This is a genomic window from Bradyrhizobium forestalis (genome assembly GCF_002795245.1).
In the GTDB taxonomy this organism is placed as follows: domain Bacteria; phylum Pseudomonadota; class Alphaproteobacteria; order Rhizobiales; family Xanthobacteraceae; genus Bradyrhizobium; species Bradyrhizobium forestalis.
Genome location: NZ_PGVG01000021.1, coordinates 56,548 through 112,138, shown reverse-complemented (window position 1 = coordinate 112,138; position 55,591 = coordinate 56,548). Strand labels below are relative to the sequence as shown.

At 64.9% G+C, this 55,591-nt stretch carries 57 protein-coding genes (1 of these 57 cut by a window edge); 35 read left to right on the top strand and 22 right to left on the bottom strand.

Going from position 1 to position 55,591, the window contains the following annotated elements; genetic code table 11:
- Together CVM73_RS23755 and CVM73_RS23750 are read right to left on the bottom strand one after the other, a co-directional pair.
- Positions 1-122: the 5' portion of an ester cyclase gene (locus tag CVM73_RS23755; RefSeq protein WP_100234268.1), read on the bottom strand. The gene continues 265 nt to the left of window position 1, outside the view; the window shows 122 of its 387 coding nt (coding positions 1-122); its start codon is at positions 120-122; the stop codon falls past the left edge of the window.
- A gap of 57 nt (positions 123-179) precedes the next feature.
- The gene (locus CVM73_RS23750) at positions 180-1,052 is read right to left on the bottom strand and encodes a bifunctional helix-turn-helix transcriptional regulator/GNAT family N-acetyltransferase (RefSeq protein ID WP_100234267.1); all 873 of its coding nucleotides are present in this window, start codon (positions 1,050-1,052) and stop codon (positions 180-182) included.
- A 231-nt stretch (positions 1,053-1,283) separates the two neighbouring features.
- Here CVM73_RS23750 and CVM73_RS23745 point away from each other — a divergent pair, with 231 nt between their 5' ends.
- The 7 genes from CVM73_RS23745 to CVM73_RS23710 all read left to right on the top strand — a co-directional run bounded on the left by CVM73_RS23745 (position 1,284) and on the right by CVM73_RS23710 (position 8,947).
- Entirely contained in the window at positions 1,284-3,746 is a 2,463-nt protein-coding gene (locus CVM73_RS23745) for a DEAD/DEAH box helicase (protein ID WP_100234266.1), read from the top strand.
- Between the two features lie 161 nt (positions 3,747-3,907).
- Positions 3,908-5,572, top strand: coding sequence for an acetolactate synthase large subunit (locus CVM73_RS23740; RefSeq protein WP_100234265.1), 1,665 nt, complete (start codon positions 3,908-3,910; stop codon positions 5,570-5,572).
- Between the two features lie 254 nt (positions 5,573-5,826).
- Positions 5,827-6,174 carry a Lin0512 family protein gene (locus tag CVM73_RS23730; protein ID WP_092234748.1) on the top strand — a complete coding sequence of 116 codons (348 nt, stop codon included), beginning with the start codon at positions 5,827-5,829 and terminating at the stop codon, positions 6,172-6,174.
- A 4-nt stretch (positions 6,175-6,178) separates the two neighbouring features.
- Positions 6,179-6,871, top strand: a complete 693-nt coding sequence (locus CVM73_RS23725; RefSeq protein WP_167407014.1) for a GNAT family N-acetyltransferase — start codon at positions 6,179-6,181, stop codon at positions 6,869-6,871.
- 69 nt (positions 6,872-6,940) lie between these two features.
- Entirely contained in the window at positions 6,941-8,125 is a 1,185-nt protein-coding gene (locus CVM73_RS23720) for a serine hydrolase domain-containing protein (protein ID WP_100234263.1), read from the top strand.
- Between the two features lie 94 nt (positions 8,126-8,219).
- A complete protein-coding gene (locus tag CVM73_RS23715; protein WP_167407013.1) occupies positions 8,220-8,429 on the top strand; it encodes a YgaP family membrane protein in 210 nt (69 codons plus the stop codon).
- Positions 8,426-8,947: an RNA polymerase sigma factor gene (locus tag CVM73_RS23710; protein WP_100234262.1), complete on the top strand. Its 522-nt coding sequence runs from the start codon at positions 8,426-8,428 to the stop codon at positions 8,945-8,947. Before CVM73_RS23715 ends, CVM73_RS23710 begins: the two co-directional genes overlap by 4 nt.
- A gap of 53 nt (positions 8,948-9,000) precedes the next feature.
- Here the strand turns inward: CVM73_RS23710 and CVM73_RS23705 are convergent, their stop codons facing one another.
- Positions 9,001-10,341 (bottom strand): RtcB family protein, encoded by a 1,341-nt coding sequence (locus CVM73_RS23705; protein WP_100234289.1) that lies wholly within the window; start codon positions 10,339-10,341, stop codon positions 9,001-9,003.
- A gap of 334 nt (positions 10,342-10,675) precedes the next feature.
- Here CVM73_RS23705 and CVM73_RS23700 point away from each other — a divergent pair, with 334 nt between their 5' ends.
- The 3 genes from CVM73_RS23700 to CVM73_RS23690 all read left to right on the top strand — a co-directional run bounded on the left by CVM73_RS23700 (position 10,676) and on the right by CVM73_RS23690 (position 12,663).
- Entirely contained in the window at positions 10,676-11,341 is a 666-nt protein-coding gene (locus CVM73_RS23700) for a DUF429 domain-containing protein (RefSeq protein ID WP_100234261.1), read from the top strand.
- A gap of 147 nt (positions 11,342-11,488) precedes the next feature.
- The gene (locus CVM73_RS39330) at positions 11,489-11,857 is read left to right on the top strand and encodes a hypothetical protein (RefSeq protein ID WP_146006649.1); all 369 of its coding nucleotides are present in this window, start codon (positions 11,489-11,491) and stop codon (positions 11,855-11,857) included.
- A gap of 101 nt (positions 11,858-11,958) precedes the next feature.
- On the top strand, positions 11,959-12,663 hold the full coding sequence (locus CVM73_RS23690; RefSeq protein WP_100234288.1) for a glutathione S-transferase family protein: 705 nt from the start codon (positions 11,959-11,961) through the stop codon (positions 12,661-12,663).
- 2 nt (positions 12,664-12,665) lie between these two features.
- Here CVM73_RS23690 and CVM73_RS23685 read toward each other — a convergent pair whose 3' ends face one another.
- Positions 12,666-13,037, bottom strand: coding sequence for a tRNA-binding protein (locus CVM73_RS23685; protein WP_100234259.1), 372 nt, complete (start codon positions 13,035-13,037; stop codon positions 12,666-12,668).
- A 104-nt stretch (positions 13,038-13,141) separates the two neighbouring features.
- Here CVM73_RS23685 and CVM73_RS23680 point away from each other — a divergent pair, with 104 nt between their 5' ends.
- On the top strand, positions 13,142-13,501 hold the full coding sequence (locus tag CVM73_RS23680; protein ID WP_100234258.1) for an ArsC family reductase: 360 nt from the start codon (positions 13,142-13,144) through the stop codon (positions 13,499-13,501).
- Positions 13,502-13,605: 104 nt separating this feature from the next.
- On the opposite strand, the gene CVM73_RS23675 is transcribed toward CVM73_RS23680, so the two are convergent.
- Complete coding sequence (locus tag CVM73_RS23675) at positions 13,606-14,286, bottom strand: PAS domain-containing protein (protein WP_167407012.1); 681 nt, start codon at positions 14,284-14,286, stop codon at positions 13,606-13,608.
- A gap of 323 nt (positions 14,287-14,609) precedes the next feature.
- Between CVM73_RS23675 and CVM73_RS23670 the strand changes: the two genes are divergently transcribed.
- The 7 genes from CVM73_RS23670 to CVM73_RS23640 all read left to right on the top strand — a co-directional run bounded on the left by CVM73_RS23670 (position 14,610) and on the right by CVM73_RS23640 (position 21,103).
- A complete protein-coding gene (locus CVM73_RS23670; RefSeq protein WP_008551999.1) occupies positions 14,610-15,365 on the top strand; it encodes an ABC transporter ATP-binding protein in 756 nt (251 codons plus the stop codon).
- The gene (locus tag CVM73_RS23665) at positions 15,358-16,104 is read left to right on the top strand and encodes an ABC transporter ATP-binding protein (RefSeq protein WP_100234256.1); all 747 of its coding nucleotides are present in this window, start codon (positions 15,358-15,360) and stop codon (positions 16,102-16,104) included. The genes CVM73_RS23670 and CVM73_RS23665 overlap by 8 nt, the downstream gene beginning before the upstream one ends.
- Positions 16,105-16,159: 55 nt before the next feature.
- On the top strand, positions 16,160-17,380 hold the full coding sequence (locus CVM73_RS23660; protein WP_158237601.1) for an ABC transporter substrate-binding protein: 1,221 nt from the start codon (positions 16,160-16,162) through the stop codon (positions 17,378-17,380).
- Positions 17,381-17,453: 73 nt separating this feature from the next.
- Complete coding sequence (locus CVM73_RS23655; RefSeq protein ID WP_027574219.1) at positions 17,454-18,317, top strand: branched-chain amino acid ABC transporter permease; 864 nt, start codon at positions 17,454-17,456, stop codon at positions 18,315-18,317.
- Position 18,318: 1 nt separating this feature from the next.
- Positions 18,319-19,287 carry a branched-chain amino acid ABC transporter permease gene (locus tag CVM73_RS23650; RefSeq protein WP_100234255.1) on the top strand — a complete coding sequence of 323 codons (969 nt, stop codon included), beginning with the start codon at positions 18,319-18,321 and terminating at the stop codon, positions 19,285-19,287.
- Positions 19,288-19,441: 154 nt separating this feature from the next.
- Positions 19,442-20,086, top strand: a complete 645-nt coding sequence (locus CVM73_RS23645; protein ID WP_100234254.1) for a DUF47 domain-containing protein — start codon at positions 19,442-19,444, stop codon at positions 20,084-20,086.
- A gap of 12 nt (positions 20,087-20,098) precedes the next feature.
- Positions 20,099-21,103, top strand: coding sequence for an inorganic phosphate transporter (locus tag CVM73_RS23640; RefSeq protein WP_100234253.1), 1,005 nt, complete (start codon positions 20,099-20,101; stop codon positions 21,101-21,103).
- Here the strand turns inward: CVM73_RS23640 and sugE are convergent.
- The gene (gene sugE, locus CVM73_RS23635; protein WP_100234252.1) at positions 21,096-21,410 is read right to left on the bottom strand and encodes a quaternary ammonium compound efflux SMR transporter SugE; all 315 of its coding nucleotides are present in this window, start codon (positions 21,408-21,410) and stop codon (positions 21,096-21,098) included. The two genes, CVM73_RS23640 and sugE, sit on opposite strands and share 8 nt — an antisense overlap.
- A 158-nt stretch (positions 21,411-21,568) precedes the next feature.
- Between sugE and CVM73_RS23630 the strand changes: the two genes are divergently transcribed.
- The gene (locus CVM73_RS23630) at positions 21,569-23,191 is read left to right on the top strand and encodes a peptide chain release factor 3 (protein WP_100234251.1); all 1,623 of its coding nucleotides are present in this window, start codon (positions 21,569-21,571) and stop codon (positions 23,189-23,191) included.
- Positions 23,192-23,436: 245 nt separating this feature from the next.
- On the top strand, positions 23,437-24,018 hold the full coding sequence (locus CVM73_RS23625) for a hypothetical protein (RefSeq protein ID WP_100234250.1): 582 nt from the start codon (positions 23,437-23,439) through the stop codon (positions 24,016-24,018).
- Between the two features lie 50 nt (positions 24,019-24,068).
- Here the strand turns inward: CVM73_RS23625 and CVM73_RS23620 are convergent, their stop codons facing one another.
- Positions 24,069-25,025 (bottom strand): TIR domain-containing protein, encoded by a 957-nt coding sequence (locus tag CVM73_RS23620; RefSeq protein WP_100234249.1) that lies wholly within the window; start codon positions 25,023-25,025, stop codon positions 24,069-24,071.
- A gap of 135 nt (positions 25,026-25,160) precedes the next feature.
- Between CVM73_RS23620 and CVM73_RS23615 the strand changes: the two genes are divergently transcribed.
- The 7 genes from CVM73_RS23615 (at position 25,161) to CVM73_RS23585 (ending at position 32,220) form a co-directional block, all read left to right on the top strand.
- On the top strand, positions 25,161-25,811 hold the full coding sequence (locus CVM73_RS23615; RefSeq protein WP_100234248.1) for a queuosine precursor transporter: 651 nt from the start codon (positions 25,161-25,163) through the stop codon (positions 25,809-25,811).
- Between the two features lie 65 nt (positions 25,812-25,876).
- The gene (locus tag CVM73_RS23610; protein ID WP_100234247.1) at positions 25,877-26,461 is read left to right on the top strand and encodes an NnrU family protein; all 585 of its coding nucleotides are present in this window, start codon (positions 25,877-25,879) and stop codon (positions 26,459-26,461) included.
- A 73-nt stretch (positions 26,462-26,534) separates the two neighbouring features.
- Complete coding sequence (locus CVM73_RS23605; protein ID WP_100234246.1) at positions 26,535-28,127, top strand: class I adenylate-forming enzyme family protein; 1,593 nt, start codon at positions 26,535-26,537, stop codon at positions 28,125-28,127.
- A gap of 165 nt (positions 28,128-28,292) precedes the next feature.
- Positions 28,293-28,952 carry a tetratricopeptide repeat protein gene (locus CVM73_RS23600; protein WP_100234245.1) on the top strand — a complete coding sequence of 220 codons (660 nt, stop codon included), beginning with the start codon at positions 28,293-28,295 and terminating at the stop codon, positions 28,950-28,952.
- Positions 28,953-28,984: 32 nt separating this feature from the next.
- Positions 28,985-29,536, top strand: a complete 552-nt coding sequence (locus CVM73_RS23595; protein ID WP_100234244.1) for a hypothetical protein — start codon at positions 28,985-28,987, stop codon at positions 29,534-29,536.
- Between the two features lie 48 nt (positions 29,537-29,584).
- Positions 29,585-30,967, top strand: a complete 1,383-nt coding sequence (gene der / locus CVM73_RS23590) for a ribosome biogenesis GTPase Der (RefSeq protein WP_100234243.1) — start codon at positions 29,585-29,587, stop codon at positions 30,965-30,967.
- Positions 30,964-32,220, top strand: coding sequence for a TCR/Tet family MFS transporter (locus CVM73_RS23585; protein ID WP_100234242.1), 1,257 nt, complete (start codon positions 30,964-30,966; stop codon positions 32,218-32,220). The genes der and CVM73_RS23585 overlap by 4 nt, the downstream gene beginning before the upstream one ends.
- Before the next feature lie 140 nt (positions 32,221-32,360).
- On the opposite strand, the gene CVM73_RS23580 is transcribed toward CVM73_RS23585, so the two are convergent.
- The 6 genes from CVM73_RS23580 to radA form a co-directional block, all read right to left on the bottom strand.
- Positions 32,361-33,587, bottom strand: coding sequence for an ABC transporter substrate-binding protein (locus CVM73_RS23580; RefSeq protein WP_100234286.1), 1,227 nt, complete (start codon positions 33,585-33,587; stop codon positions 32,361-32,363).
- 167 nt (positions 33,588-33,754) lie between these two features.
- On the bottom strand, positions 33,755-34,903 hold the full coding sequence (locus CVM73_RS23575) for an NHL repeat-containing protein (protein ID WP_100234285.1): 1,149 nt from the start codon (positions 34,901-34,903) through the stop codon (positions 33,755-33,757).
- A 79-nt stretch (positions 34,904-34,982) separates the two neighbouring features.
- On the bottom strand, positions 34,983-35,723 hold the full coding sequence (locus CVM73_RS23570) for an SDR family NAD(P)-dependent oxidoreductase (protein ID WP_100234241.1): 741 nt from the start codon (positions 35,721-35,723) through the stop codon (positions 34,983-34,985).
- Positions 35,724-35,882: 159 nt separating this feature from the next.
- On the bottom strand, positions 35,883-37,406 hold the full coding sequence (purF, locus tag CVM73_RS23565; RefSeq protein WP_100234240.1) for an amidophosphoribosyltransferase: 1,524 nt from the start codon (positions 37,404-37,406) through the stop codon (positions 35,883-35,885).
- Between the two features lie 28 nt (positions 37,407-37,434).
- On the bottom strand, positions 37,435-38,064 hold the full coding sequence (locus CVM73_RS23560) for a CvpA family protein (RefSeq protein ID WP_100234239.1): 630 nt from the start codon (positions 38,062-38,064) through the stop codon (positions 37,435-37,437).
- Positions 38,065-38,233: 169 nt separating this feature from the next.
- Entirely contained in the window at positions 38,234-39,679 is a 1,446-nt protein-coding gene (gene radA / locus CVM73_RS23555) for a DNA repair protein RadA (protein ID WP_100234238.1), read from the bottom strand.
- A 194-nt stretch (positions 39,680-39,873) separates the two neighbouring features.
- Between radA and CVM73_RS23550 the strand changes: the two genes are divergently transcribed.
- On the top strand, positions 39,874-41,022 hold the full coding sequence (locus tag CVM73_RS23550) for an ABC transporter substrate-binding protein (RefSeq protein ID WP_100234237.1): 1,149 nt from the start codon (positions 39,874-39,876) through the stop codon (positions 41,020-41,022).
- Positions 41,022-43,091 (top strand): putative bifunctional diguanylate cyclase/phosphodiesterase, encoded by a 2,070-nt coding sequence (locus CVM73_RS23545; protein WP_100234236.1) that lies wholly within the window; start codon positions 41,022-41,024, stop codon positions 43,089-43,091. The genes CVM73_RS23550 and CVM73_RS23545 overlap by 1 nt, the downstream gene beginning before the upstream one ends.
- Positions 43,092-43,103: 12 nt before the next feature.
- Here CVM73_RS23545 and CVM73_RS23540 read toward each other — a convergent pair whose 3' ends face one another.
- Positions 43,104-43,829: a sulfite exporter TauE/SafE family protein gene (locus CVM73_RS23540; RefSeq protein WP_100234284.1), complete on the bottom strand. Its 726-nt coding sequence runs from the start codon at positions 43,827-43,829 to the stop codon at positions 43,104-43,106.
- A gap of 411 nt (positions 43,830-44,240) precedes the next feature.
- Here CVM73_RS23540 and CVM73_RS23535 point away from each other — a divergent pair, with 411 nt between their 5' ends.
- On the top strand, positions 44,241-44,609 hold the full coding sequence (locus CVM73_RS23535) for a GFA family protein (protein WP_100234235.1): 369 nt from the start codon (positions 44,241-44,243) through the stop codon (positions 44,607-44,609).
- A gap of 3 nt (positions 44,610-44,612) precedes the next feature.
- Here CVM73_RS23535 and CVM73_RS23530 read toward each other — a convergent pair whose 3' ends face one another.
- Complete coding sequence (locus CVM73_RS23530) at positions 44,613-45,383, bottom strand: exodeoxyribonuclease III (protein ID WP_100234234.1); 771 nt, start codon at positions 45,381-45,383, stop codon at positions 44,613-44,615.
- 40 nt (positions 45,384-45,423) lie between these two features.
- Between CVM73_RS23530 and CVM73_RS23525 the strand changes: the two genes are divergently transcribed.
- Positions 45,424-45,645 carry a cysteine rich repeat-containing protein gene (locus CVM73_RS23525; RefSeq protein WP_100234233.1) on the top strand — a complete coding sequence of 74 codons (222 nt, stop codon included), beginning with the start codon at positions 45,424-45,426 and terminating at the stop codon, positions 45,643-45,645.
- A gap of 177 nt (positions 45,646-45,822) precedes the next feature.
- Here the strand turns inward: CVM73_RS23525 and alr are convergent, their stop codons facing one another.
- Both alr and CVM73_RS23515 read right to left on the bottom strand, forming a co-directional pair.
- Positions 45,823-47,052 (bottom strand): alanine racemase, encoded by a 1,230-nt coding sequence (gene alr / locus CVM73_RS23520; protein ID WP_167407017.1) that lies wholly within the window; start codon positions 47,050-47,052, stop codon positions 45,823-45,825.
- A 46-nt stretch (positions 47,053-47,098) separates the two neighbouring features.
- Entirely contained in the window at positions 47,099-48,607 is a 1,509-nt protein-coding gene (locus tag CVM73_RS23515; RefSeq protein WP_100234231.1) for a replicative DNA helicase, read from the bottom strand.
- 545 nt (positions 48,608-49,152) lie between these two features.
- On the opposite strand from CVM73_RS23515, the gene CVM73_RS23510 reads away from it, so the two are divergent.
- Entirely contained in the window at positions 49,153-49,359 is a 207-nt protein-coding gene (locus tag CVM73_RS23510) for a transcriptional regulator (RefSeq protein WP_100234230.1), read from the top strand.
- Positions 49,360-49,368: 9 nt separating this feature from the next.
- Here CVM73_RS23510 and CVM73_RS23505 read toward each other — a convergent pair whose 3' ends face one another.
- Positions 49,369-50,619, bottom strand: a complete 1,251-nt coding sequence (locus CVM73_RS23505; protein WP_167407011.1) for a cyclopropane fatty acid synthase — start codon at positions 50,617-50,619, stop codon at positions 49,369-49,371.
- A gap of 277 nt (positions 50,620-50,896) precedes the next feature.
- Here CVM73_RS23505 and CVM73_RS23500 point away from each other — a divergent pair, with 277 nt between their 5' ends.
- From CVM73_RS23500 to CVM73_RS23490, 3 genes are all read left to right on the top strand, one after another.
- The gene (locus tag CVM73_RS23500; RefSeq protein ID WP_167407010.1) at positions 50,897-51,859 is read left to right on the top strand and encodes a hypothetical protein; all 963 of its coding nucleotides are present in this window, start codon (positions 50,897-50,899) and stop codon (positions 51,857-51,859) included.
- A 110-nt stretch (positions 51,860-51,969) separates the two neighbouring features.
- A complete protein-coding gene (locus tag CVM73_RS23495; protein WP_100234228.1) occupies positions 51,970-52,566 on the top strand; it encodes a TetR/AcrR family transcriptional regulator in 597 nt (198 codons plus the stop codon).
- Positions 52,567-52,578: 12 nt separating this feature from the next.
- Positions 52,579-53,046, top strand: a complete 468-nt coding sequence (locus CVM73_RS23490; RefSeq protein WP_100234227.1) for a PaaI family thioesterase — start codon at positions 52,579-52,581, stop codon at positions 53,044-53,046.
- A 37-nt stretch (positions 53,047-53,083) separates the two neighbouring features.
- On the opposite strand, the gene rplI is transcribed toward CVM73_RS23490, so the two are convergent.
- The 4 genes from rplI to rpsF form a co-directional block, all read right to left on the bottom strand.
- Positions 53,084-53,683: a 50S ribosomal protein L9 gene (rplI, locus tag CVM73_RS23485; RefSeq protein WP_100234226.1), complete on the bottom strand. Its 600-nt coding sequence runs from the start codon at positions 53,681-53,683 to the stop codon at positions 53,084-53,086.
- 47 nt (positions 53,684-53,730) lie between these two features.
- Positions 53,731-54,711 carry a DUF2232 domain-containing protein gene (locus tag CVM73_RS23480; RefSeq protein ID WP_100234225.1) on the bottom strand — a complete coding sequence of 327 codons (981 nt, stop codon included), beginning with the start codon at positions 54,709-54,711 and terminating at the stop codon, positions 53,731-53,733.
- A gap of 133 nt (positions 54,712-54,844) precedes the next feature.
- Positions 54,845-55,084, bottom strand: a complete 240-nt coding sequence (rpsR, locus tag CVM73_RS23475) for a 30S ribosomal protein S18 (protein WP_007592020.1) — start codon at positions 55,082-55,084, stop codon at positions 54,845-54,847.
- Between the two features lie 5 nt (positions 55,085-55,089).
- On the bottom strand, positions 55,090-55,557 hold the full coding sequence (rpsF, locus tag CVM73_RS23470; RefSeq protein ID WP_025035823.1) for a 30S ribosomal protein S6: 468 nt from the start codon (positions 55,555-55,557) through the stop codon (positions 55,090-55,092).
- Between the last annotated feature and the right edge of the window lie 34 nt (positions 55,558-55,591).

Here is a 55,591-nt window from a genome sequence, read left to right as displayed (position 1 = left end):
CCGAGCGGCCGGCCGTTGTGGACGACATCGTCATGCACGAACCGGCTGAGGGCCGGCCAGTACTGCCGGTTCAGGCAGGCGATGTAGTTGCGATAAAGGTCGGCGAGATCGGCGCTGTTCATCGTGAGGCTCCCATGCTGCAAGCACAACGCAGCAGGAAGCGAATTCGCCTCACGGCGTCACAGCTGCTTTTCGAAGAACAGGTCCGGGTAGGGATCGTCGTTGAAGCGCGGGATCTCGCGCCAGCCCGTGCTGCGATAGAGCTGACCGGCTTCGGGCAGCGCACTGTTGGTGTCGAGCCGCAGCAGCGTGATGCCGAGCCCGCGCGCGGCAGCCTCGGCCGCATCCATCAGCCGCCGGCCGAGCCGCAACCCGCGCGCGGCGGGCGCCACCCACAGCCGCTTGATTTCGGCGTAGCCGTGATCGGTTCCTTTCAACCCGACGCAGCCGATCGGCAGCGTGTCCGACATCGCGACGATGAAGGTACCGCGCGGGCGGCGCATGTCCTTGGCATCGGGGTCGCGCGACAGCGAGACGTCGAAGCCCTGCTTGAAGCGGCGGCCGAGCTCGGCATAGTACTCGCCGAGGCAATAGCGGGCCTCCTCGCTTTGCGGATCCACCTCATCCAGCGAGATGCGCTCGCGCGTCAGTGCGGAGGCGATCAGGTCCATCGCCGCCAGTAGCGCCTCGGCTTGCGAATGTTGCGCCAGGATGCCGTCGGCCTGCGCGTTCGACAGCGCCTCATAGGCGGCGAATTCGCGCCGGCCCGCGCGCGTGAGCTTTGCCATGCGCCGGCGCGCATCGTCCTCACGCGCGGCGGTCTCGATCAGCCCTTCGTCCTCGAGGCTGCGGAGCAGCCGGCTCATCAGCCCGGAATCGAGACCGAGATAGTCGCGGATCTCCGCCACGTCCGAGCGCCCGTGCCCGATCGCATTGAGCACGCGCGCCGCGCCGAGCGGCCGGCCGCGCCCGAGAAACGAGCTGTCGAGCGCACCGACGGCGGAGGTGACGGCGCGGTTGAAGCGGCGGACGCGGGCGACGGGGTCGAGCATGATATCTGACTTTAGTCAGATGAAGTTCGCTGTCAATCGCGTCGGCTCTATGAACCGGGCTGTGGAGCCACCTTGGCAGCGATGGTACATGGATGTCCGCGCGACTCCAGCATTCGCCGCCGGGCCTCAGCCCTCTCAAGCCGACAGTGGATTTCGATCCGAAGCCGGTTATGTCGCGTTTGCACCGGCGCTACAATCCCACTCAATCATTCATGAGAACGGAAGCCGGAAATGACATCTTCGACAGGACGCAGCGCTGCCCGCAAGCCGGTCAAGCTGTCGCGCACGTCGCCGCCGACGGATTTGTCGCTGATCGAGTGGCAACGTGGCTTGCGCCGCCAGTTCGGCCGTGAGCAATCCTTCCTCCTGGAGAATCTCGGCGCCGACCCGTTCTTCTCGGAGTTCAAGGTCACCAACCCGGCTACGAAATCGAGCTATCGGGTGGCGGTACGCGGCCTTGGGCCCGGTGGCAATTTCTGCTCATGTCCGGACTATGCGACCAACGAGCTCGGGACCTGCAAGCACCTCGAGTTCACGCTTGCTCAGCTGGAAAGGAAGCGCGGCGCCAAGGCGGCGTTCGCGCGAGGCTACCAGCCGCCGTTTTCCGAGCTCTATCTGCGAAATCAGGGGCGGCGCAGCGTACATTTCCGCGCCGGAACCGATTGTCCGGCGAACGTGAGGAAGGCTGCCGCCCAGTTGTTCGATCTGGAGCGCGACGGCCTCATGGCGGAGGAGGGTCTGGAGCAGCTCGATGCTTTCATCGCTCTGGTGTCGAAGAGCGGGCACGAACTGCGCGCGTACGACGACGCGCTCGATTTCGTGGCGGGACGGCGGGACGCCGAGCGCCGCGCCTCGAAGCTCGCGCGGTTGTTTCCGCGCGGCGCGGCGGATCCCAAGCTGCATCGGCTGCTGAAGACCGCACTCTATCCCTATCAGGCCGAAGGGGCGCTGTTTGCGGTTCGCGCAGGCCGGGCGCTGATCGGCGACGACATGGGGCTCGGCAAGACGATCCAGGCCATCGCCGCAACGGAGATTCTGGCCCGTCATTTCGGCGTATCGCGAGTCCTGGTGATCTGTCCGACCTCGCTCAAATACCAATGGCAGAGCGAGATGGAACGGTTCTCCGGCCGGAAGGGCAATCGCGGCGCGCGCGTCATCAGTGGGGGGCGCAGCCAGCGGCAAAAGGATTATCTGGAGGACGATTTCTGCAAGATCACGAACTACGAGAAGCTGCAGCCCGATCTCGACCTGATCGGCGCCTGGTCGCCCGAACTGGTCATCGTCGATGAGGCTCAGCGCGTCAAGAACTGGAATACGATTGCCGCGCGGGCGCTGAAGCGCATCGACAGCCCTTATGCGATCGTGCTCACGGGAACGCCCCTGGAGAACAAGCTCGAAGAACTGGTCTCCATCGTCCAGTTCGTCGATCAGCATCGTCTGGGTCCGACCTGGAAGCTCCTGAACGAACATCAGGTCAAGGATGAGACCGGTCGCGTCACCGGCTATCGTGATCTTGGCAGGATCGGCGAGACTCTCGCTCCCATCATGATCCGTCGGCGCAAATCGGAGGTATTGCGGCAACTGCCCGATCGCACCGATCAGAATGTGCTGATTCCGATGACAGGCCCGCAGATGGATCTGCACCGGGAGAATGCCGACGCGGTGGCCAAGATCGTGCAGCGCTGGCGCAAGACCAAATTTCTATCAGACAAGGACCAGCGCCGGCTGGCCTGCGCGCTACAGAACATGCGGATGTCGTGCAACAGCACCTATCTCTTGGATCAGGAGAGCGATCACGGCCTCAAGTCGGACGAACTCGCCGCGCTGCTCGATCAGCTCCTCGCCGCGCCGGATGCCAAGGCGGTGATATTCTCGCAGTGGACGCGGACCCATGACATCGTGATCCGCCGCCTCGAGGCGCGCGGGATCGGGTATGTCAGTTTCCACGGCGGCATATCGTCCGAGAAGCGGCCGGAGCTGGTCCAGCGCTTCCGGGACGACCCGACCTGTCGCGTGTTCCTGTCCACGGACGCAGGCAGCACGGGTCTCAATCTCCAGCATGCCTCGACGCTGGTGAATATGGACCTGCCGTGGAATCCCGCCGTTCTCGAGCAGCGCATTGCACGGGTCCATCGGCTCGGCCAGGCCCGGCCGGTGCAGATCGTCAATTTCGTCGCGAAGGGGACGATCGAGGAGGGCATGCTGTCGGTGCTGGCTTTCAAGCGCTCTCTGGCGGAAGGCATTCTCGACGGCGGCAGCAACGAGGTCTCGCTGGGCGGATCGCGGCTGACGCGCTTCATGAAGGACGTCGAGAGCGTCACCGGAAGCATGGGCAGCGGCGAGGTGGTCACGGCGGCAGAGGAGGCTGGACAGGTCGACGGCGCCGGGGACGCCGGACCCGCGAAGGACGGCGCCGCGGCAGCGTCGGCCGCGCAAGCCGGCGAACGCACCAGCGCAGCTCAGGACGTTGGGGCAACCGATCCCTGGCAAGCGCTGGTTCAGATGGGTGCCCAGCTCGTCGGCTCAATCGTTGCGGCAAATGGCGACGGCGCGACTGGACATCCATGGATCGAGCGCGACCCGACGACGGGCGGGCACAATCTCAAGATTCCGCTTCCGCCTCCGGAGACTGCAAGGCGACTGGCCGACATGCTCGGCGCGCTGGCCGCGACCTTGCGTGGTGGAACGGCTTGACGAAGCACTTGCCCCAAGTTCCGTCGTTGCGCTGCTTCGCTGCGGTCGCGGTGACGGTATTGATTCAACTGCGCCTTTCTTTGTGAGTTGTGCTTGCGCCGCGGACCGTTACCATTCGGCCGCGGGCGTGGAACACGGGAGCCAGCAGCAGCGGAGGCGACATGAGTAGGCAGGAACGCAAAGTCAAGGGATCGGACCTGTTTGTCGCGGCACTGGAGAACGAGGGCGTCGACAAGATCTTCGGCATTCCCGGCGAAGAGAATCTCGATCTGGTGGAATCGCTGCGCGCCTCCAAGATCGAGCTGGTCCTGACCCGGCACGAGCAGGCCGCCGCCTTCATGGCGGCAACCCACGGGCGGCTGACCGGTAAGCCCGGCGTTTGTCTCTCGACGCTCGGCCCCGGTGCTCTTAACCTGTCTACCGGCGCGGCCTACGCGCATCTCGGTGCGATGCCGATGATCCTGATCACCGGCCAGAAGCCGATCATGAGCAGCCGGCAGGCCCGCTTTCAGATCGTGGACGTGGTCGCAACCATGAAGCCGCTGACGAAGCTGTCGCGGCAGATCGTCAGCGCCTCCAGCATCCCGACCGTGGTGCGCGATGCGTTTCGCGCCGCGATGGAGGAGCGTCCCGGGCCGGTGCATGTCGAACTGCCCGAGGACATCGCGGGTGACGAGGTGCCTGATGTCCCGGTGATCCCCGTCCATCCGATCGAGATCCCGGTCGCCCATCGCGCCGCGCTCGACCGCGCTGCCGAGATGATCATGGCCGCAAGGCGCCCGCTGGTGATGATGGGGGCGGCGACCAGCCGGCCGCGGTCGACGCATGGCATCGCGAGCTTCGTGCGGCGGACCGGCATTCCATTCTTTACGACCCAGATGGGCAAGGGCACCGTGCCCGGCGGCACCAATCTCTACATGGGCACCGCCGCGCTGTCGGAGCGCGATTACGTCCACGACGCGATCGATGCCGCCGACCTGATCGTCGCCATCGGCCACGATCCCGTCGAGAAGCCGCCTTTCATCATGGGCCCCTCGGGCCCGAAGGTCATTCATGTCAGCTACACGCCGGCGAGCGTCGAGCAGGTCTATTTCCCCGATGCCGAGGTCGTCGGCGACGTCGGCCCGAGCCTCGAGCTGCTGGCAGACCAGCTCGAAGGCAAGCTGCCGCAGGCCGCGGCGCTGCTCCCGCTCCGCGAAGAAATTCTCAACCACATCGCCGATCGTGCCACCGAGGCGCGCTGGCCACCGACGCCGCAGCGCATCGTGCACGACATCCGCCAGGTGATCCCCGAGAACGGCATCGTCGCGCTCGACAACGGCATGTACAAGATCTGGTTCGCGCGCAACTACCGTACTCGCGTCGCCAACACGCTTCTTCTCGACAATGCGCTGGCGACCATGGGCGCCGGCCTGCCGTCGGCGATGATGGCGGCCATGCTCTATCCCGACCGCCGCGTGCTCGCGGTTGCCGGCGACGGCGGCTTCATGATGAACAGCCAGGAGATGGAGACGGCGGTCCGCCTCAAGCTCAATCTGGTCGTTCTGGTGCTGGAGGACAACGCCTACGGCATGATCCGCTGGAAGCAGGCCGTTGATCACTTTGCCGATTACGGCATGACCTTCGGCAATCCCGACTTCGTCGTCTACGCGAAGGCTTACGGGGCGAAAGGGCATCGGATCGAGAGCATCGACCGCTTTGGCCCGACTCTGGAGGCGGCCTTCAAGGAAGGCGGCGTGCATCTGGTCTCGATCCCGATCGACTATTCGGAGAATGTGCGGGTGCTGGTCGACGAGCTGCGTGCGCACGAGAAGGCTAAGCCGTGAGAACGACGGTCTCGTGCCCCGGACGCGGCGCAGCGCCTCTTCGGCGGTGCGCTGCAGAGCCGGGGCCCATGCATCGGCTAACGCCGTGGCTTCCTGGGTCCCGGCTCTGCGCAGCAACGCCACAAGCGCGTTTACGCGCGTCTTCGACGCACTATGGAGCGTTGCAGCGCGTCCGGGACACGAGCACAACGACGTGTGTCGCACTCTCCGATCATCGACACTCTCAATCACCCAACCAACCACAGGAATAAAATATGGCTCGCGTTCGTTGTGTCACCGAGATGGGCATGGGCGTCGACGTTCACGGCAGGGACGCCACCAAGGCGGCGAAGCGGGCGGTGTCGGATGCGATCAGGCATTCGAGCCTCGGCTTCTTCCGGATGATCGGCAAGACCGCCAACGACATGTTCGTCGATGTCACGATCGGAGTGCCCAACCCCGAGGCGGTGGACAAGGAAGCTGTTGCGAAGGAGTTGCCTTACGGCACCGTGACCGTGACTGCGGTCAAGGGCGGGTTGGAGATCCCCTCGGCCACGGAAGTGGCCAACGACCCCATCCTCATCGCCAATGCCGCCGTCATCGTCAGCTTCGACAAGGACTAGGCCGGTGTCCGACAGCGATGAGGCGCTGCTGGATCGCCCGATCTGGAGCGCGTTGACGACGAGCCAGAAGCACCTGGCCGAGGGCGGCCCGCAAGTGCTGCGCTATCCCACGGATATGACGCCCTTTGCCGACATGGTCGACATGTCCGCGGCGAGCTTTGCCGCGCTCGGCGATCTGCTGTCCGGCACTCAGGTCGCTGCGCTGTTCACGCCCGAGCCGGTCGAAGTTCCCGCCGGCTTCAAGGTGGTGCTCGCCGAGACGGGTGAGCAGATGATCGGCTCGCCGGCAGACAGTTCGCTGCGTGATGCCGAGATCGTCCCATTGGGTGCTGCCGACGTGCCCGCCATGATGGCGCTGACGGACCTGACCAAGCCCGGTCCGTTCGCGCTGCGTACCCATGAGCTCGGCACTTTCCTCGGCATCCGCGTCCGCGGCGAATTGGTCGCGATGACGGGAGAGCGGATGAAGCCGGGAAAGTTCGTCGAGATGACGGCCGTCTGCGTGCATCCGGACTATCGTGGCCGCGGCTATGCACAGGCGCTGCTCGCGGCGGTCGCGCGCCGGATCGAAGCGCGCGGCGAGATTCCGTTCCTGCACGTGTTTTCGAACAATACGTCCGCGATCGCGCTGTACCAGCGGCAGGGAATGAGAATCCGTCGCCGCGTGTACGTCACCGCGCTCATGAAGCAGGGATGAGCTGCGCGGCAGGCTTCCTATCCCAGGAAATCGCGCTATATCGATCCCAATCAGAATTGGGGGAAACACATGGACGCCAGAACGACAGATTTTTCCGCCGTGCGGACGGCGATGCAGCGTTACGTCGATCAGGAGATCATTCCCGGTGCGTCCTGGGCGGTGCTGCGTGGACGCGAGGTGGTCGACCAGCAATGCGTCGGCTTTGCCGACCGCGAGGCGAAAACGACGCTTCAGCCCGACCACATCTTCCGTGCGTTTTCCAACACCAAGATCTTCGTGACTTGCGCGATCATGCTGCTGGTCGAGGAAGGCTGGATCGGGCTCGATGATACGATCGAGAAGTTCCTGCCACAGTTCGGCAATCGCAAGGTGCTGAAGCAGGGGGCGACGAGCTTGGCGGATGTCGAGCCCGCAAGAGGCCAGATCACGATCCGGCAGCTTCTGACCCACACATCCGGTCTCAGCTACGGCATCTTCGATCCCGGCACGGTGTTGTTCAAAGGGTACAACGAGGCACGTATCCTCAATCCGCTGACGCCGCTCACTGATCTGATCGACAGGCTGGCTGATCTGCCGCTGTCCTATCACCCTGGTGCGGCCTGGGAATATTCGGTGGCGACCGACGTGCTCGGCCGGATCGTCGAGGTTGTCTCCGGCCAGCGGCTCGATGGCTTCCTCAAGGCGCGCATCTTCGATCCGCTCGAAATGACCGATACCGGCTTCTCCGTACCGGAAGCAGAGCAGGGCAGGCTGGTCGCGCTCTACAACGGCGCGGATGTGCTCGACCCGATGAAGCCGGGTCTCACGCGTGCCGACCACCTGCCTTATCCGCAGGCCTATCGGCGGCCGCTGCCGCGGCTCTCGGGCGGCGGCGGGCTGGTCTCGACCCTGCCGGACATGCTCGCGCTGGTGCGCGCCCTGCTGCCCGGTTCTGATGCGCTGCTGAAGCCGGAGACGCTGCGGCAGATGATGACGAACCAGCTGCCTGCGGGCCAGACCATCCGCTTTGCCAATCTCGGCCCGATCCCCGGCAAGGGCTTTGGCCTCGGCGGTGCCATCACCTTCGCCCCGACGCCCTTCGATCCCCCGAATTCGACCGGCGAATTCCAGTGGGGCGGCCTTGCCGGCACCCATTGGTGGATCTGCCCCGAGGCCAATACCGCCGGCGTGCTGATGACCCAGCGTTACATGGGCTTCTGGAATCCGTTTTTCTTCGAGTTCAAGCGCCTGGCCTATCAGGCGGTCGGGGGCTGACCGGCAAAAATTGCACGCGCCCGCGAATCCTTTTCGGCCAGCGCGTCCTCTTGATGGTCGAGGCATTCAGCCTCGGCTCATCTCGGAGGATGCGATGGCATTTTACAGGAAGAATATCGGCGGCCTGCACCAGGCGATGCGGATCGCCTTGGGCGCGGCGGTGGCGGGCGCGGCCCTTATCTATCTCGCTGGTACTGTGGCGTGGCTGGTCGCACTCGGCGGTGCCGGCTTCGCGCTGACGGGCCTTGTGGGCTATTGTCCGATGTGCGCAATGGCAGGGATCGGGCGAGGGGACATGTCGTGAGCGCAGCTGCGATCTCGCCGAACCTGTTCGAGGCCGCGCGGCTCGGCGATCCCCAGGCGATCGCGCGGCTGCTCGAGACAGCGCAGCCGGATATCCGTCGTTACGCGCGTGCGACCTGCCGCAGCTCGGCGGATGCCGAGGATGCAACGCAGGAGGCGTTGTGGATCCTGTTCCGCCATGTCGGCACGATCCGTTCGCTGCTGGCATTTTCGGCATGGCTGTTCAGCGTGGTCCGCCGCGAGTGCCTGCGGCTTGCGCGCCGGGCCGGCCTTGTGGCGGCTGTCGATGCGAGTGAGGCGGAAGCCGCACTGCTGTTGCGTCCTGAGGCAGATTTGCGGCTCGATGTGGCGGCGGCCTTCGAGGCGCTGCCGCCGCACTACCGCGATGTCGCGCTGATGCGCGACGTCAAGGAGATGACGATCGATGAGATTGCTGCCGCACTCGGCGCGACCAGGCAGACCGTGAAGGCGCGGCTGCATCGCGCCCGCGCATTGATGCGGGAATATCTGACGAGATGAGGGACGCATAGAAGATGCAGGCGAGAGGCTTGGCCTCCCGCCTGCAATTCGGGTCAGTCCTTCCACGGATCGAACTCACCTTCGCCGGCCATGGCGACGGCGAACGGCCGCAGCGTGCGCAGCACCCGCACGGTGCCGGCGTGCTGCGCCAGCACGTCGGGCAGTCGGCGATAGGCCATCGGGCTTTCGTCGAGGTCGGCACCGATCAAGGTGACGCCGCGCTCGCTCAGCCAGCGGTCCATCTCGTCGCGCGAGAAACGCCGCTTCGCTTCCCTTCGTCCGAACAGGCGGCCGGCGCCGTGCACGGTCGAGTAGAGCGAAGCCTTGGCCTCCGGACTGTCGACGCCCTCGAGAATGACGGCGTCGTCGCCCATGGAGCCGCCGACGAATCCCTTCTGGCCGGGAAACGCCGGTGTCGCGCCCTTGCGCACCACCCACAAATCCTTGCCGTCGTGGGTCTCACGCCAGGCATAGTTGTGGTGGTTGTGCACCGTCTCGGTCACGCTGCCGCCGATGATCCGGCGGACGCGTTCCACGACCCACTCGCGGCCCGCATAGGCGTAACGCCCGGCGAGCTGCATCGCCGCGATGTAGCGGCGGCCGAGCTCGGAATCCTCGTCGACCACGGCGGGCGGGACGTTCATGCCGTCCTTGCCGCCGGCAGCCTTGAGGTAGCGCGTCGCAGAGGTGTGCCCGAGACCCCGGCTTCCGAAATGGACGCCGATCCAGACGAAGCCTTCCTCGTCGCGCATGAGGTCGACATAGTGGTTGCCCGATCCGACCGTGCCGAGCTGGCTCATCGCCTTCCGACGGTAGTCCTCCATGTCGCTTTCGCGCCAGGCGTCGCCGTCGTCGAACAGTTCGTGTTCGGCCCGTTCCGCGTTGGCACGGCCGACGCCGAACGAGATCACCTTGGCGACGTCGCGGATGATCGTCGGAGCGATCTCCGCAATGTCGTCGAAGCGGGTGTCGAGCTTTGCCGCCATGTTGCCGCAGCCGATGTCGAAGCCGACGCCGGAGATGCTGATCTGCTTCTCATAGGCGATGACCCCGCCGACCGGCTGGGCGTAACCGAGATGACCGTCGGCGCAGATCACGCCTGATACGACGTTGCCGACCGCCATGCAGTTGCGCATCTGCGCGATCGTCGCCTCCTCGTGCGGACCGAAGACCTTCAGCGGTGCATTCTGGAAGCGGGCGTCCTGCGGTCGCAGGTTCGCGATCTCGCCCGCCGCCGTATTGGCCTCGCGGGCGAGATGCTCCTTGCGCGCGGCGTCCTTGTACAGGCACCAGGCCGGCTGACCGCGTCCTTCGCCGACGCGCGAGTCGGGATCGACGCCGGCGGCGAGGCAGAGCTCGCGGGCGCGTTCCATGTAGGGATCGGGTCGTCGCATGGTCTTGATTCCTGCTTCACATCCCGCGCGCATCATAGAAGGTGCGCGTGCCGCGGGTAACAAAAAACCCTCCGGAGCGGCAGGCTCGGGAGGGTCCGTGAGAAGCGGACTGTCGATCTTGCGGTCAGGCAAGATTGCTCCCATGAGCCGGGCATGCGCCATCGACTGGCCGAAGGCCATTCGACAGATGCGCAGATCTTTCGTAGCGGTGCTTCATCACTGGGTTCACGGTTTTCGCGGACGGAAGTGCTCGCGAGGGCGCGGGACATGCGCCCGCAACTTGCGGGTGCCAAGCGAGGCGCGTGTGAAAATCGCAAGGGGACAGGCGAACGACGTGCCAAACTATCTCGGCCTCGACGGATTTCGCTTCGGCTGGGTCGCAGCCTGGATCAATGATCGCGGCGATCACGGCTTCGACTATTCACCGGGCTTGATGCGCCTGCTCGCGATGCCGCATGCGCGTGCGATGATCGACATGCCGATCGGATTGAAGGCGAGCGGCTATCGCACTTGCGATCTGCGGGCGCGTGAACTGATCGGGCCTGCCGTGTTTCTCGGCGCGCGCCGCGACCTCTGGGCGTTCCCGGACATGGCTGCGGCGAATCGCCATTACTGGGAGCACGAGGGCAAGGGCAGGGGAGTGTCGGCGCAGCTCTGGAACATCAGGGGCAAGATGAGAGAGGTCGACGACGTCATGACGCCAATGCGGCAGGCGGTGATCGGCGAAGCACATCCGGAGTTGATCTTCTGGAATCTCGCAGGGCGAGTCCGTCTCGCAAAGAAGACGTCGGCGCACGGTCTCCAGCAGCGCATTGCGCTGCTGGAGCAGGGCGGTTTCACGCGTCTGCCGAAATGGCTGACGCAGCGTCACGGCACAGGCATCGGCCGCGACGATCTCATCGATGCCTGCGCCTGCGCGATTGCGGCACGCGACAGCACGCAGCGTGTCGGCGGGGAGGAGATCGACCCGCGCGGATTGCGGATGGAGATCAATTTTTGAGGCCGATCAGCCCTCCCGATCGCCTGTGCCTTCGAGTTGGCAGCGACTAATGCGACCCGGGGTCGAGGAGACGCCGTCGTCCTCCAGCCTTGTTGCTCTCGCTTCATACTCGTCGGCCATCGCTCGCAACCGCTGCGCGGCTTCGCCATGATCGAGATCGTTCGCGACGCGGCGACAGCGTTCAGCGTGATCGAGCAGGGCACGCTTCTCGATGTTCATGCCGCGACAACGCGCAGCACGGCCAATGGTCCCTGTGAAGTAGGTGTAGGCCTCGTCCGGAGCGGCGGGAAAAATCGGCAATATTTCACGCAAACTCGGAACACGGTGCCGGAGCCGACGTTTAGACCGGAGGGTGCTGTGGGACGAAATGTCATGTATGATGTTCGCCAATGGGCGACTGCGATGCTTGCGATTTTCTTTACGGTCACGCTGCTGATCGAAGGTCGATGGTTCATCGCCTATCGTCTGCAACATGAGATCAGGACTCCGATCGCGGCCGCGACGTTGCCGCCATAGCCAGCCGTTTTGCGCGACATTCCGGGCTGAGTGTTGACCTTGCGCCGTGCGCCGGTTCGCCTAGATTGGGCGGCATCCTCGCGAATGCAGCCGGAGTGCCGATGCCCGATCTGTCCGCCTTTCCCATCACCAAGCGTTGGCCGGCAAAACATCCCGAACTGATTCAGCTTTATTCCTTGCCCACGCCAAACGGCGTCAAGGTCTCGATCATGCTGGAGGAGATTGGATTGCCCTACGAAGTGCACCTGGTGGACTTCGGAAAGGACGATCAGAAGGCACCGGAATTCCTCTCGCTCAATCCGAATGGCAAGATCCCAGCGATCCTCGATCCCAACGGTCCCGGCGGCAGGCCGCTGCCGCTGTTCGAGTCCGGGGCGATCCTGCAGTACCTCGCGGAGAAGACCGGCAAGCTGCTGCCGCAGGATGCCGCGCGGCGCTACCAGGCCATCCAGTGGCTGCATTTCCAGATGGGCGGCATCGGGCCGATGTTCGGCCAGGTCGGCTTCTTCCACAAGTTCGCCGGCAAGGATTTCGAGGACAAGCGGCCGCTGGAGCGCTACGTGGGCGAGTCAAAGCGATTGCTCGGCGTGATGGAGACGCATCTGGCCACCCGGCAATGGTTCATGGATGACGACTACACCATCGCCGACATCTCGATGCTGGGCTGGGTGCGCAATCTCATCGGCTTCTACGGCGCGGGCGATCTTGTGGAGTTCGGCCGGTTCAAGGCGGTCGGCGGCTGGCTTGAACGCGGGCTGGCGCGTCCGGCGGTGCAGCGCGGGCTGAACATTCCGAAGCGGCCGTAATCCTAGAACAGCCGTCCGCCGTTCGGCACGGGCCTGCTCGGCTGCACCAGCACGACCTTGCCGTTCGCATCCGGGAAGCCGAGCGTCAGCACCTCGGAGACGACTGGGCCGATCTGGCGCGGCGGAAAATTGACGACGGCCGCGACCTGTTGCCCCACGAGGGCATCGAGTGGGTGGTTTTCAGTGATCTGCGCCGAGCTCCTGCGCACGCCGATCGCGGGGCCGAAATCGATCCACAGCCGAAAGGCCGGCTTGCGCGCCTCCGGGAACGGTTTTGCATCGACGATGGTGCCGACACGGATATCGACCGCGAGGAAGCTGTCGAAGTCGATGGTCGGTGAGGCGGCCGCTGCGGGATCGTGGGTGACGTGCATGGGATGTCCGTTCGGAGGGGTGGCGTCGTCCGCAATATTGTCGCGCGAACCGGAGTTTCGTACAACGCCACGCACATCACGATACGCCATGCGCGAGGAACGCCTTGCCCACCATCATCTACGGCATCAAGAACTGCGACACCATGAAGAAGGCCCGCGCCTGGCTCGATGCCCATGGCGTGGCTTACGAGTTTCACGACTACAAGGCGGCGGGCGTGGAGAAGGACCGGCTCCAGAAGTGGAGCGACAAGGTCGGCTGGGAGACGCTGCTCAATCGCGCCGGCACGACCTTCAAGAAGCTGCCCGACTCCGACAAAGAGGGCCTCAGCGAGAAGAAGGCGTTGGCATTGATGCTAGCGCAACCATCGATGATCAAGCGGCCGGTGCTGGAAATCGGCAACAAGCTGCTGGTCGGCTTCAAGCCGGATATCTATGCCAAGGAGGTCGGTGGCAAAGCGCGCTGACTGCCAAAGCATGATCCGGAAAAGTGCGAAGCGGTTTTCCGGAAAGATCATGCGTAAACAACAATCTAAAGCGCGATGATGATTCCTCCAAATCTCATCGCGCTTTAGTTCAGCTCGATGATCTCGGTGGCGATGCCGGGACCAGGCTGGTCGGAGAACTCGACCACCTCGGCGGCCGCGATGCGGCCGGGGGCGCGATGAAACAGCTCGCGATCGATCACAGCGCGCATCTTTGGACGCGGCAGCGCGTCATTTCCGCGCATCAGATTCTTGATCTCGAAGCCGCCGTCCTCGCAGAACGTCTTGACCGAGGCGATGACGTGACAGACCTTGCCGTCGGTCTGGAACGGCAGCAGCAGCCGTTCATAGGCGACGATGCGTCCGTAGATGTCCTCGACGTCGGCCACGCTGTAGACGGGCAGCCCGCGCGCCACGCATTCATGATAGATCGGTATCACGAATGGAGCGAGCCGCGGTCCGACATAGTCATCGAGCGGAGCGCCCTTGCCGGTATGTCCATAGGCACGCGAGATTCGCGTGCCTTCGCTCTGGATGATGAGGCGCGGCGTCGGCGTCGAAAACTCCACCGTATAATAGATGAGATCCGACAGCTCCTCCTCGAGTCGCGCTGGCTGATACTCCCAGATCGCCGGCGCGATCTGCCGGCGCGCAAAAAGTCGCAGCCACGTGTTCAGGAGATCGCGTTGCCGGATCGACTTGACGACGGAGGGAGCGGCGCTTGCAAAATCCAAAGCAATATTCTCCGCACGTGAAGACGCGCGCATGATCCCGCTTGCGGGAAAATTTTTGATGAAGGCTGGCGCGCGGGACGAAAGACCGTTAACGACGACTTGATGACCGGTGCTTTTGCGAACCGGGAGGCCGGGCAGGCACGACATCAAAACGCCTCCGACTAAGGGAGCATTCGTATCCCAGCCGGAGGCCTGATCTGCTCAGCTTTCCGCCTTGCCTAACCCCCGTCACCTCCGGCATATTCCGCGCCCGGAGGCGGCGTTCCGGATGGGCTCCAAGGATAGGCTCCAAGACCTCCGGAATGCCGAAGCAACAAGGACAGCCACGCGCGTGGCGCGGGCAGGGGGAAATCTGTTTGGCCGATGAGTTCATTCTCGAAACGGAAGGCTTGACCAAGGAGTTCGCGGGCTTCTTCGCGGTCCGCGACGTTGCGCTCAAGGTTCGCCGTGGGAGCATTCACGCGTTGATCGGCCCGAACGGGGCCGGCAAGACGACCTGCTTCAATCTTTTGACCAAGTTCCTCAAACCGTCTGCCGGAAAGATCCTGTACAAGGGGCAGGACATCACGGCGATGGCGCCGGCGGATGTGGCCCGCATGGGTCTTGTGCGTTCGTTCCAGATCTCGGCGGTGTTTCCGCATCTCACCGCGCTGGAGAACGTCCGCGTCGCGCTTCAGCGCCAGCACGGCTCTTCGTTCGATTTCTGGCGCTCCAAATCCGTGCTGAACCGCTTCAACGATCGTGCGCGGGAGCTGCTCAACGATGTCGGCCTCAGCGAGTTTGCCAACACGCCTGCGGTCGAGATGCCCTACGGGCGCAAGCGTGCACTCGAGATCGCAACCACGCTCGCGCTCGACCCAGAGATGATGCTGCTCGACGAGCCGATGGCCGGCATGGGCCACGAGGACATCGACAAGATCGCGGCGCTGATCAAGCGCATCTCCGCGAAATATACCATCCTGATGGTCGAGCATAATTTGAGCGTCGTGGCCAACCTCTCCGACATCATCACCGTGCTGACGCGCGGGCAGGTGCTCGCGCAGGGCCATTACTCCGAGCTCACCAAGGACGAGCGCGTCAAGGAAGCCTATCTGGGAGCCGGTCATGCCTGACACTGCGATTGCCGAGGCTCCGGCCAGGGCTGCGACCGGCGGCAACATCCTTCAAGTCCGCAACTTAGAGGCCTGGTACGGCGAGTCTCACATCCTGCACGGGATCAACTTCGACGTGAATGCGGGCGAGGTCGTCACCCTGCTCGGGCGCAACGGCGCCGGCAAGACCACCACGCTGAAGTCGATCATGGGCATCATCGGCAAGCGCTCGGGCTCGGTGAAGTTCAACGACCAGGAGATCATCCGCGCCACCTCCGACAAGATCGCGCGCATGGGTATTGCGTTCTGCCCGGAGGAGCGGGGGATATTCTCCAGCCTGGACGTGCGGGAGAATTTGATGCTGCCGCCGGTGGTCCGCGAGGGCGGGCTGCCGCTCGATCAGATCTTCGATCTGTTTCCGAACCTGAAGGAGCGGCTGAACAGCCAGGGCACGAAGCTGTCGGGCGGCGAGCAGCAGATGCTCGCGATCGCGCGTATCCTGCGCACCGGCGCGAGCTTCCTGATGCTGGACGAGCCGACCGAGGGCCTTGCGCCCGTCATCATCCAGCAGATCGGCCATACCATTGCGCGGCTCAAGAAGGAGGGATTTACGATCCTCCTGGTCGAGCAGAACTTCCGCTTCGCATCCACCGTCGCCGACCGCTATTACGTGGTCGAGCACGGCAAGATCATTGACGGGTTTTCCAACGCCGAGCTTGCCGCCAACATGGACAAGCTTCACACCTATCTCGGTGTGTAGCCGTGCAGGCCGGACAATCAAGAGCAACTATCAAAGGAATATTGGGAGGCGGATCATGAAGCACAGCATTTCGGCAATGTTGCTCGGCACGGCCCTGGCGCTCGGCGCGGCAGGCGGCGCGGTCGCGCAGGATAAGAACATCAAGATCGGCGTATTGACCGACAATTCGGGACTCTATGCCGACCTCGGTGGCCCTGGTTCGACCGTCGCCGCACAGATGGCGATCGAGGATTCCGGGCTCGCGGCCAAGGGCTGGAAGCTCGACCTGATCTCCGCCGACCATCAGAACAAGCCCGACATTGGCTCCACGATTGCTCGTCAGTGGATCGACGTCGAGAAGGTCGACATCTTCATGGATGTCCTGAACTCCGGCGTTGCGCTGGCGGTGAACAATATCGTCAAGGAGAAGAATTCCATCCTGATCGATACCGGTGCGGCGACGTCGGATCTCACCAACGCGCAATGCTCGCCGAACACGATCCACTGGGTCTATGATACCTACATGCTGGCCAACAGCACCGGGCAGGCGCTGGTGAAGGCGGGCGGCGACACCTGGTATTTCCTGACCGCGGACTACGCCTTTGGCCACGCCCTCGAGCGCGACACGGCCGCGGTCGTGGTGAAGTCGGGCGGCAAGGTGATCGGCAATGTCAGGCATCCCTTGAATACCGCCGACTTCTCGTCGTTCCTGCTTCAGGCGCAGGCCTCCAAGGCCAAGATCATCGGCATGGCAAATGCCGGCGGCGACACCACCAACACGATCAAGCAGGCGGCGGAGTTCGGCATCGTCTCGGGTGGCCAGAAGCTCGCGGGGCTCCTGCTGTTCATCACCGACGTTCATGCGCTCGGATTGAAGGTGGCCCAGGGACTGAACTTCACCGAGACCTTCTACTGGGACCTGAATGACGGCACGCGCGCGTTCTCAAAGCGCTTCTCCGAGCGCATGAAGAACAAGGCGATGCCTTCGATGGTGCAGGCCGGCGTCTATTCGGGCCTGCTGCACTATTTCAAGGCGCTGGAGGCGATGGGCGGCAACCCGCATGACGGCGCCAAGGTCGTTGCCAAGATGAAGGAGATGCCGACAGACGACGCGCTGTTCGGCAAGGGCACGATCCGCGCGGACGGCCGCAAGCTTCATCCCGCCTATCTCTTCGAGGTAAAGAAGCCCGAGGAATCCAAGGGGCCCTGGGACTATTACAAGCTGGTCGGCACGACTCCTGGTGAGCAGGCCTTCCGGCCGTTGTCGGAAAGCGCCTGTCCTCTGGTGAAGAAGTAAGACAATCAGCCCGCAGGCCATCGCGCCTGCGGGCGACTTTCAGGGAACGCCGAAGGGACCGGGTGCGGGATCGATGCAGGCTCTTTACGCTCAGCTACTGGTGGGACTGATCAACGGCTCGTTCTACGCGCTGCTCAGTCTCGGGCTTGCCGTGATCTTCGGCATGCTCAACATCATCAATTTCGCCCATGGCGCGCTCTACATGATGGGCGCCTTCGTCGCCTATTTCCTGCTGAACCTCGGCGGCATCAACTACTGGTGGGCGCTGCTGCTCGCGCCGATCATCGTCGGCATCTTCGGCATGATCCTGGAACGGACCATGCTGCAATGGCTGACCGGGCTCGATCATCTCTACGGCCTGCTGCTGACCTTCGGCATCGCGCTGATCGTGCAGGGTGTGTTCCAGAACTACTTCGGCTCCTCGGGCCTGCCTTACGCCATTCCGGATCAGCTCAGGGGCGGCATGAATCTCGGCTTCATGTTCCTGCCCGTCTATCGCGGCTGGGTCGTCGTGTTCTCGCTGGTGGTGTGTCTTGCCACCTGGTTCCTGATCGAGAAGACGCAGCTCGGCGCTTACCTGCGCGCGGCCACTGAAAACCCGACGCTGGTCCGTGCCTTCGGCATCAACGTGCCGCGCATGATCACGCTGACCTACGGCCTGGGCGTCGGCCTTGCGGCGCTCGCCGGCGTGCTCTCGGCGCCGATCAACCAGGTGCGGCCGCTGATGGGTGCCGACCTCATCATCGTCGTGTTCGCCGTGGTGGTGATCGGCGGCATGGGATCGATCATGGGCTCCATCATCACGGGCTTCGCGCTCGGCGTGATCGAGGGCCTGACCAAGTATTTCTACCCCGAGGCCTCCAACACCGTCGTGTTCGTGCTGATGGTGCTGGTGCTGCTGGTGAAGCCAACGGGATTGACGGGAAGGGCGGCCTGATATGACAACCCTGACGGACGACACGCTGCCGGTAACCCCGCGCGCGATGCGCGACGAGATGATCGTATTCGCAGTGATGGCGCTGCTCTTGGCGTCGGTGCCATTCACGGGCGTCTATCCGTTCTTCGTGATGCAGGCGCTGTGCTTCGCGCTGCTCGCCTGCGCCTTTAATCTCTTGATCGGCTATGGCGGCCTCTTGTCGTTCGGCCACGCGATGTTCTTGGGGACAGCCGGCTATTGCAGCGCGCATGCGCTGAAGGTCTGGGCGTTGCCGCCGGAGCTCGGCATCCTCGTCGGCATCGCCGCGGCTTTCGCGCTCTCGATCGTCACCGGCTACATCTCGATCCGCCGCCAGGGCATCTATTTCTCGATGATCACCCTGGCGCTCTCGCAGCTCTTGTACTTCATCTACCTCCAGGCGCCGTTCACCCACGGTGAGGACGGCATCCAGGGCATTCCGCAAGGCCACATGTTCGGCGTCCTCGATCTCTCCAAGCCGACGGTGCTTTACTATGTCGTGCTGGTCGGCTTCCTCGCCGGCTTCCTCTTGATCTTCCGCATCATCAACTCGCCGTTCGGCGAAGTCCTGAAGTCGATCCGCGAGAACGAGCAGCGCGCGATCTCGCTCGGCTACCGCACCGACCAGTACAAGTTCCTGGCGTTCATCCTGTCGGGCACGCTGGCCGGCTTTGCCGGTGCGCTGAAAGTGTTCGTGGCGCAGAACGCCTCGCTCACCGACGTGCACTGGACGATGTCGGGCGAAGTCGTGCTGATGACGCTGGTCGGCGGCCTCGGCACCATCTTCGGCCCCGTGGTCGGCGCCTTCGCGATCATCGCCATGCAGCAATACCTGGCGAGCTTCGGCCAGTGGGTGACGGTGATCCAGGGCTCGATCTTCGTGATCTGCGTGCTCACCTTCCGCCGTGGCGTCATCGGCGAAATCGCGCATTACTTCCGGCGGTCGCTCTAAGTAATTGATTCCAAGTCAATTTACTTGCTGCGTGAAAGCGGTGGATGATCCGGTTCCGCGGGCGTGAGATGACACGCGCGCGGATCGAAAATGGTCTATGACAGTTTTATGACGGCCCTTCGGGCCTGGCCATTTCAACCGGTAGCCTATCCCCATGATGCGATGGTTTCGTGCGTTCCTGCCCAAGGAAGAACGGTTCTTCGACCTGTTCGACCGCCATGCCCAGACCGTGATCCAGGGGGCGATCGCGCTCCAGGGCATGCTCAATGGGGGCGAGGAGACGCCGGTCTATTGCCAGCGCGTCAACCAGTTCGAGAACGACGCCGACAACATCACCCGCGAGGTGCTGACGGCGGTGCGCCGCACCTTCATCACCCCGTTCGACCGCGGCGACATCAAGAACCTGATCACGTCGATGGACGATGCCATCGATCAGATGCAGCAGACGGCCAAGGCGGTCATGCTGTTCGAGGTTCGCGCCTTCGAGCCTCCGATGCGCGAGATCGGTGGGCTCCTGATCGAATGCGCCAATCTGGTCGGGCGTGCGCTGCCGCTGATGCAATCGATCGGCCCGAACGTCGCCATGCTGTCCGCCATCACCGAAGAGCTCGGTAAGCTGGAGGGCCGGGTCGACGATCTCCACGACATCGGCCTGAAGGAGCTGTTCCTCAAGCATCGCGAAGGCAATGCGATGGACTTCATCGTCGGCGTCGAGATCTACGACCATCTGGAGAAGGTGGCTGATCGCTTCGACGACGTCGCGAACGAGATCAACAGCATCGTCATCGAGCAAGTGTAGGGCAGGGCCGCCGTGGATGCCGCGTTGGGTCTTCCCGTCCTGGTCGGCTTGATCGCCGTCGCGCTGCTGTTCGACTTCCTGAACGGCCTGCACGACGCCGCCAACTCGATCGCGACCATCGTCTCGACCCGCGTGCTGCGGCCGCAATTCGCGGTGTTCTGGGCCGCGTTCTTCAATTTCATCGCCTTCCTGGTGTTCGGGCTGCATGTCGCCCAGACCATCGGCACCGGCATCATCGATCCCGCGGTCGTCGACGCCCAGGTGATCTTCGCGGCGCTCGTCGGCGCCATTGTCTGGAATCTCGTGACCTGGGCGCTCGGCATCCCATCCTCGTCGTCGCATGCGCTGATCGGCGGTCTGGTCGGCGGCGGCATGGCCAAGGCGGGAATCTCGGCCGCGGTGTGGAGCGGGTTGTCCAAGACGGTGCTGGCGATCGTGCTGTCGCCCCTGGTCGGCTTCCTGCTCGCAATGATGCTGGTGGCGATCGTGTCCTGGGCCTCGGTGCGCTCGACGCCATTCGCGGTCGATCGCGCCTTCCGCATCCTGCAATTCGCCTCCGCCTCGCTCTATTCGCTCGGCCATGGCGGCAACGACGCGCAAAAGACCATGGGCATCATCGCGGTGCTGCTCTACTCGCAAGGCCATCTCGGCAGCGACTTCTCGGTGCCGTTCTGGGTCGTGCTGTCCTGCCAGGCGGCGATGGCTCTGGGCACGCTGATGGGCGGCTGGCGCATCGTCCGCACCATGGGCCTGCGCATCACGAAATTGACGCCGATGCAGGGTTTTTGCGCCGAGACCGGGGGCGCCGCGACCCTGTTCATGGCGACCTATCTCGGGGTTCCCGTCTCGACCACCCACACCATCACCGGTGCCATCGTCGGCGTCGGCGCCGCCCGCCGCGTCTCGGCGGTGCGCTGGAACGTCGCCAGCTCGATCGTCTATGCCTGGGTGATCACGATCCCGGCTGCGGCGATCGTCGCAGCGCTGACCTGGTGGGCGGTCCAGATCGTCAGGTAACGAGCTTCAGCCCGATAATGCCGGCGATGATCAGGCTGATGCTGGCAAGGCGGAACGCGGTGGCCGGCTCGCCGAACAGGTAGATGCCCAGTGTCGCGGTGCCGACCGCGCCGATGCCGGTCCAGACCGCATAGGCGGTTCCGACCGGCAGTGATTTGAGCGCGAGTCCGAGCAGGATGACGCTGCCGGCCATGGCCGCAAGCGTGATGACGGACGGAACAAGCCTGGTAAAACCCTCGGTGTATTTCAGGCCGATCGCCCAGGTGATCTCGAGAAGGCCGGCGACGAAGAGGATGCTCCAGGCCATGACGACCCTCCATTCAAGGCAGGGTCGTCCCCGCGGCCGATGTGCTGATGGGCAGGGGAGGTCGTCCTCCCAAGCGCCGATATGGGGCTGGCCGAAGGGCTCCGCAATCACCAAATCAGGCTTGATCCAGCCCGTTTTCCCTGCCACACGCTCCCGCCATGTCCGACATCGCCACCACCGCAGCCGAATCGCCGGCCCGTTCCCCGCTTGCCGCTGAAGTGGCGCGGCGGCGGACCTTTGCGATCATCTCCCACCCTGACGCCGGCAAGACCACGCTGACCGAAAAGCTGCTGCTGTTCGGCGGCGCCATCAATCTCGCCGGCCAGGTCAAGGCCAAGGGCGAGCGGCGCAACACCCGCTCGGACTGGATGAAGATCGAGCGTGAGCGCGGCATCTCGGTCGTGACCTCGGTGATGACCTTCGAGTTCGAGGGCCTCGTCTTCAACCTCCTGGACACGCCGGGCCACGAGGACTTTTCGGAAGACACCTATCGCACGCTGACGGCGGTCGATTCCGCCGTCATGGTGATCGACGCCGCCAAGGGCATCGAGGCGCGCACCCGAAAACTGTTCGAGGTCTGCCGCCTGCGCGACATCCCGATCATCACCTTCATCAACAAGATGGACCGCGACAGCCGCGACGTGTTCGAGCTGCTCGACGAGATCGAGAAGACGCTGGCGCTCGACACCACGCCGATGACCTGGCCGGTCGGCCGCGGCCGCGACTTCCTCGGCACCTACGACGTCGTCAATGGCGGCGTGCGCCTGCTCGAAGGCGGCGGCGCCAAGACCGGCGCGGCGCTTGAGATCGAGATCGAAGAGCTCGCCAAGCTCAACGCCAATCTCGACGTCTCTGCCGTGAAGGACGAGCTCGAGCTCGTCACCGAGGCGTCAAAGCCGTTCGAGCTGGAAGCGTTCCGCGAAGGCCATCTGACGCCGGTCTATTTCGGCAGCGCGCTGCGCAATTTCGGCGTCGGCGACCTCCTGGAGGGGCTCGGCAAGTTCGCGCCCGAGCCGCGCGCGCAGGACAGCGACCAGCGCAAGGTCGAGGCCACCGATCCGCGCATGAGCGCCTTCGTGTTCAAGATCCAGGCCAACATGGATCCGAACCACCGCGACCGCATCGCCTTCGCGCGGCTGTGCTCCGGCAAGCTCAGCCGCGGCATGAAGGCGAAGCTGGTGCGCACCGGCAAGAGCATGCCGCTGTCGAGCCCGCAATTCTTCTTCGCGCAGGACCGGTCGGTGGCGGACGAGGCCTTCGCCGGCGACGTCGTCGGCATTCCCAATCACGGCACCCTGCGCATCGGCGATACGTTGACGGAAGGTGAGGATTTCAACTTCGTCGGCGTGCCGAGCTTTGCGCCGGAAATCGTCCGTCGCGTCCGTCTCACCGACGCGATGAAGGCGAAGAAGCTGAAGGAAGCACTTCAGCAGATGTCGGAGGAGGGCGTGGTGCAGGTATTCCGCCCGCGCGATGGTGCGCCGGCGCTGGTCGGTGTGGTCGGCGCGCTCCAGCTCGACGTGCTCAAGGCGCGGCTGGAGGCGGAATATTCGCTCCCGGTCGAGTTCGAGGTCAGCGAATTCCAGCTGGCGCGCTGGGTCTCCTCGGAGGACCGCAAGAAGCTCGACACCTTCATCGCCGCCAATACCTCCAGCATCGCGGACGACGTGGACGGCGATCCCGTGTATCTCGCCAGGAACGAGTTCTACCTCGGCTACACCAGGGAGCGCGCCGAGGGCATCGAGTTCACCAACGTCAAGGACGTCAAGAAGAAGGGGTAGGGACGGCTCGCTGGTAGCCATGCGCTCGGCTTTGCAGCCACACCCACCGCTGTCATTCCCCGCGAAGGCGGGGAATCCAGTACACCGCAGCCCCTCGATTTAATCATAACCGTCACGGCGTACTGGGTCGCCCGGTCAAGCCGGGCGACGACAGCATGCCTGAACGCGGGCATGTGAACGCGCACGGACTTGACGCGCGCATTCACAATGCCACCTATCTCCACATAGCATCGCGAGCTCGCATCATGTGGCGCGGCATTCCCATTCTTATACTGCTGGCGCTACCAACCGTTGCCGCCGCCGACGCGCGGCCCCGGCAGATCAATCCGATCCCGTTCTCGCACGAGCCGTGCAGCGTGCTCGACGGCCGGCCCTGCACGCCGTCTTATTGCAGCCCGCTCGAGCCCGGCCCCTGTATTCCCGAGATCGACTACCCTTACGGCCAGAACCTCCAGCTCACGATCGAAAGCGTGCCGTCCGACGCCGACCGCGCCAAATACCGCAAGCCAGATCACGATCTCGACACGATCGGCGATCTCTTTGCCGAGCTGCGCAGCTGCTGGTCGCCGCCGTCGAATAATGCGCGTGAGGGCATGCAGATGTCGGTGCGGTTCAGCCTCAACCGATCGGGTGGCCTGATTGGCCCACCGCGCATGACATTTGCGACCGCGGGCGTTCCCGCCGACACCCGCTCGACCTATCTCAATGCGATCAATTCATCGCTGAAGGCTTGCTTGCCGCTGAGATTGACCGACGGCTTTGCCGGCGCGCTGGCCGGCCGGCCGATCGCGATCCGTTATGTCGACAATCGGCAAGTCCCAAATTGACCCGCTATCGCGTTTAGCCCCAGCGGCACGGCCGCGGTGAGAGGGTCTCGTCAGCTCAACAATTTCCAGTTGTCCAGCTTGCGGACGATGGTGGCTTCGATGTCCTCGATCCTTTCGAATTCCTCATAGGTGACTCCGTTGAGATCGGATGGCAGTCTCAGCGGTTTCTTCAGCAGGATGGCGACCCGGTCGAACGCGCGGAATTTGGCAAAGAGCATCCCCATCTCGAAGATGACATTCTCGCGCGCTCGCGCCGCGAGTTGCTCATTGGGTTTTCCCAAGCGTCCTTCGTCGTCGGGCGTGGCAAGGATGAAGCCTGCCTTGCACGTCCGGATCAGCTCTTCCAGGGCTGACAGGATCGTCGTTGCATTCTTGTCTTCCCGCATCAGCACCTTCGGATTGACCTTGTTCTGCCGCAAGATCGATTCCAGTGATATCCGGCTCCTTTCGTCCCTTCCATGTACGATGAAGACGTTGCGGTCGAGCTGAAGCTCCGGATGCGGCGTATGCAACGCAAGTGCCAGAATATCGGTGTAGGCCTCCAGAACGCGCTGGTCCTCGGGGGAGAACGCCTTCTCCGGGATGTTGTTATGGAAGCAAGCGACCCCAAACGGACTCCGGCCGGGTCCCAGTTTGATCGGGAAGCAGACCATATTCTGGATGGGGCTGTCGCCGTAGAATTCATCGCCTTTCGCACGTGAAAAGACCGTGGGCGTGCCCGTGCGGAAGCAGTTGCCGGCGACGGTTCCGAAGTAGCCCAGCGTGGTGGGAAACCTGGCCCGCGCGTTAGAATCCAGCAATTCCTCGCGAAACAGGAAGTCGCCCTCATTGAAGAGCACCAGCCTCTTCATTTTGGGATGGTCGATCAGGACCGATCCCGCATCGGCCGCCGAGCTGATCGCGATTGCCGTCTGCAGGAATTCCACGATGATGGCTTCCTGCGAACGGCCGTGGGAGGCACGAAGAAAATCCAGTATTCTGGCATCGAAACTGATTTTGCCGGTCATAATGAACCGTCCGGTCGATCTGCAATGTTCGGATCATATTCCGCCGGACGCCGAATTCAACAACAAGTTGTCTTTCGAGGTTTTGGCTCGTAGCCTTGACCTATCAACGCCAGATTGCCCCGGGGCCGTGAGCCGATGGACGCCAGGATCAGCTATTTCCTATTTCTGCTCACGCTCCATTCCTCGCTGCTGATCACCAGCACGATCGCGGGCTCAAAGCTGTTCGCGCTGCCTTTCGGCCTGGACGCCAGCGCGACCGTCTTCAGCTATCTCTTGACATTCATCATTCTCGACACGATCGCGGAATTGTTCGGCAGGGAGTATTCCAGGCGGGTGATCAATCTCGGCCTGCTCAGCATGGCCTTGTCCGCCGCCTATTTCGAGTTTGCCGCCTATCTCCCGGCAGCTTCAGGCTGGCACCACCAGCAGGATTTCGAAACGGTCGTCAGCTCTTCGGTTCGAATCTGGATCGGAGGCTGGATCGCCTACATGGTCAGTCAGCACTTCGACCTGTCGTTCTTCCTTCTGCTGCGCGGGACGGCATTCGGCAGGAGGTCCGTGGTGCTGTCGGCCTGGCTCAGCCTGATGCTGGCCCAGCTGCTGGACACCGCGATATTCGTGTCGATCGCGTTCTACGGGACCGGCGTCGTCCTGCCGACGATCATTGGTCAGTACCTGATCAAGCTGCTCTTCTCCACGGTTGCCGCGCCGCTGGTGAAGCTCAGCATCTCGATGGGGCGAGACTGGATCGAAGCCCGAAGCGGAAAGCTGGCTGAGAAGGACTGACGCATTGCGCTTCGCGGGGTGAAGATGATACCTGAGGGAGCACGGGTCTTACGCAAGGGGATGTCGTGGGTCTGGTGGTCATGATGCTGGGGCTGGCGCTGTTTTTCGCGGCCCATATGTTCACGACGCAGCGCGATGCGCGCGCGCAGGCGATCGCGAAGCTGGGCGAGGGGACCTACAAGATCCTCTATTCGCTGGTCTCGCTGGCGGGGCTCGCGCTGATCATCTGGGGCTTTGCCCACTACCGCAGCTCCGGCTGGATCGACGTCTGGTCTCCGCCGAAGGCGATGAAGCACATCACGCTCGCGCTGATGCTGCCGGCGGTCGTCCTTGTGGTGGCGTCATATTTGCGCGGCCGCATCTATGCGACGCTGAAGCATCCGATGCTGGCCGGCATCAAGCTGTGGGCGGCGGCGCATCTGCTCGCCAACGGCGATCTCGGCTCCATCATCCTGTTCGGCTCGTTCCTCGCCTGGGCGGTGTATGACCGCATCACGCTCAAGCACCGCACCGACGCCGGCGGCCCGCCGATTCCGGTCGGCGGCGTCACCAACGATCTGATCGCGGTCGGGGTCGGGGTCGTTGCTTACCTGGCGCTGGCTTTTGCGTTCCATCCCGTCGTGATCGGTGTTCCCGTCGTCGGCGTCTAGCCGATCAGCACAAGACAGGAACTGCTCGCCCGTGCGCGGAAGATAACAACAGCAACAAAGCCGAGGCACGCCGATGGACTGGTCGCAATCTCAGATTCCGCCGATGCGGCTCGAGGCGCGCTTTGGCGATCGGGTGGTGCCGGCGTTCTGCGACCGGCCGACGAGTCTGTGGGTGATGATCGCCGATGCCTGCGCCCGCAATCCCGACGGTGAAGCGCTGATCGCAGGCGATATCCGCCTGAGCTGGCGGCAGGCCGTGGAGCAGGCCGCACGGATTGCAGCGGGATTTCGCAAGCTCGGTTTGCAGCGCGGCGACCGCGTCGCCATCCTGCTCGGCAACCGTATCGAATTTCCGCTGCTGCTGCTTGCCGCCGCACATGAGGGGTTGGTCACCGTGCTGCTCAGCACGCGCCAGCAGAAGCCGGAAATCGCTTATGTGCTGACCGATTGCGGCGCAAGGATACTGATCCACGAGGCCGCGCTCGCCGAGCGGCTGCCCGATGCGCGGGATGTGCCCGATGTGATCCACCATATTGCCATCGACGATGATCGGGCTCTGTCGCGTTTCGCGGTGCTCGCCGACAACGCGCCGGCGCCTGCGCCGGTCGAGGTGGGCGAGGAGGACACCGCGATGATCCTCTACACCTCGGGGACGACAGGCAAGCCGAAGGGCGCGATGCTGGCTCATTGCAACATCGTGCATTCCTCGATGGTGTTCGTGTCCTGCCTGCAATTGACGGAAACCGACCGCTCGATCGCGGCGGTGCCGCTCGGCCACGTCACCGGCGTCGTCGCCAACATCACGACGATGATCCGCTGCGGCGGCGCGCTGATCATCATGCCGGAGTTCCGGGCGGCCGACTATCTCAAGCTCGCCGCGCGCGAGCGCGTCACCTACACCGTGATGGTGCCGGCGATGTACAATCTCTGCCTGCTCCAGCCGGATTTCGACAACTATGATCTGTCGAGCTGGCGCATCGGCGGCTTTGGCGGCGCGCCGATGCCGGTCGCGACCATCGAGAAGCTCAAGGCGACGATTCCTGGCCTGAAGCTGATGAACTGCTACGGCGCGACCGAGACGACGTCGCCCTCGACCATCATGCCGGGCGAGCTGACGGCGAGCCACATCGACAGCGTCGGCCTGCCGTGCCCCGGCGCGCGCATCATGGCGATGGGGACGGACGGGCGCGAGCAGCCTCCTGGCGAGATCGGCGAGCTCTGGATCCAGAGTGCCTCGGTCATCAAGGGCTATTGGAATAACCTCCAAGCCACGGCCGAAAGCTTCACCGGTGGGTTCTGGCACTCCGGTGACCTCGGCTCGGTCGACGCGGAAGGGTTTGTCCGCGTGTTCGACCGGCAAAAGGACATGATCAATCGCGGCGGCCTGAAGATCTATTCGGCCGAGGTCGAATCCGTGCTGGCCGGCCACCCCGCCGTGGTCGAGAGCGCGATCATCGCCAAGGCCTGCCCGGTGCTGGGCGAGCGCGTCCACGCCGTGGTGGTGACGCGCGCACCCGTTGCCGACGCCGATTTGCGCGCCTGGTGCGCCGAGCGGCTGTCCGACTACAAGGTCCCCGAGACCATGGCGGTCACATCAGAGCCGTTGCCGCGCAATGCCAACGGCAAGGTGCTGAAGCGGCAGCTGCGGGAGCGCCTTGGAACCTGAGCCGGGCGGCCGCTCCGGGCTTCTGCTGGGTGGTTAACGCCTTGATCGGGCTTGCTTTGCCTTGCCACCGCCATATCGTTAGGGTACCCCGCCGCCACGCGGGGACGGGATTCCTGACGCGAACGCTTTGGCGCGCGCACCCGGACGGGCATGGGATTAGCATAAGTGTCTGAATTATTTGACGAAGTCGACGAGGAAGTACGTCGCGAGCAGTTCAAGAAGCTGTGGGACAAGTATTCGATCTACTTCGTCGCCCTGATGGTGCTGGTCGTGGCGGCGGCTGCCGGCTGGCAGGGTTATAAGTACCTGGAGGCCAAGAAGGCCGCCGAGGCCGGTGCCGCCTTCGAGAAGGCCGTCGAGCTGTCCGAGCAGGGCAAGCACGCGGACGCCGAGAAGGCCTTCACCGAGCTCGCCGCCAAGGCTCCGTCCGGTTATCGCACCCTGGCGCGGCTGCGCGCTGCGGCCGAAGCCGCGAGCGGCGATCCCAAGGCCGCCGCGAAGATGTATGACGACATTGCCGCCGATCGCAGTGTTGGTGGCGAGTGGCAGGATCTGGCGAAGATCCGTGCTGCCGGCCTGCTGCTCGACAGCGCCAGCTATGCCGACATGCAGCAGCGGCTGGAGGCCTCCGCCGCGCCGAAATCGAAATCGACCTTCCGGCACAGCGCTCGCGAGATGCTGGCGCTGTCGGCCTGGCGCAACAACGACATGACTGCAGCCCGCAAATGGCTCGACGCGATTGACGGAGACGGCGAAACGCCGCCCGGCCTGCGCTCGCGCGCCGAGGCGCTCGCCGCCCTGCTGCCGCCCGTCGCCAAGAGCTGACGACGGCCCTCTGACTTGAGACGAGACACAAGATGCGCCGCACGCCACGCTTGATCGCAGCCGCCGTCCTGATCGCCTTCACCGGCGTCCTGGGCGGCTGCTCCAGCTTCGATCCAAGCGACATGCTCGACTTCCTCGACACCAAGAAGAAGCTGCCGGGCGACCGCAAGCCGGTGTTTCCGGAGGGCGTGCCGGGCCTCGAGCAGGGCGTGCCGAAGGAGATGTACAAGGGCGCGCAGCAGCAGCCCGATCCGGGCGCCCCTGCGGTCGCGGCCCTGCCCGCCGAGCCCCCGCCGGAACCGGCCAGGCCGGCGAAGGGGGCCAAGGCGAAGCACACCAAGCAGCCGGCCGCAGCAGCAGTCGCGCCGGCTGAAGCGCCCGCCGGCGAGATCGACGGCGAGGCCCAGCCGGAGGCCGCGCCGCCCACCGCCGCCCCGCCGCCCAAGCACAAGATCGTCCGCAAGCGCACCACCGCGCCGCCGCCTGATCAGCCCGTCCAGCAGGCGCAACCAACCCAGGCCCCGCAGCAGCAATCGCAGAGCGCCTTCCCGGCGCCGCTGCCGAGCGGCAGCTTCTCGCGCTAATTTTTCCTCGCATTGACAGGCGCAGCCCCGGCAGCGCACGAATGACCGATGTCCTTCACGATCGCCATCATCGGCCGGCCCAATGTCGGCAAGTCGACGCTGTTCAACCGCCTGGTTGGACAGAAGCTCGCGCTCGTCGATGACCTGCCGGGTGTCCCCCGCGACCGCCGCGAAGGCGAGGCCAGGCTCGGCGACCTCCAGTTCATCATCATCGACACCGCCGGCCTCGACGAGGGCGCCAGGGGCTCGCTGACGGCGCGCATGCAGGAGCAGACCGAGACCGCGATCGCGCAGGCCGACGCGCTGTTCTTCGTCATCGACGCCCGCATCGGTCTCACGCCCACCGATCGCGCCTTCGCCGACTTCGCCCGCAAGGCCAACAAGCCGGTGCTGCTCATCGCCAACAAGAGCGAAGGCAAGCACGGCGATGCCGGCGCGATGGAAGCCTTCGCGCTCGGCCTCGGCGATCCCATCCAGGTCTCGGCCGAGCATGGCGAGGGTATGGGCGAGCTTTACGACGCGCTCGCCAAGCTGATGCCGGAGCCCGTCGACGAAGACGCGGTCGAGGACGACGAGCCGCTCTCCGAGGAGGAGGCCGCGACGCGTCCGATCCGGGTCGCCATCGTCGGCCGGCCCAACGCCGGCAAGTCGACGCTGATCAATCATCTGCTCGGCGAGGAGCGCCTGCTGACCAGCCCGGAGGCCGGCACCACGCGCGATTCCATCGCGGTGGAGATCAACTGGAAGGGCCGCGATTTCCGCGTGTTCGACACCGCCGGCCTGCGGCGGCGCTCGCGCATCGAGGAGAAGCTGGAGAAGCTCTCAGTCGCGGATGCGCTGCGCGCGGTGCGCTTTGCCGAAGTGGTCGTGCTGATGATGGATTCGCAGAATCGCTTCGAGGAGCAGGATCTGCGCATCGCCGATCTGATCGAGCGCGAGGGAAGGGCGGTCGTGCTCGCCGTCAACAAATGGGACCTGATGGAGACCAAGGGCGGCGGCGCGATCTCGGGCCTGCGCCGCGATTCCGACCATTGGCTGCCGCAGCTCAAGGGCGTGCCCATCGTCGCCGTCTCGGGCCTGATGGGTGAGGGCATCGACCGCCTGATGCAGGCGATCCAGGACGCCTATGCGGTCTGGAACAGGCGCGTGCCGACGGCCGCGCTCAATCGCTGGTTCGAGCAGGCGATCCAGGCCAACCCGCCGCCGGCGGTGTCCGGCCGCAGGCTGAAGCTGAACTATATCACGCAGAACAAGGCGCGCCCGCCGAGCTTCGTGCTGTTCTGCTCGCGCGCGGACGCGGTGCCGCAGTCTTACTTGCGCTACCTCACCAATTCCATGCGCGAGACCTTCGATCTGCCGGGCACGCCGGTGCGCATCACCTTGCGCGAGAAGGCCAATCCTTTCGCGCACAAGCGCAAGCGGCCGTCGTGAGCGACGGTGCCGGCGAGGCGCTGGCGGCAAGTGCTGCGCCGGCCCGGCGCGGCGCGGTCGCTTTCATCTTCGTCACCATCCTGCTCGACATGTTGGCACTCGGCGTGATCATGCCGATTCTGCCCAAGCTGATCGAAAGTTTCGTCGATAACGACACCGCGCATGCGGCGCGCATCTTCGGCCTGTTCGGCACCGCCTGGGCCTTGATGCAGTTCGTGTTCTCGCCCGTCCTCGGCGCGCTGTCCGACCGCTTCGGACGGCGCCCGGTGGTGCTGCTGTCGAATTTCGGGCTCGCGGCCGACTACGTGCTGATGGCGCTGGCGCCGTCGCTGGTCTGGCTATTCATCGGCCGCGTGATCTCCGGCATCACCTCGGCCAGCATCTCGACCGCGTTCGCCTATATCTCGGATATCACGCCGCCGGAGCGGCGCGCGGCGATCTTCGGCAGGATTGGTGCGGCCTTCGGCGCCGGCTTCATCTTGGGCCCGGCGCTCGGCGGCCTGCTCGGTGATATCGATCCGCGCCTGCCGTTCTGGGCCTCGGCAGCCCTGAGCTTCGCCAATGCGCTCTATGGGCTCTTCGTGCTGCCGGAATCGCTTGCGCCCGACAAGCGCGCGCCGTTCCGCTGGCGGAGTGCCAATCCGATCGGGGCGCTGCACCTGTTGCGATCCAACGCGGTGCTCGCCGCGTTGTCGGTCGTCAATTTCATCGCGCAGGTCGCGCATGTCGTGCTGCCCTCGACCTTCGTGCTCTATGCGACCTATCGCTATGGCTGGGATTCCAAGACCGTGGGATTGACGCTGGCGATGGTCGGCATCTGCGCCATGGTGGTGCAGGGGCTCGCGATCGGGCCGATCGTGCGCGCGCTCGGCGAGCGAAATGCATTGTTGCTCGGCCTCTGCTGTGGTGCGATCGGCTTCGTGGTCCTGGGCGCTGCGCCGACCGGACCGCTATCCTGGCTCGGCATTCCCATCTTGGCGCTGTGGGGCATCTCGGGGGCCGCCTCGCAATCGCTGATGACGCGGCTGGTCGCGGCCGATCAGCAGGGCCAGTTGCAGGGCGCGACCGCGAGCGTGCAGAGCGTGTCGCAGCTCGTCGGCCCGTTCCTGTTCACGCTGACATTTTCCTATTTCATCGGCGCCAGCGCGCCGCTGCATCTGCCCGGCGCGCCGTTCCTGCTCGCAGCGGTGCTGATGGTGGTATGCGCAGTGATCGCGGTGCGGACGCTGGGGGCGACGAAGACGGTTTCGTAGGGTGGGTTAGCCTCGCGGATTGCGCGAAGCGCAACCCGCGAGGCGTAACCCACCACTTTGGTTTCAGCGGAGATAGAAGCGGTGGGTTACGCCAGCGGACCGCGCTTCGCGCAGCCGCCGGCTAACCCACCCTGTACTTCCTATTTCTTCACCAGCGGGCAGTCGCTGTCCTTGAGCGGCTTGGCCGCATCCTCCGGATCGATGGTGGCGACCAGCTTGTAATAGTCCCACGGTCCCTTCGACTCCTCGGGCTTCTTCACCTCGAACAGATAGGCCGGGATGAGGCGGCGTCCGTCCTGGCGCAGCGGGCCCTTGCCGAACAACGGATCGTCGGTCGGCAGCTCCTTCATCTTGGCGACGACCTTGGCGCCGTCATGCGGATTGCTGCCGAGCGCGTCCATCGCCTTCAGGTAATGCAGGATCTCGGCATAGAGGCCCGCAACCGTCATCGAGGGCATCGAGCCCTTGGGCGAGACCTTCTGGAAGCGCTTCGACCATTCGCGGGTCTTGTCGTTGAGGTCCCAATAGAAGGACTCGGTGAAGGTCAGGCCCTGCGCGGTCTTCAAGCCGAGCGAATGCACGTCGTTGATGAACAGCAGCAGCGCCGCGAGCTTCTGCCCGCCGGAGACGATGCCGAACTCGGCGGCCTGCTTGATCGCATTGGTGGTGTCGCCGCCCGCATTTGCAAGGCCGATGATCTTGGACTTGGAGGACTGCGCCTGGAGCAGGAACGAGGAGAAGTCCGCCGTGTTCAGCGGGTGCTTGACGCCGCCGAGCACCTTGCCGCCGGTGGCCGTGACGACGGCGCTGGTGTCACGCTCCAGCGCATGGCCGAATGCGTAATCCGCGGTGAGGAAGAACCAGCTATCGCCGCCCGCCTTGGTCAGCGCCTTGCCGGTGCCGTTGGCGAGCATGTAGGTGTCGTAGGTGAAGGAGACGGTATTGGGCGTGCAGGCCTTGCCGGTCAGGTCGGCGGTGGCCGCACCCGAATTGAGCAGCACCGAATTCTTTTCCTTGACGAGGTTGCTCACCGCGAGCGCAACGCCGGAGCTCGGCGTGTCGGCGATGGCGTCGACCTTGTCGGCATCGATCCATTGCCGGGCGATGTTGACGCCGATGTCGGGCTTGTTCTGGTGATCGCCGGAGAGGACCTCGATGGTCCAGCCCTTGGCCTTCAGGCCGGAATCCTCGACCGCCATTTTCACCGCCGCGACCGAGTTCGGGCCGCCGATGTCGGCATAGAGACTCGACATGTCGTTGAGCACGCCGATCTTGACGGTCTTGTCCTGCGCGTAGGCGGATGTTGCAAAACCGAAGGCGGCGCAGGCCAGAAGGGCCGCGGAGCGGCGTGCGAACGTCGTCGTCATGAAAGTTTCCTCCATTGTCAAATATGCGGACGGCCCTCTTGCGGAGTCTTGGTCCGGTTGATGGCTCTAGCCTGTCCCACGGCCGGCGGCAATGCACCTAAAGCCGGATGACGCCTTCGTCGTAGCGTCATCCATCGGTTAACTTTTGGGCAAGATGCGTTGAGACGCTATTTGAGCGCGTCCGATGTCAGCGTGAACTTCTGGATGCGCTTTCCGGTATCGACCTCGGCGGTATAGACATTACCCTTGGCATCGATCGCCATGGCGTGCACCCAGTGGAATTGCCCGGCATTGCGGCCGCTGTGCCCGAAGCTGCCGACCACGCTGCCGTCGTCGCGCTTGATGACTCGGATCTCATTATTCTCGCCGTCGGCGCTGAGCAAATAAGTCTGCTTCGGGTCGGGCCAGATCGCGATGTCCCACACCGCGCCGTTGCCGAGCGTGTTCTTCTCGAAGAAGAACTCCTTCACGAAGCTCCCGTCTTTCCTGAACACCTGGACGCGGTTGTTGATGCGGTCGCAGACGTAGACCAGCCCGTCATTGGCGAGCTTGACGCAATGGACGGGGTTGCCGAACTGCTGGGCGACCGGGGCCTTGGGATCGTAGGGCGCCTGCTTGGCGTCATCAGGCTTGTTGCCGTAGGCGCCCCAATGCCGCTTGTAGGCGAGCGTCGTCGCGTCGAACACGATGACGCGGCGGTTGCCGTAGCCGTCGGCGACGTAGATCTCGTTCGCCTCCTTGTCGATCGCGGTCTCGGCGGGCTTGCCGAGCTGCGTCGTGTCGTTGCTGCCGAGGCTCGGCGCGAACTTGCCGATCTGGGCGACGAACTTGCCGTCGAGCGTGAACTTCAGGATCGCATTGTCGTTGTCGGCATTGCCGCCGACCCAGACGAAGCCGCGCTCGTCGACCTCGATGCCGTGCTCGCGGCCGACCCATTCATAGCCTTGGCCGGGACCGCCCCAGGACCGCAGCAGATTGCCGTCGCTGTCGAACTCGAGCACCGGCGGCGCCGACACGCAGCACTTGGAGCGCGGCGGGTTGAGGCTCGCGCCCTTCTCGTCGTCGGTGAGCGAGCGTGGACGATGGATCACCCAGATGTGGCCCTGCCAGTCGACGGTGATGCCGCCGACCTGGCCGAGGATCCAGTTGTTCGGCAGCTGCTTCGGCCAGGAGGGATCGACCGCAAAAGTTGGGATGTCGCCGGCGGTTGCCGTGCCCGGAAGCGCAAATGCGATGGCCGCAATCAGGAGAGAGAAAGCGTGAGCGACATTTGCGAGCGCACGGCGAAGCGCTGCGCGATCATGCCATGGTGCCATGGCCACCTCCCTTTTTTGGCTCTGCGGCTTGCTGCCGCTTAAGCGCGCGCAGTCAATCGCGGGGAGGTCATGGAGTCAATCAGGCCGGCGCGCGGAAGCTCATCAAGGTGCGGGTCTTGTAGTCGTAGAACTTGCCGGTCTCGGTCCATGCGGGCGCGCAGAGCGGCACGATGAATTCGGCGACCTGCTCGGGCGTGTCGAGCGTTGCAGGATCCTCGCCCGGCATCAGCGTGGCGCGCATGCGGGTGCGGACCGGGCCGGGATTGAACAGGTTGACGCGCAGCGGCGTGTTCGCGGTCTCCTGCGCCCAGGCGCGCGCCAGCGTTTCCAGCGCAGCCTTGGAGGCGGCGTAGGGGCTGACATAGGCGGTCGCCTTGGTGGCGGCGCCCGAGGTGATGAACACCGCGCGCCCGGCGTCGGACTGCTTCAGCAGCGGCTCCATGCAGCGGATCAGCTGGAAGTTCGCGGAGACATTCACCGCCATCACGTCGTTGAAGGTCTTCAGCTCGATATGGCCGATCGGCGAGGAGGGGCCGAGCACGCCGGCATTGCCGACGAGGATGTCGAGCTTGCCGTAGCGCTCATGCAGGCCGGCGCCGAGCCGCGCGATGCCGTCGGAATCGGTGAGGTTGAGCGGCACCAGGGTGGCGCTGCCGCCGTGCTTGCGGATCTCGTCGTCGAGCTCCTCCAGCCCGCCTTGCGTGCGCGCCACTGCAACGATGTGCGCGCCGGCTTTGGCCAGCGCGCGTGCCGTGGCGAATCCGATGCCGCGCGAGGCGCCGGTGACGAGAGCGATGCGGTTGGCGAGGGGTTTTGTCATGGCGGGGTTTTACAGGCGTGGATGGCCGGGACAAGCCCCTCACGACCGTCATTCCGGGATGGTGCGAAGCACCAGACCACAAGTGCGCAATTGCGCACCGGGGAATCCCGAGATCCCGGGTTCGGTCCTGCGGACCGCCCCGGGATGACGCCTTCCGCGTCAGCTCGCCTCCGCCAGCAGCGACAACTGCCGCGGCTGCTGTTCGGTCTGGGTCTGGTCGGTGAGGTGGGTCGGATAGGCCCCGGTGAAGCAGTGGTCCGAGAACTTCGGATTGGCGGGGTCGCGGCCGGGCTCGCCCATGGCGCGGTACATGCCGTCGATCGAGAGGAAGGCGAGCGAGTCGGCGCCGATGATCTCGCGCATCTCCTCTAGCGAATGCGTCGCTGCGAGCAGGCCGCCGCGGTCGGGCAGGTCGATGCCGTAATAATCGGGATAGAGGATCGGCGGCGAGGCCAGGCGGAAATGCACTTCCTTGGCGCCGGCATCGCGCATCATGCGCACGATCTTCTTCGAGGTGGTGCCGCGCACCAGCGAGTCGTCGATCAGGATGATGCGCTTGCCTTCGATCGCGGCACGGTTGGCCGAGTGCTTCATGCGCACGCCGGATTCGCGGATCGCCTGCGTCGGCTGGATGAAGGTGCGGCCGACATAATGGTTGCGGATGATGCCGAGCTCGAACGGCACGCCGGAATGCTGGCTGTAGCCGACCGCGGCCGGCACGCCGGAATCCGGCACCGGCACGACGACGTCGATCGGCACGTGGCTCTCGCGCGCGAGCTGGGCACCGAAGGCCTTGCGCACCTCGTAGACCGAGCGGCCGTGGACGATGGAATCCGGCCGGGAGAAGTAGATGTATTCGAAGATGCAGGGGCGCGGCGCCATCGGCGGGAACGGCTTGTGAATGTCCTGGCCGTTCTCGTCGAACACGATGACTTCGCCGGGCTCGATGTCGCGCACGAAGCGCGCGCCGATGATGTCGAGCGCGCAGGTCTCCGAGGTCAGGATCGGACAGCCGTCGAGCTCGCCGAGCACCAGCGGGCGGATGCCGCGCGGATCGCGCGCGCCGACCAGTTTCTTGTTGGTGAGCGAGACCAGCGCATAGGCGCCCTCGATCTCGCGCAGCGCGTCGATATAGCGCTCGATGAAGCGGGCGCGCTTGGAGCGGGCGACCAGGTGCAGGATCACCTCGGTGTCGGTGGTCGACTGCATCATCGCACCGTGCCGCACGAGCTCGCGGCGCAGCGTCAGGCCGTTGGTGAGGTTGCCGTTATGCGCGACCGCGAGGCCGCCGGCATTGAGCTCGGCGAACAGCGGCTGCACGTTGCGCAGGATGGTGGCGCCGGTGGTGGAATAGCGGACATGGCCGACCGCCACGCTGCCGGGCAGGCGGTCGATCACCTCGCGGCGGGAGAAGGTGTCGCCGACGAGGCCGAGGCGGCGTTCCGAGTGAAAGCGGCTGCCGTCGTAGGAGACGATGCCGGCGGCCTCCTGGCCGCGGTGCTGGAGGGCGTGAAGGCCGAGCGCAGTGATGGCGGCCGCATCAGGGTGACCGTAGATGCCGAAGACGCCGCATTCCTCGCGCAGCGTATCGCCTTCCAGATCGTCCTGAAGCTCCAGCGCGGCCGGCCCCTTGCCGGCGTTTGGATCGAGATCAAGTTGGGCGTCCTGGTCAGGGTGTCGCATCTCGTCCGCGCCTCTCTTTAGGGCTCTATCAACGCGCCGCAGGTTTCTCGATCAGCTTCTTCATGCCGTCACGAGCCGATTTACTGTATCCGTCGCCGCTGCCCGAAGGCTGCTGCTCGGATTCAGCTTGATCATCATCTGGTTTGTTTTTCTTGAATCTCTTCAAGATGGTGTTCTCGGGGTCGTCGGGCAAGAGGGCCATCAGCCAATCGCCGGTTCCCTGGAGCACGACGCGGGACTTGGCCCCCGTGACCCAGTCCGGGCGCTGCTTGTCCGGCACCAGCCAGGTGAAGAAGAGGAAGGCGACCACGACGATCAAAAGCCCGCGAGCCAGCCCAAACAGGAAGCCGAGGGTACGATCCAGCGCGCCGATTCGCGAATCCAGGATCATGTCGGAGATCCGGACCGTGATGACGGAGACCACGACCAGGGTGCCCACGAACACGCCGGCGACCACGACCACGCTCGCGACGGTGTCGTTGTTGAAATAGGTCTTGGCGGTCGGCAGCAGCTTCGAGAACGAGTACAGCGTCACGATTGCCGCCGCGCCCCAGGCCGCGATCGACAGGATTTCGCGCATGAAGCCGCGGACCATGGCGAGCAGGCCCGAGATCAGCATCACACCGAGCAGGATCAGGTCGAGGATGGTTACTGGCATCGGCTGGTCTGGTCCGCTCGTACTCTCAAAGGCGCTCTAGCCGAATCGGTGTTTGGCCGCTGCCCTAAAAGAAGGGCAGACGGCGTTCCCGGCAAGGCCGCAACCTCGCAATCCCATGCTGCTTTTGTGACGGCTGTATAGCGGCGAGGGCCTCCGGCGTCACCTCCGCCTAGCCATCTCCACGGCGGAATCTTGCCGGTGTGGCATTTTTCTCTGCCGGCGGGTTCGATTCGCCCCGGCGGGAGCCGCGGGCGGCGATCTCGGCCACCAAGGTCGTCAGGCTGTTCACCGCGTTGAGCGACAATCCGGCATCGCCGCCGGGCTCGCCCCGTGCCGATTCGGGCAGCACGGCACGCTGAAAGCCCAGTTTGGCCGCTTCCTTCAGCCGGGCCGGGGTCTGCGCCACCGGGCGCACCACGCCTGAGAGCGAGATCTCGCCGAAATAGACGGCATCGGTCGGTAACTGCGCATTAACCAGCGAGGACACCAGCGCCGCGGCGGCGGCGAGATCAGCCGCGGGCTCGTTGATGCGCAGGCCGCCGGCGACGTTCAGGTAGACGTCGTGGCCGGACAGCTTGACCCCGCAATGGGCCTCCAGCACCGCCAGCACCATCGAGAGCCGGCTCGGATCCCAGCCGACCACGGCCCGGCGCGGGGTGCCGAGCGAGGTGGGGGCCACCAGCGCCTGCAATTCGACCAGAACGGGCCTTGTGCCTTCGATGCCCGCAAAGACTGCGGTGCCCGGCGTGCCGAGATCGCGCTCGGACAGGAACAATTCGGAGGGGTTGGTGACCTCGCGCAGGCCGAGGCCCGTCATCTCGAACACGCCGATCTCGTCGGTCGGGCCGAAGCGGTTCTTGACGGCGCGCAGGATGCGGAATTGTTGCGAGCCTTCGCCCTCGAACGACATCACCGCGTCGACCATGTGCTCGACCACGCGGGGGCCGGCGATCTGGCCGTCCTTGGTGACGTGGCCGACCAGGATGATGGCGGCGCCCGTCTTCTTGGCAAAGCGGATCAGCGCCTGGGCCGAGGCCCGAACCTGCGTCACCGTGCCCGGTGCGGACTCCACCGTATCGGTCCACATGGTCTGGATCGAGTCGATCACGATCAGCCGTGGCACCGCGCCCTCCGACAGCGTCGAGACGATGTCCTCGACCGAGGTCTCGGCGGCGAGCTGGACCGGTGCGTCCGACAGGCCGAGCCGCTCGGCGCGCAGCCGCACCTGGGCGACCGCCTCTTCGCCGGAGATGTAGACGACGCGGTGGCCGGTGCGCGCCAGCAGGCTGGTCGCCTGCGTCAGCAGCGTCGACTTGCCGATGCCGGGATCGCCGCCGACCAGCAGCACCGAGCCGCGGACGAAGCCGCCGCCGGTGACGCGGTCGAGCTCGGTCATCCCGGAGGATAGGCGCGGCGCGTCCGGGCTCTTGCCGGCGAGGCTCTCCAGCGCAAACGTCCGTCCCTTGCGCTTGGAGCGGATCGACACCGGCACGCTCCCGCTGGTGTCTTCTTCCGCGAGCGTATTCCACTCGCCGCAGGATTCGCACTTGCCCTGCCAGCGGTTATAGGCGGCGCCGCAGTTCTGGCAGACGAAGGAAAGGGTGGATTTGGCCATGAGGACAGCGAGTCGCGGGTTTCAGATCTGCTGATAGCACGGAATGGCGGACCGATCGCCGCGCTTCGATGATCTCAATTCGGCACGGGAGATATACCTTTCATTAGCTCTGCGCTGCGGTGCCTGCTCGGATTTTGCCAAATGTTAGCGGACGCAGGTCCAACGTCGGAACCATTGGGGGGCGGCGGAGAGAAATGACGAGATTCCTGCGAGTACTGCTCGCTGCGGGCATGGCCTGCGGCGTTTTCGCGTCCGCCGACCGTAGCCTTGCCAAGCCCCTCGACATCGTCTTCGTCAATCCCGGCAAGACCGGCGAGGTTTATTGGGACATGGTCGCGCAGACCATGCAGGCCGCCGGGCGCAAGCTCGACGCGCATGTCGAGGTGCTGACCAGCGAGCGGAATTACCGCACCATGCAGGAGCTCGGCTTCCGCGTGTTGGCACGTCCTGACAAGCCCGATTTCCTCATCCTGTCGAACGAGGAGTCCGCCGCCGTCCCGATCCTGGAGGCGGCCGAGGCTGCGGGCGTCAAGACGCTGCTGCTCTCGAACACGCTGATCGGCGAGGATGCGGCGCGTCTTGGACCGCCGCGTCAAAAGCTCAAGACATGGCTCGGCGACATCACGACCGATCTTCAGACCGCGGGCGCACGGATGGCCAATGCGCTGATCGGGTTAGCGCGTGCCGAAAAATGGCAGAGTCCCGACGGCAAGATCCACATTCTCGGCATCGGCGGCGACGAGATCACGCCCGCCTCGATTGCCCGCAACGCCGGTCTCAAGCTGGCCGTGGATGCCGCGCCTGACGTCGTGGTGGACCGGTTGCTGTTCGCCAATTGGACGCAGTCGGAGGCCGAGCGGGTCACGGCGAACTACCTGGGCTGGGCTTCTCGCAAGGGGATCCGGCCTGCCGGCATCTGGGCCGGAAACGATCCGATGGCGCTCGGCGCGCTGCGCGCGGTGATCGCTGTCGGCCTCGTGCCCGGTCGGAACATCCAGGTGGTGGGTCTCAACTGGTCCGAGGACGCGCTGCGCGAGATCAAGGCGGGTCGTCTGCTCCTGACCGACGGCGGGCATTTCCTGCTCGGCGGCTGGTCGATTGTGCTCCTGCGCGACTATGCCGATGGCTGCGATTTCGCAGCCGTTTCGCCCCGCGTCGAGGTCAAGACGTCGGCGATCACGCGCGACAATCTCGCTTCGGTTGGCGACCTCATCAAGGCGCGGGCGTTCGACCGGATCGACTTTGCGCGGTTCCGGGCGAAGGCCGGCCGCTGCGGTCAATATGACTTCTCCCTCGATGGGCTCATCTCGTCGCTGCCGCTTCCCGAAGGCGTCGCGGACTGATGCGCAAGGATGAGGCGATGACCGATCCGGATCGCGACCAGCAGGCAGCGCCACCGCGCTTGCGCTCGGTCGTCCACGCGATGATCTGGGCCACCGTGCCCGTTCTGCTCTTGGTGCAGCTGCTCGCTTCCGCCGGCGTCGAGGCATCGAGCTTCTGGTCGCAGCTCAGGCAGCTCGACGCCCGCATGGCCCGCGTCGCCGAGAGCCGGGCCGAGCTGATCGCCGAGCCGCTCTGGAAGATGCGCTATGACCAGGTCACGGGCGTGCTCAACGAGATCATGCACGATGAGACCATCGCGGCGGCGGCCGTCTATGACGATACCGGCGCCGCGATCGCCCGCGTGGTCGCGCGCCCCGAAGGCCAGCCGGTGGCGGAGATCTCGCGCCCGATCCACTACAGCAACGGCAACATGGCCGTTCAGGCCGGCCGCATCGCCATCGCCTATTCCCGCACGACGCTGTACGCGGATGCGGGCAGCCGCCTGGTGTTGCTGCTGGTCGTCGGCCTGCTCGCAACGTTTGCGACCCTGATCGCCATGCGGATCTCCGCCAACGTCTTCATCGGCAGGCCGCTGGCGGCCATGATGTCGGCGATCCAGCGCAGCAAGCAGGACGGCCGCGCCTATCCGGCGGACGTCACATCCTCGAACGAATTCGGTCAGCTCGCGCGCGCCTTCAACGCCATGCAGCACACGACGTCGGGCGCGCTGGACCGGCTCGGGCACATGGCGACGCACGATCCGCTCACCGGGCTGCCGAACCGGCGCGCACTGACCGAGCGCCTGGCCGTGGCAAGCCGGGACGGGGGCTCGCCGGATACGCTGGTCGCGTTCTGCTTCATCGACCTCGACGACTTCAAGGGCATCAACGACACTTTCGGTCATGAGGCCGGCGACGCGTTCCTGGTCCAGATTTCGCAGCGTCTTCGTCGCGCGGTCGAAGCGGAGGACTGGGTTGCCCGGCTCGGCGGCGACGAGTTCGTCGTCATTCGTCCCGAGGTGAGCGACGAACAGGCCGCGCACGCATTCGCACAGCAGGTGCTCGACGCCATTTCCGAACCGATCCGGCTTCACGACAAGCAGGTGGTGCCGCGCGCCAGCATCGGTCTTGCCGTGCGCCGCGCCGACGATCCGGAGCTGTCGCATTTGCCGACGCTCGCCGACATCGCGCTCTATCATGCCAAGAGCAAGGCGCCCGGCACGGTCGCCGTGCTGGACGAAGCGCTGCAGCGCGACTACCGCCGCCGCAGGGATCTCGAGCTCGCCATTCCCGCCGGCTTCGCCGAGAGGCAGTTCGAGGTCTGGTACCAGAGCCAGGTCGACCTCGAAAGCCACGAGGTCGTCGGCCTGGAAGCGCTGATCCGCTGGCGCCATCCCGACCATGGCGTGATCGGTCCCGGCGAATTCCTGCCGCTGATCGAGCGCAGCGGCAACAATGCGCGGCTGACCCGCTACGTGCTGACCGATGCCTGCTGGGCCTTGCAGCGGTTGGCCGCCGCTGGCAGGCCGCGGATCCGGATCGCGATCAATCTGCCGCCGTCCGAGCTTGCCGACCATTCGCTCGCCGCCGAGCTGCACGCGACCTGCGCGCGCTTCGGCGTCGCGGCATCGATGCTCGAGCTCGAGATCACCGAGGGATCGCTGATCAACAACATCGCCAGCGCCTCAGAAACGCTGCATCGCCTGCGGCGGCTGGGGGCCACGATCGCACTCGACGATTTCGGCACCGGCTACTCTTCGCTCGCGCATCTCAGGCGCTTCCCGCTCGACAAGGTCAAGATCGACAAGGCGTTCATCAGCGAGATTCCCGATAGCGCGGAAGACAAGGCGATCGTCGGCGTCATCGCATCGCTCGCCGGCACGCTGGGACTGACCCTGATTGCCGAAGGCATCGAGCGGGCCGAGCAGGCCGAGGCCATGCGTGAAATGGGCGTAAGGTTCGGGCAGGGGTTCCTCTATCAGCGGCCGCAGCCGCTCGAGGCCGTGCTGCAATGGCTCGACGGGCAGCCGGCGGCGGCGAGCCGCGTCATCACTGACAGCCCATCGATCACCCCGGAATTCGCCGCCTGAGCCGCAGCCGCGTCACGGCTGAGCCGCGTTCCAAAGCATCGAGAGCCCGGCGGCGATCATGATCGCGTCCATGACCAGGCGGAACACGTCCGGCTCCAGGTGCAGCACGAAGCGCTTTGCGATGAAGGCGCCTGACATCAGCGAGGAGCCTGCGATCACGCCCTTGATGAAGACGTCGCCCGTCAGCGCCCCGAAACGCTCGAAGGTCACTGATTTCGCGAAATAGAGACCGAGCGAGGAGGCAGCTTCAGTGGCGAGGAAGGCGCCCTTGGACAGGCCATAGAACAGGAACAGCGGCACGCTGAGCGGGCCGGTCGAGACCACGATGCCGGTGAGATAGCCGATGACGGCGCCGCCGATGGCGAGGTGCCAGAGATTGGCCTTGAGGTCATGCCGCGCCAGCCAGTGCCGCACCGGCACCATCGCAATCAGGAAGATTCCGATGGTGAGATCGACGGCATGCGAGGGCAGCGCCAGCAACGTCCGCGCGCCGAGCGCGGCCGCCGGAATGCCCGTCACCGAATAGGCCGCGCAGGCCCGCCAATCGACCTCGCGCCACCACGCGAGGATGCGTGAAAAATTCGCCATCACGGAGGCGACCGCCATGATCGGCACGGCCTCCTTCGGCCCATAGGCATAGACCAGCACCGGCATCAGCATGATCGACGAGCCGGTGCCGACGATGCCCGAAATGGTGCCGGCGATGAGGCCGACGCTGAGCACGAAGAGGAAGGCCAAGGCGGTCTCCACGAATCGAGAGAGTTTAGCCGCGGGCCGCGACGCGAGCGATGCGTTCTACGCGAGGGAACCCTCCAAGATTTCACTGCCGCTGTTTGCGACACGATGCAGAGATCAAGAAGGGCTTCCCTCAAGAGTTCTCACTGCCGGCGGCGCGATGGAATTCTTCGATGGTGACATCCTGCCAGTGTTTTGCCCGGCGAGTCAAACGTCATTTCGGAATATGCGTAACCCATTGATCCGACACTGGTCGGCTACTGTGCATGGGGTTGTTTTTCATGTTTTTGTTTGGACTGTCCGGAAAGCCGGTGCCTGCGGAAACATTGGGGAGCATTCGGTTGCGCACTGCTGACAGCATGTTGGCAGCAGGGGCCGGCTACGACCATCTCCTGACAAAACGGAGAGTGGGTCATGCCGATCGAGGCGAGCTGTCATTGCGGTGAGACGGTGTTCGAGGTGACGCAGGCGCCGTCGAGCGTGACGCGCTGCACCTGCACGCTGTGCGCCAAGCGCGGCGCGCTGTGGGCCTATTACACGCCGGCGCAGTTTCGATTGCTGTCGCCGGCGGAGAACGTCGCGACCTATCTCTGGGGCAGCCGCACCGTCAAACACCATTTTTGCGCAAGCTGCGGCTGCGGCACCTATTCGGAGTCGCCGGATTGGTCGACCGGCAAGCCCGACTTCGACAATCCCAAGGTCGCCGTCAATGCGCGCCTGTTCGACGATTTCGATCTGGATGCCGTGCCGGTGAACGTGATCGATGGCAGGAATCTTTGGTGAGGGTCACCGCAACACCACCCACGCCGGCGCGTGATCGCTCGCGCCGTCCTCGCCGCGGATCGTCTTGTCGACGCCGGCTCTTGCCAGACGCGAGGCGAGGGCGGGGCTGAGCAGGAGATGATCGAGCCGCAGGCCCGCATCGCGCGGCCAGCGGTTTCGCTTGTAGTCCCAGAAGGTGTAGATGCGCTGGCTCGGGTGCAGCTCGCGCACCGCGTCGCACCAGCCTTGTTCGACCAGCGCGGCGAAGGCCGCGCGGCTCTTCGGCTGGATCAGCGCATCCTTGTCCCACGAGCGCGTCGGGTAGATGTCGATCTCGGTTGGCGCGACGTTGTAGTCGCCGGCGAGCACCACGGGCAGGTCCTGCTTGATGAAGGCTTTCGCGCGGCGCCTCAACCGCGCGAACCAGTCGAGCTTGTAGTCGAATTTCGGCCCCGGCTGCGGATTGCCGTTCGGCAGATAGATGCTGGTGACGATGATGCCGCGCACGGCGGCCTCGATGTAGCGGGCTTCGAGATCGCCAGGCTTTCCCGGCAAGCGGTCGCGGGTGAGAATGGGCGCGGCGTTGCGGGCGAGAATGGCGACGCCGTTCCAGGTCTTTTGTCCACACCACACTGCGCCGTAGCCGGCTTTTTCGATTGCCGCCGCCGGAAATTCGCCATCACTTGCCTTCAACTCTTGAAGCGCGACGACATCGGGCTTCGCGACGCGCATCCATGCCAACAGATTGGGCAGGCGGCGGTTGATGTTGTTGATGTTGAATGTCGCGATCTTCATGTAGAGCTAGCGGCTCCTGCCTTCCGTCACCGGAGATACAATGTCCAAGTTGAGCTTTGTTGCCATCGCACTCGTCGTCGCGTTCTCCGGAGGCGTATCGGCACAATCGTCCGATCCGCGCGGCGCGTGCAAGGCGGACTATGACAAATTCTGCGCCGGCATCGCGCCGGGCGGCGGCAAGATCATCGCCTGCCTGAATGACAAGCGCGATCAGCTTAGCGCCACCTGCAAATCAGCGCTGGACAACAGGAAAAAGAAATAGGCCTCGTGTCCCGGACAAGCCGTAGCGCGCAAGCGCTGCGGCGCAGAGCCGGGACCCAGCAGACGACACGGCACAATCTTGAAATTGGGCCCCGGCTCTGCAGCGCATCGCTGAACTGGACGATGCTTTGCATCGCCAGGGGAGCGCTGCGCTGCGTCCGGGGCACGCGCGTGTCGCTCAGCTCGGCTGCGGCGAGGGCTGCGCGGCAACAGGCTTGACCAGCGGCTCCTCCACATTGCCGCCCTTGTAGACGCGGGCATAACGGTGGCCGAGGCTGGTCAGCACTTCATATCCGATCGTGCCGAAATGGTGCGCCAGCTCGTCGACGGTGATGCCCTCGCCGAGCAGCGTCACCATGTGGCCGCGCCGCGCCGCATTCGGCGGCAGATCGGTGATGTCGATGGCGATCAGGTCCATCGAGATGCGGCCCGCGACGGGGCAGCGCTTGCCGGCCACGATGACCTCGGCGCCGCGGGTGCCGTCATTTGAGCTCGCGGCGCGGAAATAGCCGTCGGCATATCCGACCGCGATGATCGCAAGCTTGGTCGGCCGCCGCGCGGTCCAGGTGCCGCCATAGCCGACGGTCTCGCCGCGCTCGACGGTGCGGATCTGCACGATGCGCGCCTTGAGGTCGACCACCTGCTGCATGGGATTGTCGGCCTCCGGCGTCGGGTTGACGCCGTAGAGCGCAGCTCCTGGTCGCACGAGGTCGAACTGGAAGGGCGCGCCGAGGAAGATCCCTGAGGAATTTGCGAGCGCCGCCGGCACGCCTGAGAACTCACTGGCAATGCTGCGGAAGGCCGCGAGCTGTCTTGCATTGACCGGGCTGTTGAGCTGCTCGGCCGCGACCAGATGGCTCATCACCAGCGTGACGCCGTGATCGCCGGCATTGATGCGGGGGATGATGGCCTGCGCATCCGATAACGTCAGGCCGAGCCGGTTCATGCCGGTGTCGATGTGAACAGCGGCGCCTCCGTTCCAGCCGCTGCGGCGGCAGAACACGTCCCATTCGGCGAGCTCGTTGAGATCGCCGATCACGGGCCGGCAGTTGATCTTGGCGTAATGCTCGCCGGTGTTCTGGAAATAGCCGCCGAGCACGTAGATCGTGGGCTCCGGAACGGCTGCGCGCACCTTGCGCGCTTCCTCGATGGTGGCGACGAAGAAGGTCTTGCAGCCGGCCTTGCTCAGCGCGCGCGAGACCTCGGCGGCGCCGCAGCCATAGGCGTCGGCCTTGATCACCGCCGAGCATTCGGCCGGCACCGCCGTCTTCTCGAGCTTGCGCCAATTGGCGATGATCGCGTCGAGATCGACGGTCAGCACGCCGCCATAGGCCGCGAGCGCGGCAGCCTGGTTGGCCTCCGCGGAGAGAAGGCCGGATTGCGGGTTCATTTTCGGGTCGGACGCCATTGTCATGGCGCCGTTTTACGCAAGAGGTAGATACTGTTCAAGGAACTCAGTAGTCGCTGTCGCTGCGAGCCGGCAGCTGGCTATCAGGCGCGAGGTCGCCGAACCGCGTGACCGAGGCTTCGAACGCCAAATCGACGGTGCCGGTCGGGCCGTGGCGCTGCTTGCCGATGATGACCTCGGCTTTTCCGTGCGCTAGACTCATGTCAAGCTGCCACTTCTCGTGTTCAGGCGTGCCTGGGCGAGGCTCCTTCATCGCGAGGTAATATTCCTCGCGGTAAACGAACAGCACGACGTCGGCGTCCTGCTCGATCGAACCGGACTCACGCAAGTCCGAGAGCTGCGGGCGCTTGTCGTCGCGCGATTCCACCTGACGCGAGAGCTGCGACAGCGCGATGACGGGGACGTTGAGCTCCTTGGCCAGCGCCTTCAGGCTGGTCGTGATCTCCGTGATTTCCTGCACGCGATTATCGCTCCGCTTGCCCGAGCCCGACAGCAGCTGGATGTAGTCGATCACGAGCAGATCGAGGCCCTTCTGGCGCTTGAGGCGACGCGCGCGCGCCATCAGCTGCGCGATCGACAGGCCGCCGGTGGCATCGACATAGAACGGCAGTGACTGCAGCTCGATCGAGACCTCCCGGATCTTCTCAAAATCGGCTTCCGAGATGCCGCCGCGGCGGATGTGGGAGGAGGGAACGCCGGTGCGCTCGGCCACGATACGGGTGGCGAGCTGGTCGGCCGACATTTCGCAGGAGAAGAAGCCGATCACGCCGCCATTGGCGGCTTTCGTGGTCCCGTCGGCCTGGAGTTCCGGAACGTAGGCTCGTGCGACATTGTAGGCGATGTTGGTCGCAAGCGAGGTCTTGCCCATGCCGGGACGCCCCGCGACGATGATGAGGTCGGAGTGTTGCAGGCCACCCATCTTGGTGTCGAGGTCGCGCATACCCGTCGAGATGCCGGACAGCTTGCCGTCGCGCTGGAACGCTTTTGCGGCGAGATCGACCGCGACCGCAAGAGCCTGCGAGAATTTCTGAAAGCCGCCGTCATAGCGGCCGGACTCGGCGAGCTCGTAGAGGCGGCGTTCGGCGTCCTCGATCTGCGCCCGCGGCTGGAAGTCGACCGGCGCGTCATAGGCGACGTTGACCATGTCCTCGCCGATGCCGATCAGGTCGCGCCTGAGCGACAGGTCGTAGATGGTGCGACCGTAGTCCTGGGCGTTGATGATGGTGGTGGCTTCGGCGGCGAGCCGCGCCAGATATTGCCCGATCGTCATGCCGCCGACATCGGTATCGGCGGGCAGGAAGGTCTTCAGCGTGACGGGCGTCGCGATCTTGCCCATCCGGATCAGGCTGCCGGCGGTCTCGAAGATGGTCTGGTGCAGCGGCTCGAAGAAATGCTTCGCCTCCAGGAAGTCGGAGACGCGGTAGAAGGCATCGTTGTTGACCAGGATCGCACCCAGAAGGCTCTGCTCCGCCTCGATATTATGTGGCGCGCTCCGATAGGTCGGAGTTCCGGCATCGGGCGCGAGTTTGAGAACGTTCGAATCAGTCAGGGCCATGGTCGGACGTGCTTAGCAATTTTCTTGGGCGGATGCGGGGCCGGGATAAAGCGCCGCCTCAAGCCAAAGCGGAAGCGAAAGCTGGCCGCTATCAACCGCTCAGTTAAAATGGTGGATGATTGGCAGTCGCGCCGCGCGCCGCGCTTGACGGATTTTCGCGGAACCAGTGCGCCTGGAAGCGGCCGCTGCACGGAAGAATCCGGAAACCCATGAACCTCCTCGACTGGTGCGCAGACCTATCGAGAAGCGCGCGCAATTGACGCACGCTGGCCGGCTTCGGCTCGGGTTCAGACCAGCAGGAGGTAGACCAACGCAACCAGGGCCGCCCCGACGCCGGTGGCGATCAGGGCGTAATCGGTGCGGAGGTCGTCCTGCACGTCGAATGAGGTTCGGGTCTCTTTGCTCATGGCGACGGTCTAAGCCAGGCCCGACCGGACTTATGTGAAGCAGATCACATCTCCCCGGATTCTTTCGGGGGTAAGCCGGAACAGCCAGGCGGGCGGGAGATTGTCCCATTTCCCGCCAACAGGGACACGAGGCGCGCGATGCGGCCAGAACGGCAGCACCAGAACTGGCGAAGCGAGGCGGGCAGCCGGCTGTGGCTGTCCGGATTGATCGCGGCCATGAAGCACGCTGAGCGGCCCGACGTGCGCCGCCAGCCGGTCGCACCCGAGATCCTGCTGGAATTGCGGGCGCAACTGGCGTTAACGGCCTCTTTCCGGACTTCCGGGGTTTCGACCCTGCGTCACTAAGATCTGGACCTATTCACCAGCCAGCTTGAGCCTGGGCTTGGTCGCCCCTTCGCGAGCCCGCAGCCGGGCTTCCTCCCGCGGGATGTAGTCGCGGATCATGGGCACCACGCCCTGGCGATGAGTGAGCTGGACCTGGAAGTTCATCATGGCCTGCTTGCGGAACGTCATCTCGCAGGCCGCCAGATAGAATTCCCACATCAGGGCGAAGCGTTCGTCGTAGAGCTGCACGGCCTCCTCGCGCCGCGCCATGAAGCGTTCCCGCCAGGCCTTCAGCGTCTCGGCGTAGTGCAGGCGCAAGATCTCGATGTCGCAGACCAAGAGGCCGGCGCGCTCGATCGCCGGCAGCACCTCCGAGAGGGCGGGGATGTAGCCGCCGGGGAAGATGTATTTGGCGATCCAGGGATTGGTCGAATCCGGGCCCTGCGAACGGCCGATCGAATGCAGCAGCATGACGCCGTCCTCGCTCAGCAGTTCGGCGCAGCGCTGGAAATAGGCGTCGTAGAACCTTGCCCCGACATGCTCGAACATGCCGACCGAGACGATGCGGTCGAACTTACCGTCAATGTCGCGGTAGTCCTGGAGCAGGAATCTGGCCGACGCCGTCAGGCCCTTTTCGGCCGCGCGCGCATTGGCGACCTGCAACTGCTCGGTCGACAGCGTGACGCCGGTGACATCGGCGCCCGCGACCTCGGCGAGATAGAGCCCGAGGCCGCCCCAGCCGGAGCCGATGTCGAGCACCCGCTGGCCGTCCTTGATGAGAAGCTTCGCCGCAATGTGCCGTTTCTTGGCGAGCTGAGCGTCGTCCAGCGGCATCTCGGGCGTTTCGAAATAGGCGCAGCTATATTGCTTGTCGGCATCGAGAAAGAGCGAATAGAGCCGGCCGTCGAGATCGTAGTGATGAGCGACGTTGTGGCGGGAGCGGGTGCGGGGATTGAACTGCTTCAGATGCCGCGTCAGGTAGCGCAGGTGCCACCACGGCTTTGCCCACTGCGGCAATAGGTCGGGTTGATCGAGCAGGATCGCGAGGGCATCAGCTATGGTGCCGCGCTCGACCAGGAACTCGGCGTCCATATAGGCCTCGCCAAGCCCCAGCTCGGGATTGATGAGGATCTTCCGCTCTGCCTCCGCGGTGACGAAGCGCACCGCGACCGGCTCGCCGGAGCCGTCGCCGACGGTGAACTTCGATCCGCTCGCGCTGGTCACCGTCATCGACCCGCGGCGGATGAATTGAGACAGGAATCTACGCAACAAACGGTCCATCGGCATTTCCTCTCGAGCGAACCCGAAAGATGCGACTAACCTGGCCTTCATATCTGACGCCCAGGCGCCGCAGCGGTTCCTATGCGTTTGCATCCAAATCTAGCGGGCCGGTTCCGGCTGCGCTATTGCACTGTATTCAAAGCCGATATTCGAAAACCGCTTAATCACATCCTTGCGCATGGAGCCTGCTTCCATTCGCGGCCCAATCGGTTAAAAGGTGACCGCCGCCGCGCCGGATGCCGGCGGCATTCGCGTAAATTCAACGGAGATAATGGGAATGTCGAGCCGAGCGCTCAGCCTCGCGACGGTATTGCTTCTGATCGGCTTCGGTGCGGCCGATTCCGTTCTGGCGCAGGCGACGAACCTCGAGGCCGGCAAGACCCCGTCCCAGCTCTTCGCGCAGACCTGCAATGCCTGTCACAAGAGCCCGCGCGGGCTGCTGAAGTCCGTGGCGCCGGGCTCGCTGCCGGGCTTCCTGCGCCAGCACTACACCACGAGCTCGGACATGGCGGGCATCCTCGCCTCCTACCTGGTCTCGAATGGTGCCACCGACACCCGCTATCAGGCCAAGGACGGCAAGAAGGACGGCGCCAAGGAGAAGGAAGCGAGCACCGCTCCGGGTCAGTCGCCTGAGCATCAGGGCCGCCGCCAGCGCTCGCAAGAGGCCGCCAAGCCGGAGGGCGAGGGCGCCGCTCCGGCCGCTGACGGCGCGCGCCAGAAGCGTGCTGCGCGGCCCGCCGAGGACGGCGCGAAGCCGGAGGGACAGGCCGCGCCCGAGGCACGCAAAGGCAAGCGGCGCGCCAGACCCGGGGCTGAGGAAGCCCCGAAGGTCGATGCCGCCGCCCCGGCTACCGAGGACAAGAAGACCGAGCCGAGGCCTGAGACGGTCAAGCCTGACAGCGCCAAGGCCGAGCCCGATAGCGGCAAGGCATCCGAGAAGCCCGTCGAGACCAAGCCTGATAGTGCGAAGGTCGAGCCGCGCGGCGGCGAGACCCCGGCATTGCGACCCGACCCCGTCCCGCAGGTGACGCCGCCTGCACCTACCGCCGCGAAGCCCGCCGAGCCGGCGGCGCCCAAGCCGGCGGAAGAGGCCGCTTCCAGGCCGGCCGCATCTGCGGCCAGGTCCGAACCGGCGGCCAAGCCGCAGCAGGAGCCGGCACCTCCCGCGTCCGCGGCCGCAGCCCCGCCCGCGGCACCAGCCGAGTCATCCGGTCCGCCGGCACCGCCGATCTCGCGCTAAGCCCCCCACATTCTTTAGACCGACATGCGGAGGCTGCCTTCATCGCGGCCTTCGCATCGTATTGACCAACATTAGAGTAGCACTCTAGAGTAGTGATCTAGGAGGCGTCGATGGCGACGAGCGTGCGAGACGATCTGCTGGCAGCCGGGCTGATGGTGTTCGACCGCGTCGGCTTCGAAGCCGCGACGGTCGCCGCGATCCGCACCCGGGCGCGCGCCTCCAATGGCAGCTTCTTTCACGTCTTCGGCTCGAAGAAGGAGCTTGCCGGAGCGCTGTTTCTGGAGGTCTTGCGACACTATCACGCCGCGGTGCTGGCCGCGCTCGATCCCGTCCCCGACGCGGAGCAGGGCATCGATCGCCTGATCCGGGCGCATCTCGACTGGGTCGTCACCCGCCGGCGTGAGGCGCGCTACCTCTTCGAGATCTCGCGCAGCGAATGGGGCGAGGATGTGCGCGATGCCCAGCGCGCACAGAATGCGCGGCTCGCCGAAGGCATCGAGCGCTGGCGCGCGCCGCTGGTTGCAAGCGGCGAACTTCTGCCGATGACGCCGGCGATGTTCGTCAGCCAGCTGATCGGTCCGGCGCAAATCTTCTGTCGCGCCTTCCTGTCGGGGCGCGATCGCACCGATCCGCGAATTGAGGCCGACACGCTGATCGCCTGCGCCAATCGTGCGCTAAGGCCATGCGACCGCATCAACAAGCAATAAGGAGAGGACTGCATGCGAGCCGAAGCTGATCCGGAATTCGCGCCAATTGCCGAGCGCATCCACACCAATGTCGGCCGGCAGGGTTTTATGAACCTGGTCGGCGCCGAGCTGTCCGAATTGTCGCGCGGCACCTGCACGATCGCCGTGGAGCGCCGGCCGGAGCTCTTACAGCAGCATGGCTTCTTTCATGGCGGCGTGACCGCCTTCCTGGTCGACAATGCCACGACGATCGCAGCCGCCACCTCGCGCGGCCAGTCGGCGCTGACGGCGGAATACAAGCTCAATCTGTTGTCGCCCGCGGTCGGCGAGAAGCTGATCTGCCGTGCCAGGGTGATCAAGCCGGGCCGTCAGGTCTCCGTGGTCGCGGCCGACGTGTTCTGCGTCAACGACGGTGTCGAGAAGCATACGGCCACCGCGCTCGCCTCGATCGCGATGCTGAGCGAGGACGTTGCCGCCATAATGAAAGGCCCGGCCGCCTGAGGCGACCGGGCCTTCGCTTCGCGTATGAATGCGAGGCTTACTTCTCTTCCGCAGCCGGGGCCGGCTCGACCTCCTCGTGCTCGGCTTCCGGATCGAAGAACTCGCCGGCGGCGGCGATCGCTTCGGCGGCCGCATCGCGATCCTCGTTGCGGGTCGAGATGTCCTCGCCGCGGTTGATGCGCTCGGCCTCGTCCTGGCTGCGGGCAACCGTGACGGTGATCTCGACCTCGACCTCGGGATGAACGGCAACGGTGATCGAGTGCTTGCCGATGGTCTTGATCGGCGCGTCGAGCTGGATCTGCGGACGGGCGAGCGAAACGCCGTCGGCTTCGAACGCGATCACGATGTCACGCACGTTGACCGAGCCGAACAGCTGGCCGGCTTCCGACGCCTGACGGATCACGATGATGTTCTTGCCTTCGATCTTCTCGGCGACCTTGGACGCCTCGGCCTTCGAGGCGAGGTTGCGCGCCTCGAGCTCGGCCTTCATGCCGTCGTACTTGGCCCGGTTGTCGGCGGTGGCGCGCAGCGCCTTGCCGCGCTTGAGCAGGAAATTGCGCGCGTAGCCGTCGCGAACCTTCACGACTTCGCCCATCTGGCCGAGCTTGTTGACGCGTTCCAGCAAAATGACTTCCATATTCGTTCTCCTTTTGAAGTGCTCTGTAGGTTTCAGTTTCGGGTGACTTAAGGGGTTGGCAGCGGTGGCGGCTGCCGGCTGCGCAGGAAGCGCTCGCGGAAGCCGAACACGGCATCCGCAAGGCCGAGGATCACCATCGCGATCACGGGCCATCCGAACACGACGACGACGGCGTAGGTCGAGCCGAGCCAGAACGTGCGGCTCTTCAGCGCGAGCGTGAGCGTATGCAGCACGGCGAAACCGGTCAGCGCATAGCCCATCATCAGCGCGGCCGTGGCGATCTGCGCGACGATGGCGAGCAGCCCGCCGGTGAAGCAGAAGGCGAGGGCGATGCAGAGCGCCACCAGCGTCATCGGCGGCAGCTCGGCTGTCTTCATGTCCGGCCAGGGACGCCGCAGCCGGCCCGACGTCGCCGTCACCTTGGCGCTGAGCCAGAGGTTGAGCGTCAGCGTCATCATCGCGATGATGGTTGCGGCGGCTGGCGCGATGCGCACCAGCGCGTCGACGAACTGAGTGGCTTCGCCCGAGGTTTGCGGGTCGGTGGCGCGGAGGAGGCGCATCAGGCCGCGCCGCAGCGTGCCGGTGATGGTTTCGGCGTCGGTGCCGAGCGTGAGCAGAGCGGCGATCGTGGTCAGCATGGCAAAGCCTGCGATCCAGAGCAGGATGCGGCCAACCGGGTACCACTCGAACGCGGGCTCGGCCGCCGGTTCGGCGGCGGTGGCGTCCGCTGCGACACCTCCGACCTGCCGGCCGAGCAGGACGAGATGGCCGAGCCACCAGGCCGGCAACGCGACGGTGACGGCGAAGGCGATGCAGTAGGGCAGGCCGAACAGGGCGCCGAGGCCGATCGCGGCGGCAATGCCGCCGAGGCTTGCGCAAAGCGGTCCCCAGCCGATTGCGGCGACCATCAACGGCAGCGGTGCGAGGTAGAACAGGACGAGCGAGATCAGCGCGCCCGAGATGATCGAGGCGAACATCAGGGCCGACGCGGCGCCGGCGATCAGGGCTATCAGTCCAAAGGCCATCATCAGCTGTCCCGCTCCCTTCGAGCGGTTAGAGGCGTCGTTTGCCCCAACCATCGGCGACCGGACGACCCGGAAGCCTTATGAGTTCGAAACGTTAAGACCGGCGGCTCAGCGGCCGCCGGTCGAGTTGGTCGTATCAGCGAATGACGTAGGGCAAGAGACCCAGGAAGCGCGCGCGCTTGATGGCGCGGGCGAGCTCACGCTGCTTCTTCGCGGACACCGCGGTGATGCGGCTCGGCACGATCTTGCCGCGCTCGGAGACGTAACGCATCAGGAGCTTGGAGTCCTTGTAGTCGATCTTCGGAGCATTGGCGCCCGTGAACGGGCAGCTCTTGCGACGACGGAAAAACGGGCGACGTGCACCAGCTTCAGCCATTGGTCTTACTCCCCATCCGTGGTTTCAGCTTCATCGCGCGGACGGCGCGGACCGCGATCACCGCGGAAACCGCCCTCGCGGTCGCCACGGAAGCCGCCTTCACGCTCGCCGCGGAAGCCACCGCCGCGGTCGTCACGCTCGCGATCACGGTCGGCCTTGCGCATCATCGCGGACGGGCCTTCCTCGAGCTCCTCGACGCGGACGCTGAGATAGCGGATCACGTCCTCGCTGATGCGCTCCTGGCGCTCGATCTCGGCGATCGCCGCGGACGGCGCGTCGATGTTGAGCAGCACGAAATGCGCCTTGCGGTTCTTGTTCATGCGGTAGGTGAGGGAGCGCACGCCCCAATTCTCGGTCTTGGTGATCTTGCCGCCGAGACCTTCGACGATACCGGTCATCTGCGCAGTCAGCTCTTCGACCTGCTGCGGGCTCGCGTCCTGACGCGCGAGAAAAACATGCTCGTAAAGAGGCATGGACGTCCTTTCCTCATGTTGGCGCATCGCCCGG

Coding starts and splice junctions, on each gene's coding strand:
- CVM73_RS23750 (WP_100234267.1), bottom strand. CDS start 1,052: ATGCTCGACCCCGTCGCCCGCGTCCGCCGCTTCAACCGCGCCGTCACC.
- CVM73_RS23745 (WP_100234266.1), top strand. CDS start 1,284: ATGACATCTTCGACAGGACGCAGCGCTGCCCGCAAGCCGGTCAAGCTG.
- CVM73_RS23740 (WP_100234265.1), top strand. CDS start 3,908: ATGAGTAGGCAGGAACGCAAAGTCAAGGGATCGGACCTGTTTGTCGCG.
- CVM73_RS23730 (WP_092234748.1), top strand. CDS start 5,827: ATGGCTCGCGTTCGTTGTGTCACCGAGATGGGCATGGGCGTCGACGTT.
- CVM73_RS23720 (WP_100234263.1), top strand. CDS start 6,941: ATGGACGCCAGAACGACAGATTTTTCCGCCGTGCGGACGGCGATGCAG.
- CVM73_RS23715 (WP_167407013.1), top strand. CDS start 8,220: ATGGCATTTTACAGGAAGAATATCGGCGGCCTGCACCAGGCGATGCGG.
- CVM73_RS23705 (WP_100234289.1), bottom strand. CDS start 10,341: ATGCGACGACCCGATCCCTACATGGAACGCGCCCGCGAGCTCTGCCTC.
- CVM73_RS39330 (WP_146006649.1), top strand. CDS start 11,489: ATGATCGAGATCGTTCGCGACGCGGCGACAGCGTTCAGCGTGATCGAG.
- CVM73_RS23690 (WP_100234288.1), top strand. CDS start 11,959: ATGCCCGATCTGTCCGCCTTTCCCATCACCAAGCGTTGGCCGGCAAAA.
- CVM73_RS23685 (WP_100234259.1), bottom strand. CDS start 13,037: ATGCACGTCACCCACGATCCCGCAGCGGCCGCCTCACCGACCATCGAC.
- CVM73_RS23675 (WP_167407012.1), bottom strand. CDS start 14,286: ATGCGCGCGTCTTCACGTGCGGAGAATATTGCTTTGGATTTTGCAAGC.
- CVM73_RS23665 (WP_100234256.1), top strand. CDS start 15,358: ATGCCTGACACTGCGATTGCCGAGGCTCCGGCCAGGGCTGCGACCGGC.
- CVM73_RS23660 (WP_158237601.1), top strand. CDS start 16,160: ATGAAGCACAGCATTTCGGCAATGTTGCTCGGCACGGCCCTGGCGCTC.
- CVM73_RS23655 (WP_027574219.1), top strand. CDS start 17,454: ATGCAGGCTCTTTACGCTCAGCTACTGGTGGGACTGATCAACGGCTCG.
- CVM73_RS23650 (WP_100234255.1), top strand. CDS start 18,319: ATGACAACCCTGACGGACGACACGCTGCCGGTAACCCCGCGCGCGATG.
- CVM73_RS23645 (WP_100234254.1), top strand. CDS start 19,442: ATGATGCGATGGTTTCGTGCGTTCCTGCCCAAGGAAGAACGGTTCTTC.
- sugE (WP_100234252.1), bottom strand. CDS start 21,410: ATGGCCTGGAGCATCCTCTTCGTCGCCGGCCTTCTCGAGATCACCTGG.
- CVM73_RS23630 (WP_100234251.1), top strand. CDS start 21,569: ATGTCCGACATCGCCACCACCGCAGCCGAATCGCCGGCCCGTTCCCCG.
- CVM73_RS23625 (WP_100234250.1), top strand. CDS start 23,437: ATGTGGCGCGGCATTCCCATTCTTATACTGCTGGCGCTACCAACCGTT.
- CVM73_RS23620 (WP_100234249.1), bottom strand. CDS start 25,025: ATGACCGGCAAAATCAGTTTCGATGCCAGAATACTGGATTTTCTTCGT.
- CVM73_RS23615 (WP_100234248.1), top strand. CDS start 25,161: ATGGACGCCAGGATCAGCTATTTCCTATTTCTGCTCACGCTCCATTCC.
- CVM73_RS23605 (WP_100234246.1), top strand. CDS start 26,535: ATGGACTGGTCGCAATCTCAGATTCCGCCGATGCGGCTCGAGGCGCGC.
- CVM73_RS23595 (WP_100234244.1), top strand. CDS start 28,985: ATGCGCCGCACGCCACGCTTGATCGCAGCCGCCGTCCTGATCGCCTTC.
- der (WP_100234243.1), top strand. CDS start 29,585: ATGTCCTTCACGATCGCCATCATCGGCCGGCCCAATGTCGGCAAGTCG.
- CVM73_RS23580 (WP_100234286.1), bottom strand. CDS start 33,587: ATGACGACGACGTTCGCACGCCGCTCCGCGGCCCTTCTGGCCTGCGCC.
- CVM73_RS23575 (WP_100234285.1), bottom strand. CDS start 34,903: ATGGCACCATGGCATGATCGCGCAGCGCTTCGCCGTGCGCTCGCAAAT.
- CVM73_RS23570 (WP_100234241.1), bottom strand. CDS start 35,723: ATGACAAAACCCCTCGCCAACCGCATCGCTCTCGTCACCGGCGCCTCG.
- purF (WP_100234240.1), bottom strand. CDS start 37,406: ATGCGACACCCTGACCAGGACGCCCAACTTGATCTCGATCCAAACGCC.
- CVM73_RS23560 (WP_100234239.1), bottom strand. CDS start 38,064: ATGCCAGTAACCATCCTCGACCTGATCCTGCTCGGTGTGATGCTGATC.
- radA (WP_100234238.1), bottom strand. CDS start 39,679: ATGGCCAAATCCACCCTTTCCTTCGTCTGCCAGAACTGCGGCGCCGCC.
- CVM73_RS23550 (WP_100234237.1), top strand. CDS start 39,874: ATGACGAGATTCCTGCGAGTACTGCTCGCTGCGGGCATGGCCTGCGGC.
- CVM73_RS23545 (WP_100234236.1), top strand. CDS start 41,022: ATGCGCAAGGATGAGGCGATGACCGATCCGGATCGCGACCAGCAGGCA.
- CVM73_RS23535 (WP_100234235.1), top strand. CDS start 44,241: ATGCCGATCGAGGCGAGCTGTCATTGCGGTGAGACGGTGTTCGAGGTG.
- CVM73_RS23530 (WP_100234234.1), bottom strand. CDS start 45,383: ATGAAGATCGCGACATTCAACATCAACAACATCAACCGCCGCCTGCCC.
- CVM73_RS23525 (WP_100234233.1), top strand. CDS start 45,424: ATGTCCAAGTTGAGCTTTGTTGCCATCGCACTCGTCGTCGCGTTCTCC.
- alr (WP_167407017.1), bottom strand. CDS start 47,052: ATGGCGTCCGACCCGAAAATGAACCCGCAATCCGGCCTTCTCTCCGCG.
- CVM73_RS23515 (WP_100234231.1), bottom strand. CDS start 48,607: ATGGCCCTGACTGATTCGAACGTTCTCAAACTCGCGCCCGATGCCGGA.
- CVM73_RS23510 (WP_100234230.1), top strand. CDS start 49,153: ATGCGGCCAGAACGGCAGCACCAGAACTGGCGAAGCGAGGCGGGCAGC.
- CVM73_RS23505 (WP_167407011.1), bottom strand. CDS start 50,619: ATGGACCGTTTGTTGCGTAGATTCCTGTCTCAATTCATCCGCCGCGGG.
- CVM73_RS23500 (WP_167407010.1), top strand. CDS start 50,897: ATGTCGAGCCGAGCGCTCAGCCTCGCGACGGTATTGCTTCTGATCGGC.
- CVM73_RS23495 (WP_100234228.1), top strand. CDS start 51,970: ATGGCGACGAGCGTGCGAGACGATCTGCTGGCAGCCGGGCTGATGGTG.
- CVM73_RS23490 (WP_100234227.1), top strand. CDS start 52,579: ATGCGAGCCGAAGCTGATCCGGAATTCGCGCCAATTGCCGAGCGCATC.
- rplI (WP_100234226.1), bottom strand. CDS start 53,683: ATGGAAGTCATTTTGCTGGAACGCGTCAACAAGCTCGGCCAGATGGGC.
- CVM73_RS23480 (WP_100234225.1), bottom strand. CDS start 54,711: ATGATGGCCTTTGGACTGATAGCCCTGATCGCCGGCGCCGCGTCGGCC.
- rpsR (WP_007592020.1), bottom strand. CDS start 55,084: ATGGCTGAAGCTGGTGCACGTCGCCCGTTTTTCCGTCGTCGCAAGAGC.
- rpsF (WP_025035823.1), bottom strand. CDS start 55,557: ATGCCTCTTTACGAGCATGTTTTTCTCGCGCGTCAGGACGCGAGCCCG.